Origin of the sequence: Pseudomonas sp. IT-P260, from assembly GCF_949768395.1 — a bacterium.
Lineage (GTDB): Bacteria > Pseudomonadota > Gammaproteobacteria > Pseudomonadales > Pseudomonadaceae > Aquipseudomonas > Aquipseudomonas parakoreensis.
Genome location: NZ_CATKPO010000040.1, coordinates 115,344 through 171,318, shown reverse-complemented (window position 1 = coordinate 171,318; position 55,975 = coordinate 115,344). Strand labels below are relative to the sequence as shown.

Annotated in this window: 51 protein-coding genes and 8 tRNA genes (2 of these 59 only partly in view); 9 read left to right on the top strand and 50 right to left on the bottom strand. The window is 60.1% G+C overall.

All coding sequences use genetic code 11. From position 1 onward, the window contains the following. On the bottom strand, positions 1 to 16 hold the beginning of the coding sequence (locus tag ACM6HV_RS19760) for an I78 family peptidase inhibitor (protein ID WP_145595109.1). The gene continues 302 nt to the left of window position 1, outside the view; the window shows 16 of its 318 coding nt (coding positions 1-16); it begins with the start codon at positions 14 to 16; the stop codon falls past the left edge of the window. A gap of 168 nt (positions 17 to 184) precedes the next feature. Next, positions 185 to 490, bottom strand: coding sequence for a hypothetical protein (locus tag ACM6HV_RS19755; RefSeq protein WP_041066130.1), 306 nt, complete (start codon positions 488 to 490; stop codon positions 185 to 187). Between the two features lie 132 nt (positions 491 to 622). On the opposite strand from ACM6HV_RS19755, the gene ACM6HV_RS19750 reads away from it, so the two are divergent. Further along, positions 623 to 835, top strand: a complete 213-nt coding sequence (locus tag ACM6HV_RS19750) for a hypothetical protein (protein WP_086793391.1) — start codon at positions 623 to 625, stop codon at positions 833 to 835. Between the two features lie 33 nt (positions 836 to 868). On the opposite strand, the gene ACM6HV_RS19745 is transcribed toward ACM6HV_RS19750, so the two are convergent. From ACM6HV_RS19745 to ACM6HV_RS19710, 8 genes are all read right to left on the bottom strand, one after another. Continuing rightward, positions 869 to 1,897 carry a nucleoside hydrolase gene (locus tag ACM6HV_RS19745; RefSeq protein WP_414905079.1) on the bottom strand — a complete coding sequence of 343 codons (1,029 nt, stop codon included), beginning with the start codon at positions 1,895 to 1,897 and terminating at the stop codon, positions 869 to 871. Positions 1,898 to 1,942: 45 nt separating this feature from the next. Next, a complete protein-coding gene (rbsD, locus tag ACM6HV_RS19740) occupies positions 1,943 to 2,347 on the bottom strand; it encodes a D-ribose pyranase (protein ID WP_041066125.1) in 405 nt (134 codons plus the stop codon). After that, positions 2,344 to 3,261, bottom strand: coding sequence for a ribokinase (gene rbsK / locus ACM6HV_RS19735; protein ID WP_414905078.1), 918 nt, complete (start codon positions 3,259 to 3,261; stop codon positions 2,344 to 2,346). Before rbsK ends, rbsD begins: the two co-directional genes overlap by 4 nt. A gap of 24 nt (positions 3,262 to 3,285) precedes the next feature. Then, on the bottom strand, positions 3,286 to 4,305 hold the full coding sequence (locus ACM6HV_RS19730) for a LacI family DNA-binding transcriptional regulator (RefSeq protein ID WP_222018874.1): 1,020 nt from the start codon (positions 4,303 to 4,305) through the stop codon (positions 3,286 to 3,288). Between the two features lie 3 nt (positions 4,306 to 4,308). Continuing rightward, complete coding sequence (locus ACM6HV_RS19725; RefSeq protein WP_041066117.1) at positions 4,309 to 5,286, bottom strand: ABC transporter permease; 978 nt, start codon at positions 5,284 to 5,286, stop codon at positions 4,309 to 4,311. Continuing rightward, positions 5,283 to 6,836, bottom strand: coding sequence for a sugar ABC transporter ATP-binding protein (locus ACM6HV_RS19720; protein ID WP_414905077.1), 1,554 nt, complete (start codon positions 6,834 to 6,836; stop codon positions 5,283 to 5,285). The genes ACM6HV_RS19725 and ACM6HV_RS19720 overlap by 4 nt, the downstream gene beginning before the upstream one ends. A gap of 56 nt (positions 6,837 to 6,892) precedes the next feature. Continuing rightward, positions 6,893 to 7,849 carry a sugar ABC transporter substrate-binding protein gene (locus tag ACM6HV_RS19715; RefSeq protein ID WP_041066111.1) on the bottom strand — a complete coding sequence of 319 codons (957 nt, stop codon included), beginning with the start codon at positions 7,847 to 7,849 and terminating at the stop codon, positions 6,893 to 6,895. A 201-nt stretch (positions 7,850 to 8,050) separates the two neighbouring features. Continuing rightward, positions 8,051 to 8,506 carry a hypothetical protein gene (locus ACM6HV_RS19710; RefSeq protein WP_414905076.1) on the bottom strand — a complete coding sequence of 152 codons (456 nt, stop codon included), beginning with the start codon at positions 8,504 to 8,506 and terminating at the stop codon, positions 8,051 to 8,053. A gap of 349 nt (positions 8,507 to 8,855) precedes the next feature. Here ACM6HV_RS19710 and ACM6HV_RS19705 point away from each other — a divergent pair, with 349 nt between their 5' ends. The 3 genes from ACM6HV_RS19705 (at position 8,856) to ACM6HV_RS19695 (ending at position 11,107) form a co-directional block, all read left to right on the top strand. After that, positions 8,856 to 9,944 carry an asparaginase gene (locus ACM6HV_RS19705; RefSeq protein ID WP_414905075.1) on the top strand — a complete coding sequence of 363 codons (1,089 nt, stop codon included), beginning with the start codon at positions 8,856 to 8,858 and terminating at the stop codon, positions 9,942 to 9,944. Positions 9,945 to 10,122: 178 nt separating this feature from the next. Continuing rightward, positions 10,123 to 10,413 (top strand): DUF1654 domain-containing protein, encoded by a 291-nt coding sequence (locus ACM6HV_RS19700; RefSeq protein ID WP_003226395.1) that lies wholly within the window; start codon positions 10,123 to 10,125, stop codon positions 10,411 to 10,413. A 4-nt stretch (positions 10,414 to 10,417) separates the two neighbouring features. Then, positions 10,418 to 11,107: an endonuclease gene (locus ACM6HV_RS19695; RefSeq protein WP_041066103.1), complete on the top strand. Its 690-nt coding sequence runs from the start codon at positions 10,418 to 10,420 to the stop codon at positions 11,105 to 11,107. Positions 11,108 to 11,162: 55 nt separating this feature from the next. Here ACM6HV_RS19695 and ACM6HV_RS19690 read toward each other — a convergent pair whose 3' ends face one another. Both ACM6HV_RS19690 and ACM6HV_RS19685 read right to left on the bottom strand, forming a co-directional pair. Next, positions 11,163 to 12,074 (bottom strand): siderophore-interacting protein, encoded by a 912-nt coding sequence (locus ACM6HV_RS19690; protein WP_414905074.1) that lies wholly within the window; start codon positions 12,072 to 12,074, stop codon positions 11,163 to 11,165. A gap of 86 nt (positions 12,075 to 12,160) precedes the next feature. Then, positions 12,161 to 12,529 carry an SPOR domain-containing protein gene (locus tag ACM6HV_RS19685; RefSeq protein WP_414905073.1) on the bottom strand — a complete coding sequence of 123 codons (369 nt, stop codon included), beginning with the start codon at positions 12,527 to 12,529 and terminating at the stop codon, positions 12,161 to 12,163. A gap of 250 nt (positions 12,530 to 12,779) precedes the next feature. Here ACM6HV_RS19685 and csrA point away from each other — a divergent pair, with 250 nt between their 5' ends. Continuing rightward, the gene (gene csrA / locus ACM6HV_RS19680) at positions 12,780 to 12,974 is read left to right on the top strand and encodes a carbon storage regulator CsrA (protein WP_003179932.1); all 195 of its coding nucleotides are present in this window, start codon (positions 12,780 to 12,782) and stop codon (positions 12,972 to 12,974) included. Between the two features lie 223 nt (positions 12,975 to 13,197). Here the strand turns inward: csrA and ACM6HV_RS19675 are convergent, their stop codons facing one another. The 3 genes from ACM6HV_RS19675 to ACM6HV_RS19665 all read right to left on the bottom strand — a co-directional run bounded on the left by ACM6HV_RS19675 (position 13,198) and on the right by ACM6HV_RS19665 (position 14,233). Continuing rightward, positions 13,198 to 13,653, bottom strand: coding sequence for a DUF2214 family protein (locus tag ACM6HV_RS19675; protein ID WP_414905072.1), 456 nt, complete (start codon positions 13,651 to 13,653; stop codon positions 13,198 to 13,200). Between the two features lie 36 nt (positions 13,654 to 13,689). Then, complete coding sequence (locus ACM6HV_RS19670) at positions 13,690 to 13,953, bottom strand: hypothetical protein (protein WP_142579701.1); 264 nt, start codon at positions 13,951 to 13,953, stop codon at positions 13,690 to 13,692. 203 nt (positions 13,954 to 14,156) lie between these two features. Continuing rightward, positions 14,157 to 14,233: transfer RNA gene (locus ACM6HV_RS19665), tRNA-Val, on the bottom strand. Between the two features lie 183 nt (positions 14,234 to 14,416). Here ACM6HV_RS19665 and ACM6HV_RS19660 point away from each other — a divergent pair. Then, the gene (locus ACM6HV_RS19660) at positions 14,417 to 15,700 is read left to right on the top strand and encodes an NAD(P)/FAD-dependent oxidoreductase (RefSeq protein ID WP_414905071.1); all 1,284 of its coding nucleotides are present in this window, start codon (positions 14,417 to 14,419) and stop codon (positions 15,698 to 15,700) included. Positions 15,701 to 15,846: 146 nt separating this feature from the next. Here ACM6HV_RS19660 and ACM6HV_RS19655 read toward each other — a convergent pair whose 3' ends face one another. The 23 genes from ACM6HV_RS19655 to leuC all read right to left on the bottom strand — a co-directional run bounded on the left by ACM6HV_RS19655 (position 15,847) and on the right by leuC (position 41,045). After that, a complete protein-coding gene (locus ACM6HV_RS19655) occupies positions 15,847 to 16,818 on the bottom strand; it encodes an XdhC family protein (protein ID WP_414905070.1) in 972 nt (323 codons plus the stop codon). Between the two features lies 1 nt (position 16,819). Then, a complete protein-coding gene (locus tag ACM6HV_RS19650; protein WP_414905069.1) occupies positions 16,820 to 18,055 on the bottom strand; it encodes a c-type cytochrome in 1,236 nt (411 codons plus the stop codon). 2 nt (positions 18,056 to 18,057) lie between these two features. Then, positions 18,058 to 18,597 carry a (2Fe-2S)-binding protein gene (locus ACM6HV_RS19645; RefSeq protein WP_414905068.1) on the bottom strand — a complete coding sequence of 180 codons (540 nt, stop codon included), beginning with the start codon at positions 18,595 to 18,597 and terminating at the stop codon, positions 18,058 to 18,060. After that, positions 18,590 to 21,421 (bottom strand): xanthine dehydrogenase family protein molybdopterin-binding subunit, encoded by a 2,832-nt coding sequence (locus ACM6HV_RS19640; protein ID WP_414905067.1) that lies wholly within the window; start codon positions 21,419 to 21,421, stop codon positions 18,590 to 18,592. Before ACM6HV_RS19640 ends, ACM6HV_RS19645 begins: the two co-directional genes overlap by 8 nt. A 487-nt stretch (positions 21,422 to 21,908) precedes the next feature. Next, a tRNA-Asp gene (locus ACM6HV_RS19635) sits at positions 21,909 to 21,985 on the bottom strand. A 94-nt stretch (positions 21,986 to 22,079) separates the two neighbouring features. Continuing rightward, positions 22,080 to 22,156 (bottom strand) — tRNA-Asp (locus ACM6HV_RS19630). A gap of 54 nt (positions 22,157 to 22,210) precedes the next feature. Then, positions 22,211 to 22,286 (bottom strand) — tRNA-Val (locus ACM6HV_RS19625). 216 nt (positions 22,287 to 22,502) lie between these two features. After that, positions 22,503 to 23,279 carry an SDR family oxidoreductase gene (locus tag ACM6HV_RS19620; protein ID WP_414905066.1) on the bottom strand — a complete coding sequence of 259 codons (777 nt, stop codon included), beginning with the start codon at positions 23,277 to 23,279 and terminating at the stop codon, positions 22,503 to 22,505. Then, positions 23,276 to 24,487, bottom strand: coding sequence for an O-succinylhomoserine sulfhydrylase (locus tag ACM6HV_RS19615; protein ID WP_103484392.1), 1,212 nt, complete (start codon positions 24,485 to 24,487; stop codon positions 23,276 to 23,278). Before ACM6HV_RS19615 ends, ACM6HV_RS19620 begins: the two co-directional genes overlap by 4 nt. 73 nt (positions 24,488 to 24,560) lie before the next feature. Next, a complete protein-coding gene (gene purF, locus ACM6HV_RS19610; RefSeq protein WP_123448659.1) occupies positions 24,561 to 26,066 on the bottom strand; it encodes an amidophosphoribosyltransferase in 1,506 nt (501 codons plus the stop codon). 41 nt (positions 26,067 to 26,107) lie between these two features. Further along, a complete protein-coding gene (locus ACM6HV_RS19605) occupies positions 26,108 to 26,668 on the bottom strand; it encodes a CvpA family protein (protein ID WP_007961197.1) in 561 nt (186 codons plus the stop codon). A gap of 98 nt (positions 26,669 to 26,766) precedes the next feature. After that, positions 26,767 to 27,438 (bottom strand): SPOR domain-containing protein, encoded by a 672-nt coding sequence (locus tag ACM6HV_RS19600; protein WP_414905065.1) that lies wholly within the window; start codon positions 27,436 to 27,438, stop codon positions 26,767 to 26,769. Further along, entirely contained in the window at positions 27,422 to 28,729 is a 1,308-nt protein-coding gene (gene folC, locus ACM6HV_RS19595) for a bifunctional tetrahydrofolate synthase/dihydrofolate synthase (protein ID WP_414905064.1), read from the bottom strand. Before folC ends, ACM6HV_RS19600 begins: the two co-directional genes overlap by 17 nt. Further along, positions 28,726 to 29,646 carry an acetyl-CoA carboxylase, carboxyltransferase subunit beta gene (accD, locus tag ACM6HV_RS19590; protein ID WP_041066058.1) on the bottom strand — a complete coding sequence of 307 codons (921 nt, stop codon included), beginning with the start codon at positions 29,644 to 29,646 and terminating at the stop codon, positions 28,726 to 28,728. The genes folC and accD overlap by 4 nt, the downstream gene beginning before the upstream one ends. A 200-nt stretch (positions 29,647 to 29,846) precedes the next feature. Beyond that, entirely contained in the window at positions 29,847 to 30,491 is a 645-nt protein-coding gene (locus ACM6HV_RS19585; RefSeq protein ID WP_414905063.1) for a phosphoribosylanthranilate isomerase, read from the bottom strand. Positions 30,492 to 30,555: 64 nt separating this feature from the next. Beyond that, complete coding sequence (truA, locus tag ACM6HV_RS19580) at positions 30,556 to 31,380, bottom strand: tRNA pseudouridine(38-40) synthase TruA (protein ID WP_041066053.1); 825 nt, start codon at positions 31,378 to 31,380, stop codon at positions 30,556 to 30,558. 274 nt (positions 31,381 to 31,654) lie between these two features. Beyond that, positions 31,655 to 34,282 carry a FimV/HubP family polar landmark protein gene (locus ACM6HV_RS19575; RefSeq protein WP_414905062.1) on the bottom strand — a complete coding sequence of 876 codons (2,628 nt, stop codon included), beginning with the start codon at positions 34,280 to 34,282 and terminating at the stop codon, positions 31,655 to 31,657. A 208-nt stretch (positions 34,283 to 34,490) separates the two neighbouring features. Beyond that, positions 34,491 to 35,501, bottom strand: a complete 1,011-nt coding sequence (locus ACM6HV_RS19570) for an aspartate-semialdehyde dehydrogenase (protein WP_414905061.1) — start codon at positions 35,499 to 35,501, stop codon at positions 34,491 to 34,493. A gap of 247 nt (positions 35,502 to 35,748) precedes the next feature. Beyond that, positions 35,749 to 36,861, bottom strand: coding sequence for an aspartate-semialdehyde dehydrogenase (asd, locus tag ACM6HV_RS19565; protein WP_003226428.1), 1,113 nt, complete (start codon positions 36,859 to 36,861; stop codon positions 35,749 to 35,751). Positions 36,862 to 36,927: 66 nt separating this feature from the next. Beyond that, complete coding sequence (gene leuB / locus ACM6HV_RS19560; RefSeq protein ID WP_414905060.1) at positions 36,928 to 38,010, bottom strand: 3-isopropylmalate dehydrogenase; 1,083 nt, start codon at positions 38,008 to 38,010, stop codon at positions 36,928 to 36,930. Positions 38,011 to 38,064: 54 nt separating this feature from the next. After that, a complete protein-coding gene (locus ACM6HV_RS19555; protein WP_145595063.1) occupies positions 38,065 to 38,832 on the bottom strand; it encodes a class I SAM-dependent methyltransferase in 768 nt (255 codons plus the stop codon). Between the two features lie 136 nt (positions 38,833 to 38,968). Continuing rightward, on the bottom strand, positions 38,969 to 39,613 hold the full coding sequence (leuD, locus tag ACM6HV_RS19550) for a 3-isopropylmalate dehydratase small subunit (RefSeq protein WP_166219847.1): 645 nt from the start codon (positions 39,611 to 39,613) through the stop codon (positions 38,969 to 38,971). 13 nt (positions 39,614 to 39,626) lie between these two features. After that, positions 39,627 to 41,045 carry a 3-isopropylmalate dehydratase large subunit gene (gene leuC / locus ACM6HV_RS19545; RefSeq protein WP_095668812.1) on the bottom strand — a complete coding sequence of 473 codons (1,419 nt, stop codon included), beginning with the start codon at positions 41,043 to 41,045 and terminating at the stop codon, positions 39,627 to 39,629. Positions 41,046 to 41,186: 141 nt separating this feature from the next. Between leuC and ACM6HV_RS19540 the strand changes: the two genes are divergently transcribed. The 3 genes from ACM6HV_RS19540 (at position 41,187) to ACM6HV_RS19530 (ending at position 47,202) form a co-directional block, all read left to right on the top strand. Further along, positions 41,187 to 42,077, top strand: coding sequence for a LysR family transcriptional regulator (locus ACM6HV_RS19540; protein ID WP_041066034.1), 891 nt, complete (start codon positions 41,187 to 41,189; stop codon positions 42,075 to 42,077). Between the two features lie 68 nt (positions 42,078 to 42,145). After that, on the top strand, positions 42,146 to 45,424 hold the full coding sequence (locus tag ACM6HV_RS19535; protein ID WP_414905059.1) for an EAL and GGDEF domain-containing protein: 3,279 nt from the start codon (positions 42,146 to 42,148) through the stop codon (positions 45,422 to 45,424). Positions 45,425 to 45,510: 86 nt separating this feature from the next. Beyond that, the gene (locus tag ACM6HV_RS19530; protein WP_414905058.1) at positions 45,511 to 47,202 is read left to right on the top strand and encodes an Hsp70 family protein; all 1,692 of its coding nucleotides are present in this window, start codon (positions 45,511 to 45,513) and stop codon (positions 47,200 to 47,202) included. Here the strand turns inward: ACM6HV_RS19530 and ACM6HV_RS19525 are convergent. The 12 genes from ACM6HV_RS19525 to gltX form a co-directional block, all read right to left on the bottom strand. After that, entirely contained in the window at positions 47,199 to 49,895 is a 2,697-nt protein-coding gene (locus ACM6HV_RS19525) for a DUF805 domain-containing protein (protein ID WP_414905057.1), read from the bottom strand. The genes ACM6HV_RS19530 and ACM6HV_RS19525 overlap by 4 nt on opposite strands. Then, positions 49,892 to 50,587: a DUF1266 domain-containing protein gene (locus ACM6HV_RS19520; protein WP_414905056.1), complete on the bottom strand. Its 696-nt coding sequence runs from the start codon at positions 50,585 to 50,587 to the stop codon at positions 49,892 to 49,894. The genes ACM6HV_RS19525 and ACM6HV_RS19520 overlap by 4 nt, the downstream gene beginning before the upstream one ends. 186 nt (positions 50,588 to 50,773) lie before the next feature. Next, entirely contained in the window at positions 50,774 to 51,220 is a 447-nt protein-coding gene (locus ACM6HV_RS19515) for an Hsp20 family protein (RefSeq protein ID WP_108183245.1), read from the bottom strand. 121 nt (positions 51,221 to 51,341) lie between these two features. Beyond that, positions 51,342 to 52,301: a tRNA dihydrouridine synthase gene (locus ACM6HV_RS19510; RefSeq protein WP_414905055.1), complete on the bottom strand. Its 960-nt coding sequence runs from the start codon at positions 52,299 to 52,301 to the stop codon at positions 51,342 to 51,344. A 168-nt stretch (positions 52,302 to 52,469) separates the two neighbouring features. Beyond that, positions 52,470 to 52,907, bottom strand: a complete 438-nt coding sequence (locus ACM6HV_RS19505) for an acyl-CoA thioesterase (protein WP_414905054.1) — start codon at positions 52,905 to 52,907, stop codon at positions 52,470 to 52,472. A gap of 46 nt (positions 52,908 to 52,953) precedes the next feature. Then, the gene (locus tag ACM6HV_RS19500) at positions 52,954 to 53,787 is read right to left on the bottom strand and encodes an alpha/beta fold hydrolase (protein ID WP_414905053.1); all 834 of its coding nucleotides are present in this window, start codon (positions 53,785 to 53,787) and stop codon (positions 52,954 to 52,956) included. A 30-nt stretch (positions 53,788 to 53,817) separates the two neighbouring features. Next, complete coding sequence (locus tag ACM6HV_RS19495) at positions 53,818 to 54,357, bottom strand: TetR/AcrR family transcriptional regulator (RefSeq protein ID WP_414905052.1); 540 nt, start codon at positions 54,355 to 54,357, stop codon at positions 53,818 to 53,820. A 181-nt stretch (positions 54,358 to 54,538) separates the two neighbouring features. Then, positions 54,539 to 54,614: transfer RNA gene (locus ACM6HV_RS19490), tRNA-Glu, on the bottom strand. 81 nt (positions 54,615 to 54,695) lie between these two features. Further along, positions 54,696 to 54,771, bottom strand: a tRNA-Ala gene (locus tag ACM6HV_RS19485). A 53-nt stretch (positions 54,772 to 54,824) separates the two neighbouring features. Then, positions 54,825 to 54,900 (bottom strand) — tRNA-Glu (locus ACM6HV_RS19480). A 79-nt stretch (positions 54,901 to 54,979) separates the two neighbouring features. Continuing rightward, positions 54,980 to 55,055: transfer RNA gene (locus ACM6HV_RS19475), tRNA-Ala, on the bottom strand. A 257-nt stretch (positions 55,056 to 55,312) separates the two neighbouring features. Further along, positions 55,313 to 55,975 carry the 3' end of a glutamate--tRNA ligase gene (gene gltX / locus ACM6HV_RS19470; protein ID WP_047293199.1) on the bottom strand. It continues 819 nt past the right edge of the window, so only the last 663 of its 1,482 coding nucleotides appear in the window; its start codon lies off the right edge, out of view — the gene reads right to left on this strand; the stop codon is at positions 55,313 to 55,315.

The window sequence follows — 55,975 nt, the reverse complement described above, 5'->3', positions numbered from 1 at the left end:
CGAACTTCAAAGGCATGAAGCCTCCTTCTTTCAAATGGTTAAGCTGAGATCGTGCGACCGCCAATCTGGCGTTTGGTTTCACAACCAATGCTGCCACCCTGCCCCACGATCCGGAAAAACGCTGAGTCTGCCTGAAGAGCGTGCAGCGCATCCTCACACAATCGTCACCGAATATTAACGAAGCTCAATAGACGTCGATGTAGTCGAGCGGCGGATTCGGCCAGTTGTCTTTCAGCGCATTGAAAATCTGCATCACCCAGACTTCATCGCTGGCCGCGACGTTGCCGACATACCCCGAACCCTTGGCCCAGGTCTCCAGGCGAAAGAGCAGGCCATCAATATCCTGCCCGCCGGTCACACCGGACGAAATATAGGCAATCCCCCCCTTGGTCACACGCAGCTGCGTATGCACATCATCGCTGGCCGACGCGAGCAACTGGCGCACAGCGTCGAGTGTGAGGCCGTCGGGGGAATTCAAATCGATCTGCACAGCACATTCCTTGGTTCAGCCGGAAAAGACCAAGTGTCGCATAGCGTCGCGCCCATGCCTAAGTCGCAGTGCCAAACGCCGGACAAAGTGGTTAACTCGCGCTCAGACATTCCCGACTTTTCGAGCGCACTCATGAGCACCGTAAGCATCTCCGCTGACATCAAGGTTTTGTGGCCGAAGGGACACAGTTCGTATAGCCCGGGCAGTTCGGAGGAGCTCGCGCTGATCAGCATCGATCTGCTGGTCAAGACGATGGGAACCCAAGGCGCACAAACGTTTATCGCTCAAGTGTTCGAGCGGTACCAGCATGACGACAAGAGCACGCAGGACACGGAGAGGGATTAAAAACCCGCAGGCTTGCACCTGCGGGTCCTGGCCTTACTTCAAGCGCTTCAGACGCTCAGTCAGCAGATCGAAGAAACCTTGGGCATCGCCATTCTCGACCCAAAATGCGTTTTTCGGCTGTTTCAGACCGTCGTACCAATCGACCACGGTCTGACCGAACGTGATCCCCTCACGGCTGTCGATGGCCACGTTCACCGAGCGACCAGTGAATAGCTCCGGCTTGAGCAGGTAAGCAATGACGGTAGCGTCATGCACCGGGCCACCCGGGATGCCGTAGTGCTCCATGTCGCCCTTGATGTACTCGTTGAGGATGTCGCCGACAATCTTGCTCGCATTGTTGTTGAGCGCGGCAATCTGCTTCAGGCGGGCGTCGCTGGTGAGGATCTTGTGGGTCACGTCCAGCGGCAGATAGGTCAGTTTTACACCGCTCTTGAGTACCACTTCTGCCGCTTGCGGGTCGGCAAACAAGTTGAATTCGGCCACCGGGGTGATGTTGCCGCCATTGAAGTGCGCGCCGCCCATGATCACCACTTCCTTGATACCGTTAACGATCTCCGGCTCCTGGATCAGCGCCAGCGCCAGGTTGGTCTGCGGGCCAAGCATGGCGATGGTGATGCTATGCGGCTTGGCTTTTTTCAGGGTATCGATCAGGTAGTTGACCGCATTGCCTTCGGCCAGGCCTTTTTTCGGCTCATGTACGGTGACACCCGACAGGCCTTCCTTGCCATGGATGTTCTCGGCGTAGATCGGCGTACGCATCAGCGGCTTCGGCGCGCCGGCGTAAACCGGAACGTCCTCGCGCCCTGCCCACTCGCTAGCCAGGCGCGCGTTGCGCGAAGTCTTGTCGAGGCGCACGTTGCCGGCCACGGTGGTCAGTGCGCGAATGTTCAGTTCATCCGGCGAAGCCAGGGCGAACAGCAAGGCGACCACGTCGTCGGCACCCGGATCGGTGTCGATGATCAGGTCGATCTTTTCAGCAGCCTGAGCGCTGGTGGCGGAAATAAAAGACAAAAGCAGCAGACTCCGAAGCAATTGATGGAGTTTTTGAGCATAGCGGTGCATGGCGCATTCCTTGTGCTGATGAAAATGAAAGGGTCGAAAACCCGATTAGAACGTTACTCCGGCCACCAGCACGATGTTGCAGTACGGCTGACATTCGCCTGTACGAACAATCGCCCGTGCCTGTCGGCTAAGGACCTTGAATTGCTCATGAGTCAGCAGATCGCGGCGACCGAGGGCGCCCTCTTCTTGCAACTCGTCAAGCACAACCAGGGCGGTCGGCTGCTTGTCGAGGATTTCGTTGGCCAGCACATGGCTCTCCACCTGCATCTCGCTGAGCACGACTTTCAGGGTACTGACAAAATCCGGAACGCCGTGGGTCAGCGCCAGATCAATCAGTTCAACGCCAGGAGGAACCGGCAGTCCGGCGTCACCGATCACCACCATGTCGCCATGGCCCAGGGAGGCGATCAGCCGCGACAACGCGACGTTGAGCAAAGGAGTCTTTTTCATGCGGGTTTGAACGCCTGTACGTCGGACATTGTTGGAATGGAAGGCTGAGCGCCGGCCCGGGTCACAGATAACGCTGCAGCGACTTGCCCGTAACGGATCGCCTCAGCCTCGGATTTGCCACTGGCGAGCGCTGCGGCAAAACCACCCACAAAGGTATCGCCCGCGGCGGTGGTATCGACCGCCTTCACCTTGGGCGCCGGGAAATGCTCGAAACCTTTGCTATTGGCAAACAGTGAACCTTGCGCACCGAGAGTAATGATGACCTTGCCCACGCCCATTGCGATCAACTGACTGGCAGCGCTCTCTGCGCTCTGCAGCGAATCGACCGGCAACCCGCTCAACGCAGCCGCTTCACTTTCGTTGGGGATCAAGTAGTCGATGGCGGTAAACCAGTCTGCCGGCAACGGACGACTGGCCGGCGCCGGGTTTAAAATCACGGTTTTGCCCAGCTCACGCGCTCGCTTGAGCGCATGCCCCACCGTTGCATCCGGGATCTCCAGCTGGCAGATAATCACGTCGGCCGCTTGCAGCACCGCATCAAAACGGTCAATCACCGCCGGGGTCATTGCACCGTTGGCGCCAGCGACGATCACGATGGCGTTCTGACTGTTGTCATCGACCACAATCAGCGCCACGCCACTGGAGTCGGCAACCGTGCTCACCGCCTGACAATCGATCTGCTCGGCCAGCAATGCGTCGCGCAATTGCACGCCGTAGTCATCGTTGCCAACACAACCGACCATCGCCACCTGCGCACCCAGGCGCGCAGCAGCAACTGCCTGATTGGCGCCCTTGCCGCCGGAAACGGTGGCAAAGGAATGACCGATCAGCGTTTCACCACCCTTTGGCAGCCGTGGCGCCCGGGTGACCAGATCCATGTTCAGGCTGCCTATTACCACTACATTTGCTGGCATACATCACTACTCGTCAATTCGATTTCAGCGGTACTCGGTGAACACGCCTGACAGCGGTGCAGTCGATTCGCGCAAGACAATACTCGGGGTCACGATTCGTTGATCGGTGACCAGACTCGGGGTAGCAATCCTTCGCAGCAGCACTTCGGCAGCCATCTCGCCCAACTGCAGGATCGACTGACCAACGGTGGTCAGCGCCGGGTACACATAACGGCTCATCTGGATATCGTCGAAGCCGATCACCGACAGCTCGCTTGGCACGCGCACATTGCGCTCGGCCGCCGCACGCAGCACACCGATCCCGATCATGTCGTTTCCGGCGAAGATCGCGCTCGGCGGGTTGCCTTCGAGCAGGATCGCCGCCGCGTTGTAGCCACCGGTACTGGTGAAATCGCTTTCCAGCATGCGCTCGGGCCGCACGGTGATGCCCGCCTCCTGCAGCGCACGACAAAAACCGGCCTGACGCATTTGCGCCACGCTGGTGCTCGACGGACCACCGATGGTGGCGATGTCACGATGGCCCAGCTCCAGCAGGTGACGCGTCGCCAGATAGGCACCATATTCATGGTCGATGCGCACCAGATCGGCGTCCACGCCATCCAGCCCGCGGTCGACGATGACCATCGGCGTTTTCACCCCGGCCAGCCCTTGCGCGAGCCCGATGTCGCCACCGGCGGAGGCGACGATCAGGCCGTCAATGCGCTTCTCCAGCAGCACCCGCAAATAGCTGCGCTGTTTTTCCGGGTTATCGTCAGAGTTGCAAAGGATCACGCAATAGCCGTTACGCTCGCAGTAATCCTCGATACCCCGAGCCAACTCGGCAAAATACGGGTTGAGGCTGTTGGGCACCAATAAGCCAATGGTCGCAGTGGTCTTGGCTTTCAGCGAACGCGCTACAGCACTTGGTACGTAGTCGAGGCTTTTGATGGCCGCCTCGACCTTCAACCGCACCTCCTGACTGACCGGCCGGGTCTTGTTCACCACGTGAGAAACCGTGGTGTAGGAAATCCCCGCGAGCGCCGCCACATCCTTGATCGTTGCCATGACTTAGCCCCGTCGACTGGCGCGTTGACTGCGATAGGTATCGAGTACCACCGCAATGACGATCACCGCACCGGTGATGATGCGCTTGGTCGGCTCGGTCGCACCGATCTGCGCCAGACCGGCGGCGAGCACCGAAATGATCAACACTCCGAAGAAGGTGCTGATCACCGAACCACGCCCCCCCATCAGGCTGGTGCCACCAATGACCACGGCGGCGATGACTTGCAGTTCGAGGCCGGAGCCGGCATTCGGATCCGCCGCTTCCAGACGGGAAATCTGGAACAGCGCGGCGATGCCCGCGAGCAGCCCCATCAGGCTGAACACCAGAATCTTGTACGGTTTTGGATTGATCCCCGCCAGACGCACCGCTTCTTCGTTGGTGCCGATACCAATCAGGTAGCGACCGAACACGGTACGGGTCAACACCGCTTGCGCGATGAAGATCACCAGCAAGGCAATGATGAACGACGGCGAGATACCGAAGGCGATCGGGTTCGACAGCCAGGCAAACGAATCACCGATGTAGGCGGTGCGCGAACCGGTCATCTGATACGCCAGGCCACGGGCCATTTCCAGCACACCGAGCGAAACGATGAATGAAGGAATACGCCACGCCACAGTGATCGAACCGGTCACCGTACCCGCCAGTGCAGCCACCGCCATTCCAAGCAGAGCGGACGGCAACACGCTCCAGCCCCAGCCGAGAATCGCTACGCTGACTGTCGAGGCGGCAAGTGCCAGCACCGAACCGACCGACAGGTCGATGCCGCCGATGATCAGCACGAAGGTCATGCCCACCGCCAGCACCATCAGATCGGGGATCTGATTGGCCAGCGTGCTGAAGGTGTCGTAGGACAGAAAGTGGCTGCTCATGACCGAGAACAACGCCACCATCGCCAACAAGGCACCCGCCAGGCCCAGATAGGTGCCAAGACCGTAGAAATTGCCACCACGTTTGCCGGCAGAAGATGCAGTTTTCATGGGAGTTCCCTAGGCGCCGCTTCATTGAGCTGCGCATCACGTTTTTGGTAGCCGGCGAACGCGGCAGCAAGCAAATCATCCTGGGTCCAGCTGTCGCGCTCGAAGGTATCGATCAAACGCCCTGCCGACAGAACGCCGATCCGGTCGCAGATCAGCATCAGCTCGCGCAGGTCACTGGATACCACCACCAGCGCCTTGCCCTGACGCGTCAATTCGCCCAGCAAGGCATAGATATCGAACTTGGCACCCACATCAATGCCGCGAGTCGGCTCGTCGAACAACAGCACTGAGCAATCACGCTCCAGCCAGCGACCGATCACGACCTTCTGCTGATTGCCGCCAGACAGCTCGGAAACCAATTGGGACGGGCTCGAACTGCGGATGCGCATGGCGTTGATCTGACGCTGCGCCAAGGAAATTTCGTTGCTGTTATTGACGACCCCGGCCCGGGAAATTTCCGGCATGTTGCCCAAAGCAATGTTGGCGCTGATCGACTGACTGAGCAGCAGGCCTTCGCCCTTGCGGTCTTCGGTGATCAGGGCGATGCCGTGCTTCACTGCATCAACCGGTGAACGCACACTGACCTCCCGCGCCGGCGAACCCAGCGCGATCGTGCCGCTGTCGGCCAGATCGGCGCCGAAAATCAGCCTTAGCAATTCAGTGCGTCCGGCGCCGATCAGCCCGGAAATCCCGAAAATCTCGCCAGCACGCACTTCAAAGGAAACATCGCGCACCTTGTCGGAGCGGGTCAGGCCCTTGACCGTCAGGGCTGGCGCGCCAATCTTGCGCGGGCCCATGTCGATGTGTTCGCCCAGTTCGCGACCGACCATCAAGGTGACCAGTTGCTCACTGTTGTAATTGGCCATCGGCTCGACGCAGACCAGATTGCCGTCCCGCAGCACAGCAATGCGTTGCGCGACGCGCGCCAGCTCTTCCAGGCGGTGGGAGATATAGATGATCGCAACGCCACGCGCCTGCAAACGGGTGATCTGCTCAAAGAGCATTTCAACTTCACGGGCAGTGAGCATGGCCGTCGGCTCATCAAGAATCAGCACATGACAATCGCCGATCAGGTTGCGCGCGATCTCGACCATCTGCTGATGCCCGATACCCAGCTCGCCCACCAAGGTGTCCGGATCAATGGCATCAAGACCAACCTGCGCCATGGCTTCGATGGCGGCCTTGCGCAATTGCTTGCGACTGATCCAGCCGCCGTTGCTGGGCAGGTTGTCGAGAAACAGGTTTTCCGCCACCGACAGGGTCGGCAGCAGATTGAGTTCTTGCATGACCATGCGCACGCCCAGCTCTTCAGCTTGGGTACGGCTGCCGGGGCGGTAGTCTTTGCCCTGGAACTGCATCTGGCCTGTGGTCGGCGTGACCAGACCACCAATGATCTTCGACAGCGTGCTTTTACCGGCACCATTCTCACCGGTCAGCGCCAGCACTTCACCGCGCATCAGCGTCAAGTCGATGCCCGTGAGCACCGGCTGCGCATAGGTCTTACCGATACCGCTGACCGAGAGGACAGCGTTCGGGGCGGAAACTGACATAAAAACTCTCCATGCGCTCGTCCGGACGGACGAGCGCCGTTGTGTCGCCGGAAGACTTACTGGGTGACCAGCTCGACTGGCGTTTCGATCACGCCATTGGCGCCGCTGTCGACTTTTTCGCCCTTGAGGATTTTCAGCGCGGTCTCAATACCGAACACAGCCTGCTTGGCAGCGAACTGATCGGCCGTCGCCAGCACACGACCGTCCTTGAGCATCGGCTTGATCGCGTTGATATTGTCGTAACCGACCACTTGTACCTTGCCCGCCTTGCCGGCAGCGCGCACAGCGGAAACAGCGCCAACGGCCATGCTGTCGTTACCCGCCAAGAGCGCTTTCACATCCGGGTATTCGCTGAGAATCGAAGCAGCAACCTTGTTGCCCTTGTCGATTTCCCAGTCACCCGATTGCAACGAAACCACCTTGATCTGCGCCGCGTCCATCGCATCCTTGAAGCCGGCGGTGCGCTGCTGGGCGTTGGTGGTGGTGGACACACCTTCGATGATGCCGACTTCGTCACCGGCCTTCAGTTGCTTGGCCAGGTACTCACCGACCAGACGCGCACCCTTGCGGTTGTCCGGACCTACGAATGGCACACTGATATTTTTGCTTTTGACGATTTGCGGATCGAGCTGGTTGTCGATGTTGATCACGGTGATGCCGGCATCGACGGCTTTCTTGATGACCGGCACCATGGCCTTGGAATCGGACGGTGCGATGACCAGCGCGTTGACCTTGGCCAGAATCATCTGCTCGACGATGCGGGTCTGGCCGGCGGTATCGGTCTCGTCCTTGATGCCGTTGGAGATCAGGTCGAAGTCGGCGGAGTGTTCTTTCTGGTAAGCCTTGGCGCCATCTTCCATGGTCAGGAAGAATTCGTTGGCCAGGGATTTCATGACCAATGCGACTTTGGGTTTTTCCGGGGACTCGGCGAAGGCCGAAGAGACAGGTAGTGCGGCGGCTGCGGCAGCCAGCATAGCGACAGCAAGAAGACGTCCAGCGAATGGCAGCTTCATGGGTTCACTCCGATCTTATGATTATTGTGAGCAACGCTCGCGCTGGCGTAAGCTTCAGCGCTCTCTTCCGGCCAATAGTGCACCGGGGAAGCCGCGCAAACGTTTGCGTAGACCGAACTATGCGAATCCCGCTGACATTTGTCAACAATCAGAAATCATCGTTTTATTGCAGGGCGAATCGTCCGATTCGCCCTTCCCTGCTTACGCCGTGGTGCTGACCAGGTTGCCGCTGGTTGAATCCTTGGACATTTCCTTGACCAGTGCCGCTGCGACTTCCATCAGCGCGCCGCTGGTTTGCGCGATCTGGCCCTGAACGGACATGACCGCCTGTGACTTGGCCTCGGGCGTCGGATAACTTGCCGCCTGCGCCGCCGCCAATTGCTGTTGCTGTTCTTGCAGTTGCTTCTGCAATTCCTGCATCCGCTTGAGCAGCATTTTGACGGTGATGCTCAGGCTATCGCCGCTGTCAGCACTACTCGCCTGGCTGGCTTCTTGCGCAGGCCCACCGGTTCTGACCTGGTTGCTTTGCTCTTTTTCAACGCCCAGCGCCTCTTCGGATGCGTCTGCTTCCGCCTGGTTCATTGCTTTGATTGTCGCTGCGGTTTTACCGCCGATGGTGACTGCGCCGGGATGTGAAAAACCGATCGTCAGTGACATGTGAACTCCCTAAATAATCGTTTCCTTTAACACCCATCGGCCTGCTGACAGGTTTCTTTAGCAGAAAAGCCGAAACCGGCAAGCCGTTTCGTTCGCCCAGAGCTGTAGTCCTTTTCGGTGAGCCGAACATGAAAGGTCCCAATATTCGGAAACCCGGACAGGTGATCGGCCCAACCATTGGCCATTCCACAAAAACATGATGCAAATCATGAAGTTAAACATTTCTCTGAAGCAAAGTAGCACTGGTACGGATCCTGCTCCCTAGCCTGCACCCCGAGCATTCAGATCGGCTAGGGGCGCATCTAGATGAACCTGCATCAGCACCGTCTCACTACTAGAGAGAAAAATAATGAAATCTGCTTTCAACACCTTGGTACCGGGCGCTTTGGCCCTCCTCCTGCTCCTGCCAACCGCCCTTCAGGCAAAAGAAGTCGACACCCAGACCAAACTCGCCAACGTCGTGGTACTTGCCACTGGCGGCACCATTGCCGGTGCCGGCGCCAGCGCAGCCAACAGCGCCACTTACCAGGCGGCCAAGGTTGGTATTGAACAACTGATTGCCGGCATCCCCGAGTTGAGCAAACTGGCAAACGTGCGTGGCGAACAAGTCATGCAGATCGCCTCGGAAAGCATCACCAACGACAACCTGCTGCAACTAGGTCGCCGCGTATCGGAACTGGCCGACAGCAAAGACGTCGATGGCATCGTCATCACCCACGGCACCGACACCCTGGAAGAAACCGCCTACTTCCTCAACCTGGTAGAGAAGACCGACAAGCCGATCATCGTCGTCGGCTCGATGCGTCCGGGCACCGCCATGTCGGCAGACGGCATGCTCAACCTGTACAACGCCGTCGCCGTGGCCAGCAGCAAAGAAGCGCACGGCAAAGGCGTGCTGGTGACCATGAATGACGAGATCCAGTCCGGTCGCGACGTGAGCAAAATGATCAACATCAAGACCGAGGCGTTCAAAAGCCCTTGGGGTCCGCTGGGCATGGTGGTTGAAGGCAAATCCTATTGGTTCCGCTTGCCAGCCAAGCGCCACACCATGGATTCGGAATTCGACATCAAGAACATCAAGAGCCTGCCTGACGTAGAAATCGCCTATTCCTACGGCAATGTAGACGATACCGCCTACAAAGCACTGGCCCAGGCCGGCGCCAAAGCCATCATCCATGCCGGTACCGGTAATGGTTCTGTTTCTTCGCGCGTAGTGCCGAGCCTGCAAGCTTTGCGCAAAGACGGCGTGCAAATCATCCGCTCGTCCCACGTCAACGCCGGTGGTTTCGTTCTGCGTAACGCCGAACAGCCTGACGACAAATACGACTGGGTCGTCGCTCACGACCTGAACCCGCAAAAAGCTCGGATCCTGGCCATGGTCGCCCTGACCAAAACCAATGACAGCAAAGAGCTGCAACGGATGTTCTGGGAATATTGATTGACCCTCGCCTGAGCCTTTCCGGATCGGGCAACCTGCTCACCACTCGCCCGCGCGGCGGGTGGTGCAGCCACCTACGCTGCGCGCGACTTTTTCGCACAAAATAATCGACCCGGCTTACACCAAAATCGCAAAAGCGCTGTCAGAGGATTTTCTTGAATTTTAAGCAGTTGCGAAAATGCTTACAGTTAAATACTGTATGCACGTACAGCTTAATAAGGATAACCTCGTGGCCACCTCCCCTGATGCTCCTGACGCTTACGAACGCATGGGTATGCGCGTTCAAAAAATCATCAATTCCCCTACCGCACAAAAAGCCAAAGCCGCCTTGATCTTCCGTCTGCCGGACGAGCCTGTGGATGCATGGGAGCAACTGCTCGAGGAAATCGACGAGAACGACAACGTCACACTCGCCTATCGCGACGATGGCGGCGTGCAGATTTTTTGGGTTGTGCCGAAGGAAGATTGATTCAATGAGTGTCCGCTGTTTTGCATTACTGTTGCTGTTCATCGCTTTTGGCGCCCAGGCTGGCGCTCCCCGCACCTTTACCGAGGCCAAGAAAGCCGCCTGGAAGCTGTATGCACCGCAGTCCACGGAGTTTTACTGCGGATGCAAATACACTGGCAACAAGGTGGACTTGAAGGCTTGCGGTTATGTGCCACGCAAAAATGCCAAGCGCGCTTCGCGCATCGAATGGGAGCACATTGTCCCGGCGTGGGAATTCGGTCACCAGCGTCAATGCTGGCAGTCGGGCGGGCGCAAGAACTGCACACGCTACGACCCGAGTTATCAGAAAGCCGAAGCCGACCTGCACAACCTGGTACCGAGCATTGGCGAGGTCAACGGTGATCGCAGCAATTTCAGTTATGGCTGGCTGCCGGTGCAATCCGGTCAGTATGGCTCGTGCCTGACTCAAGTCGACTTCAAGGCCAAGAAAGTCATGCCTCGCCCGTCGATTCGCGGCATGATCGCGCGCACCTATTTCTACATGAGCAAGCAGTACGGCTTGCGCCTGTCGAAACAGGATCGGCAGCTTTACGAAGCCTGGGACAAGACGTACCCGGTGCAAGACTGGGAACGCCAGCGTAATCAGAGCGTGGCGTGCGTCATGGGACACGGCAATGAATTCGTCGGCCCGGTAAACCTGAAAGCCTGCGGCTGACCCTCCAGCTCAAAGGAAAAGGCCTCGAACGTGATGTTCGAGGCCTTTTTTGTACCTAACTGCCAGCCTTGTTGTAGCGCCAGTAGCCCATCAGATTGAGTGACTCACGGGGGATACCGCATTCCTTGATCAGGTATTTACGCAGACGCATGACCGCAGCACTTTCGCCGGCAATCCAGCCATAAAAACCTTCGGGGGCCGTGTTGGCGATCTCCCAGAGAATGTCTTTGTCGATATCGACTTCGGCGAGTTCGGCTGCTTGCCCGACCGATGAATCCTCTGCAGGCAAGAACGCCTGCTGCACCGCCTCTACCATCAGCGCACCAGCCACTGCTTCTGGCGCCTGATCGCGAATCAGCCACTGCACCGCCAGCCCGGGCCAGTCTGGCACCGAGAGCATGTCTGCCAAACTGTCGACTTCAAAGTACGCCTGAGTCTGAGGCGGCTCAGCCATGGCGGACAATTCTTCGAGAATACCCATCGCCGCCGGCAATGCCGTGGCATCGGCCACCAGCAAAACCTGTTTGAGCAGCTGCGGCGGTTTCCATTCGAACCCTCCGGCATCCTGCGCGGAAAAACCGCTGTCGGGAGCAAGAATCTGCATCGACGCTCCCGGCTGCGCACGCAGCGCCCAGCGCGACGCGGGACCGGTCTCGCCATGCAGGACAAAATCGATATCGACCTCGCCCTGATCAGCGCGCAAATGACGAATGGTGTAAGTGCGCATTGCCGGTCGACGGCTCGCCAACATCGAACGAAAACGCGCGTACCAGCCCTCCTCCTGCGCAAGGCTCGCGGGGGATCCATCTTCAGCCGGGAAGAACAGTTTGACGCGCTGATCCGGCGCCCAAGTGGCCATGCCACCTATTGAAGGATCGGCGAGCGTGATCCGCATCATGTGCGTACTCACCAGCGTCTTGCGGCGCAAAACCGCATTGAAAAGCTTATAGGGAGCGGCGGAGGCCATGCGGAGCTCCTTCGAGAAATCGTGATTGACTCGTATAAGACGAGTCGACTGCGATGTCCTTTAGGCCGCTCCGCTGAAAGTGCGGCTTACGGTGCGAGCGGATGCTCGACGATCACCGATTCGACGTTCTGCTTCTTGGCCTTCACCAATGCTGCATCCACCTCGATCTTGCGCGCTTGCGCGTCGGCCTGGGAGTTGAACGGACCAATCAGGATCCGCGTCTTGCCGCTGCTGTCCTTGATCACGGTCGGCACGAACGCATGCTCGATCAACCAGCCACTCAGGTCGCTGACAGCCTGAGGTGTTTCGCCGCGCACTTCGAGGTCCCACTGCGCAGAAGATGCCGCCACAGGCGCGGCTGCGACTGTCGTTTTCGGCTTCTGCACGTCTACACTCTTGCCTTCGCCACACCCTGCCAATGCCAGTGCCGCGACCATCCAGACCAATTTGCGCACAACGCTTTCCTCGAAAATCACAAAGCGGCGATCTTAACATTCATAAATACTTCGCGAGGCCCGCAAAATGGGCACAAAACAACGAGATTGATGATTGCAGCCTCTGTATAGTTACGCCCTGGGAATTAATGCCGCATCTGCGCGTCAGAAAGAGGCACCCAAACCGTGAGACTTCGCACTAATCTATACGTACCACCGACCTCTGCACTGTCTGAATCAGGTGCCCTACAAAGCAATCAAGGAGAAGACCATGCTGATACTCACCCGCAAAGTCGGTGAAAGCATAAATATTGGTGATGACATTACGATCACCATCCTCGGCGTAAGCGGTCAGCAAGTCCGTATCGGCATCAATGCTCCGAAAAACGTTGCCGTACACCGTGAAGAAATCTACCAGCGCATTCAGGCCGGGCTGACCGCCCCGGACAAGCCACAAACGCCCTGAACCGCATTGCAGTCAGTAGCCAGTTCGTTTGCTTTGCGTAATGACTGGCTAGAGACACACGCGCCGTATTGCCATCCGCTCCCCAGCCCACTCGGCACGGCGCCTGACACATCCCATCGCTCTACTTCATTTGCTCCGTTCCTCTCCTGCAGCGCGATACTACCCGCGACTGCCCAGCCTGGCTGTCAGAAATTTCCGAGAGCACACAGGGAATTGCTCCTTGTTAGCCGAACGTCACGCCGCGCGCCATGCCGGTGGCTGCAATCACTATCAATACCAACAGCAGCGCCTCGACGTGACTGATCCGTGCATACAGCTTTGCACGCGCGGTATCGAACGCCTTGCCTCGCGCCAATGCGATCCGCCATTTGACCAGCGTGATCATCGGCGCCAGCTCAATCAACAGAAGCAGCACGAACAACGTCATCTTCAAATGAAACAGCGGCTGGTGCAGATAGTAGTCAGCGCCCTTTTCAAACCCGCCAAAGGCGCGCATGCCGCCAGTCACTAGCAGCACCAGCGCAGCAATGCCCCACAGATTATCGGCAAGCAAAACCCGCTTTGCTTCACCGACGCCAGCCGCCAGACGACTGAACGCCGTGCCACGGGTCAACACGGCCCAGAAGCCCAGTGCAAAAGCCAAGAGATGAATAGCGGCGAGAAACCAATGAACCAGCATCGACGAACCCCTTGAGAAAGCCGTGGAAAACGCCAGTCAGTAGTAGTCGAAAAAAACCGGTTTCGCCCGCACACAGCAGTGGGACTGGAAAGCTTCGCGCAGGAAGCAAGGGGACAGAGAACGGGATTGGCCAAATCGCAGGCAAAAAAAATCCCAAGCAGCTGATGGAAGCTTGGGATTTAAAAATGCATAAACCGTGGTGGTGAACGCGGGGCAGATGTTACTGAAGTTCACGATCAGCAACAACATTTTTTTGATCACCGGCCGGTTAAAAATACGGGTAACCCCTTCAATATCCACACTTTTTCGACGGATCCAAAAAAGCACAGAACGCCATATCAGCAGGTCGTGTTATTTCGAAACACGCTAAGCGACCAGGGTAACGAAAGATCGGAAGGATTGAGGCGAGCGCCTGGAGCAAGGCTTTGACAAATCGCAGACAACAAAAAAGGGCCCACCTTTCGGTGAGCCCTTCCAGACCGCCCAGCAGAGCGGATTTTGTTTGGTAGGCGCGATTGGACTCGAACCAACGACCCCCACCATGTCAAGGTGGTGCTCTAACCAACTGAGCTACGTGCCTGCTGTGAGGCGGCATTCTACGGAATTCCGGAGGGGTGTCAACACCTTTTTTTCACCTAACCCTATGAATATGCAAAATATTTAATTTCGGGCCGGTAAAGAAGATTTTCCGGTGGCTGGCGGAGGTTTTTCAACTCGGGTAGGATCGACGCACTCGTAAAATATATTAAACAGAGGCTGCAGGATGGCGAACACCCCTTACCCAGAGTCTTATTACGCTGCGTCGGCCAATGCCGCACCGCCACGTCCGGCCCTGCAGGATGATGTGGAGACGGATGTCTGTGTGATCGGCGCCGGGTACACCGGGCTGTCCTCGGCGTTGTTTCTACTGGAGAACGGTTTTCGCGTCACAGTCCTGGAAGCAGCGAAGGTCGGCTTCGGTGCGTCGGGGCGCAATGGCGGGCAGATCGTCAACAGCTATAGCCGCGACATCGACGTTATCGAGCGCACAGTCGGCCCCAAGCAAGCACAACTGCTCGGGCAGATGGCCTTCGAAGGCGGTCGGATCATTCGGGAGCGCGTGGCCAAATACAACATCCAGTGCGACCTGAAGGACGGCGGCGTGTTTGCCGCCCTCTCCGCCAAGCAGATGGGCCACCTGGAATCGCAGAAGCGCCTGTGGGAGCGCTTCGGCCACACGCAACTGGAACTGCTCGACCAGCGCCGCATTCGCGAAGTGGTCGCCTGCGATCAATACGTCGGCGGCATGCTCGACATGAGCGGTGGTCACATCCACCCGCTGAACCTGGCGCTCGGTGAAGCCGCTGCGGTCGAGTCCCTCGGCGGCACGATCTACGAGCAATCGCCGGCCGTGCGCATCGAGCGCGGTGCCAACCCGGTGGCGCACACGCCGCAAGGCAAGGTCAGGGCCAAGTTCATCATCGTCGCCGGCAACGCCTACCTCGGCAATCTGGTGCCGGAATTGGCAGCCAAATCGATGCCGTGCGGCACTCAGGTGATCACTACCGAACCACTGGGCGAAGAATTGGCGAAATCCCTCCTGCCACAGGATTACTGCGTCGAGGACTGCAACTACCTGCTCGACTACTACCGCCTGACGGGCGACAAGCGCCTGATCTTCGGCGGCGGTGTGGTTTATGGCGCGCGGGACCCGGCGAACATCGAAGCGATCATCCGCCCGAAAATGCTTAAGGCCTTTCCACAACTGAAAGACGTGAAGATTGATTACGCGTGGACGGGCAATTTCCTGCTAACCCTGTCGCGCCTGCCGCAGGTCGGACGCCTGGGCGATAACATTTATTACTCGCAGGGCTGCAGCGGCCACGGCGTGACGTACACACATCTGGCCGGCAAGGTACTGGCGGAAGCGTTGCGTGGTCAGGCTGAGCGTTTTGATGCGTTTGCCGATCTGCCGCACTACCCGTTCCCGGGCGGGCAGTTGCTGCGAACGCCGTTTGCGGCATTGGGTGCGTGGTATTACGGGTTGCGTGACAAGCTGGGGTTCTGATCAGTTTTCTTGACTGGCAAACAAATGTGGCGAGGGAGCTTGCTCCCGCCGGGTCGCGCAGCGGCCCCTCTTTTATTCAGAAAGAAGGCCTGCTGCGCAGTCCAGCGGGAGCAAGCTCCCTCGCCACAATATTTGCAAAATCCAGATCAGAGCTGGTCTCGGGCGATCCCGCTACGAATCCGCAAGATATCCGCCAGCACCGCCAAAGCGATCTCCGCCGGTGTCTTGCTGCCCAGGTTAAGCCCGATCGGCGCATGAATCCGCGCCAGTTCGATCTCCCCCAGCCCACCAATCCTGCGCAGGCGCTCAAAACGTTTCTGCGAGGTCTGCTGCGAGCCCATGACGCCGATGTAAAACGCTTCGGTGCGTACCGCTTCCATCATTGCCAGGTCGTCGATGCGCGGATCATGGGTCAGCGCTACCACCGCGGTATCGCGGTGACAGCCGCCATCGGCGATAAACACTGACGGCAATTGCCGACGAATCTCCACGCCATTCAGCACCACGCCTTCGAGCACTTCGTCGCGCGGATCGCAAAGAATCACTTCGAAGCCGAGACCGACCGCGAACTCGGCACAGGCCTGCGCCACGCTGGAGTAACCCGCCAGCAGCAAGCGCTGAGCAGCACCGATGCGAATCCGCACCCGGTCGATTTCGCGCTCGATACGCGCCCCCTGCTCGCGATCCGCGAACAGACTGCGCGCACCACTGGCCAGATCGACCTCGCGAATCAGACGACGCTGGCCGAGCAACGCCGATTCAAGCTCACGCAGATGCGCCTGCACCTCGCAGTCGGCGTCAAATTTCTCTACCAGTACGTCGAGAATGCCGCCACAGGGCAGGCTGACCCGCGAGCGCGGATCATCACCTTCGCCGTAACGCACCACATTGACCGCATCGAGAAACGCACCTTCAGCGACGCGCGCGAGAAAGTCTTCCTCGACGCAGCCACCGGACAGCGACCCGATCCACTGGCCGCTATCGTTCACCGCCAGCAGCGAACCCGGCGCACGCGGCGCCGAGCCGTAAGTGGTCAGCACGGTGCAGAGCCAGATGCGCTGCCCCGCCACAGACCACTCCAGTGCCCGCCGCACAACCTGTAGATCGAGATGCTGCATGTCAGTGCGCCTTGTGCTCGACGGCCGGAGCGTCAGCCTGCAGCTTCTGCACGTCGCTGACCGCCAGTTCAGCCGATTGACCGCCCCAGCCTTGACGCAGGTAGTTCAGCAGATCGGTCAGTTGCTCAGGCTTGAGCTTGTCGACGAAACCCGGCATCGGCTGCATGTGTTCGAACCCGGCGAATTTCTGCTCGCCGATGCCGTCCTCAATCACCCGCAACAGATTGCGCGGATCTTCCAGACGCAGCGTGGTGTTGCCGCGCATGGCCACGGCGATGTGCGGCTTGCCTTCGCCACCGGCAGCATGGCAACCGGCGCAGACGTTCAAATATTCCTGACGGCCGCGCTGGGCGCTCGGGCTGAGCTTGTCCAGCGACACTTCAGTCAGCTCTTTCGCCACGGGCGGCTTGTCGCCAAGCAGGAACGTCGCCATCGCCGCCAGATCCTGATCGTTCAGGCCCTGGGTGCTGTTGTGGAAGACCGGGAACATCTCGTTGAACATCGTGCCCTGGGCGCTCATGCCGTGCTTGAGGAACGTGCTCAGGTCATGCTGATTCCAGCCACGCGCCGCCAGATCGGTGGCGAGCAGGCTCGGTGCCAGATAACCGTTGAGGATGCCGCCGGTCAGGCGCTTGTCCAATTGCATCGCGCCCGGCAGACCGCGTGGCGTGTGGCATTCGCCGCAGTGACCGAGCACTTCGACCATGTACTGGCCCCGTTTCCAGGCTTCGCTTTTGCCTTCGCCAGACTCAAGCTTCAAGGCCTTTCCGTACAGCATGTTCCAGCCGATCAGACCCGGACGCACGTTGAACGGAAAACTCAGGCTGGTGACCGGCGCGGCGCGCTCGATTGGCTCGATGGTTTTCAGGTACGCATGAATCGCGTCCGAGTCTTCCCGCGGCACCAAGTGATACGAGGTGTAGGGCATCGCCGGATACAGATTGGCGCCGTCGCGACGCTTGCCTTCGGTCAGCGCAGCGAAGAATTCGTCATCGCTGTACAAGCCGATGCCGTGCTCTTTGCTCGGGGTGATGTTGGTACCGTAGATCGTGCCGAATGGCGAGACGATCGGCAGCCCGCCAGCAAATGGCGCGCCGCCCGGTGCGGTGTGGCACGCCATGCAGTCGGCGGCGCGGGCGAGGTATTCGCCACGCTTGACCTGATCATCCGCGTGAGCAAACAACACCGGCGCAGCCAGCCCGACCGCCAGGGTCAGGCGGGTCAATAGATGCTTCATGCTCAACCCTCCTTGACCAGGCCGAGATCGGTCAGCACGTTGCGCGTGGCGTTGTAGTAACGCACGTACCCGGTGCAACGGCAGATGTGGTGGCCGAGGCTGTCCTCGATGACTTTTTCCAGCTGGTTTTTGACGATCGGCTGGCGCTGCAGCTTCTCAACCAGCACGGTCGCGGCGTTGACGAAGCCCGGCGCGCAGTAGCTGCACTGGAAGGCGAATTCGTCGACGAAACGCTGCTGGATCGGGTTCAGCTCAGTGACCTGGCCGCTCTCATCACGCTTGGCGTGACTTTCGATGGTGCGGACTTTTTTGCCTTCGAAGTAGTGCGCGCCGGTGATGCAGGTGCGCACTTCTTCGCTTGTGCCGTCCGGGTTGTCGACGATCACCACGCAGGCGTGGCAGATACCCTGGCCGCAGCCCAGACGCGAACCGGTGAGGTTCTTGTATTCGTGCAGATAGTCGATCATCGGCAGGTCATCAGGGATGTCCACCGGGCCGACGGATTGACCATTGAGGGTCAGTTGAAGCGGACGGTTAGCCATTGAGGGCCTCCTTGATGCGCGCAGCAGTGATTGGCAGATCGCGAACACGTTTACCGATGGCGTGCGCCACCGCGTTACCGATGGCACCGACCACCGGGATCATCACCACTTCGGCGATGCCTTTGGACGGATCGCTTGGCGACAGCGGCGGCAGAATCTCCGCGGTCTGCTTCCACACCGCCACGTGGCGGGCCATCGGCAGGCGATAACGGTTGAAGTTCCAGTCACCCTCCCCCGGTCCGCCTTCGTACAGCGGCATCTCTTCCATCAGGGCGTGACCGATGCCCATCGCGATCCCGCCTTCAAGCTGGCCCTTGACCAGTTCTTCGACCAGCACCCGACCGCACTCGACCCACGAATGGTGGTTGAGCACTTCGACTTCCGCCGAGCCTTTATTGACCTTCAACTCGACCAGCGTGGCCACCGGGCTGTAGTAAGTCACCGCGGCGTTGTTCAACTGAACCACCGGGTAGTTGATGTTCTGGCGATCCAGCAGGTGGAAACCCGCCGTGTTCATCAGCGCCTTCTTCGCCTTCGGCGCACCATCGCCGTACTTCACCGCCAGACCGTCGAGCGGCAGACGCTCGCGCACACCGTCAATGCTGTATTCGGCCTCGGCCCAGCTCCAGCGGTTGAACGCGTGAACGGTGGCGCCAGTGACCAGACCACGCTCGTGAGCGCGCTTGGCCAGCTCTTCGAAGCTCAGCGGCTGCATGCCGTTGGCAGTGAGCTTGCCGTCGACCCAATGCGCATCTTCACGACGCACCACGTAAGGGTTGGCTTGACCGCCGTAAGGGCCCTGACGCCAGATTTCCATGGCCGCCGGCCACAAGCCATTGTTGAACAGTACACGCGCCGCCTCACGGGTGGCGTGGCTGAAGTAGTAAGCCGAGTTGGTCGCGGACGACGCCGAGGCCAGCTTGCCGACCCAGCGCGGGTTGCGCAGCAGATTGTCCTGCTCGGCCTGGCTCATGATGTAAGGGTTGCCGCTGGTGATCAGCTGCATTTCCTGCCATTCGGTTTCACCGGTCTTCACTTCATGCGCCGGGCTACCGAGGAAATCGGCCACCACCAGCGCCTGCGAAGTGGACATGCCGGTGCCGATTTCGATACCGATGTGGCGCAGAGTGATGCGACCTTCAGCGGTAAATTCGATGCTGGCCATCGGCGCTTCCGAACCGGTGCCGAAGTCTTTCTGGCAAATGGCGAAACCCACGCCGTACCAGTTGTCCGGGTCGGCGGCTTCGCGCTGTTTCTTGATCGCGTCGCGGTTTTTCCAGACTTCGTGCACCGAAGCCTTGTCGAGAATTTCGTGCAGGCGCAGAGCACCCGCCGGGATCGCGCCCTGGGTGTTTTTCATCCCCGAACGCAAGGCGTTCTTGCGACGCAGATCAATCGCGTCAATGCCGAGACGATTGGCGATTTCGTCGACCATCATTTCGGTCGCGGCCATGCTTTGCAGGGTGCCGTAACCGCGCATCGAACCCGCCTCAACACCACGCGAATGGTAAGCGGTGACCTGCAGGTCATTCTGCGGCATGTAGTAGATCGACTGCGCGGCCGTAGCACCCACCGCCGCCACCGATGGGCTGTAGTTGATGCGACCGCCACCATCGACGCTCATTTCAGCGCGGAAAATCTTGAAGCTGTAGTCGTTCTTGTCCACCGCCAGTTGATAGCGGATGTCGAACGGGTGACGCTTGATGCCGCTCTGGAACTGCTCATAGCGGTCATTCGCCAGACGGATCGGCACACCGGCGCCATACAGCGCAGCGAGGGCCGCGTAGTAGACGAAGATGTTGTGGTCTTTGGAACCGTAGCCCACGGTGTAACCCGGGTGCATGTTCAGGTTGGCCAGGCCGAAGCGCGACGGCGCGATCATTTTCGCGGTCTCGGTCGCCGCTTCCAGCGGGCACTGAGTGGCGACCACGAAATGCAGGGTCTTGGTTTTCGGGTCGTACCAGCCGTTGCCGTTGTCCGGCTCCATCGCGGCCGGTTCGATCGATGGGGTCTTGTAGCGCTCGTCGAACACCAGCCAGTTGTCTGGCGGGGTATCGATCTGTTTTTTCATGCGATCGGCGTAGAACAGACCGCGCTCAGTCAGGTTGCCGTGCAGGTTCGGCTGGGAATTCCACACCGGCCGACGGTTCTTCAGCATCGGGAACAGGATCGAGTCTTTCAGGCTGGCGAATTCGTCTTCGTCGGCCGAAGTCGGACCGCCCACGCGCACGTAGCGGAAGCTGCCATAAGGATCGCCTTCGTAGTACGGCACTTGTGCACCGTAACGAATCGCCTTGTCATTGAATTTGAGTTTGTTCTTGGCCTGGCGGAAACGCTCGAAATCGTTCCAGATCAGGATTGCTACCGGATGACCGATGAACATCGGCACTTTGCCTTCCGGCAGCAAGGGGTCCGGTGCGTGCTCTTCCGGGAAGACGATGCCGTCCTTGTCCAGATCGGCGGCGGTGACGATGCGGTCAGGTTGCAAGTCGGCACCGAGCCACGACAGGTCGTAGCCAGCGTAGATACGGTCGGCCTTGATGGTTTTCAGCAGCATGGCGTGACCCTGTTGCTCAGGCCAGCCCGGCATGTCCTTGGAGCGAATGTCGCGGGCAAATACTTTGCTGCCGCAAACTTTGGACAGCGCATCATTACGTTGACGCGCCTTGCCGTTGTTGCCGAGCCACTTCTCGGACGGCACGGTGACGCTGGTTTCCATCAAGGCAGCCAGCGCCTGGCTGCTGAGCGGCGTGAGCGTGACGCTCACACCCGCCACCAGCCCGCCCTGGAGGAACGAGCGCCGGGATATATCACGGTTGGACATGGATCATCCTCTGGGCGGTTATGTGTCCGCCCTTCTGGTTATCTACTGGGAATCTCGAGTCTTGCAGAAGCCCTTCTTGGCTAAACAAAGGGCGTGTTGACAGTGCAAAGCTGACCGAAAGGTTAACTTTAAAGGTTTCCGCGCTCGCAGCAAACAACCAGTTACAAAAATTTGACTAAAGAATCAAAAAATCAATGCGACGTGGCACCGCAGCAGATCGCAGGGCATATCGACACCCCTTGTGGGAGCGAGCCTGCTCGCGAAAGCGTTCCTCCAGCCAATACTGATTTTTAACGTGCCGACGCCTTCGCGAGCAGGCTCGCTCCCACAGGGATTTGCGCTGGACTGAGGAGGGAGGAAGAGAGGAAAGCCAAATTTCAGACACAAAAAACCCCGGTCTTTCGACCAGGGTCTTTGCTATCGATTCCGAACCAACCACCGGTTGCTTTCGGTGTTTCAAGGCGTTCAGTGGTCCTTGAAACAGATATGGCGCAGCGGACGGGACTCGAACCCGCGACCCCCGGCGTGACAGGCCGGTATTCTAACCGACTGAACTACCGCTGCGTATCGCTTTGAGCTTGCGCTCAAGTAACTCGTTTTGACTGAAAGCTTCGGTGCTTTTCAATCGCGAACCAGACAATGTCTGACTCGTAAAATATGGCGCAGCGGACGGGACTCGAACCCGCGACCCCCGGCGTGACAGGCCGGTATTCTAACCGACTGAACTACCGCTGCGCGTCGGTGGAGGCACTTTCAGCCTACCTCTTGCTTTCGCAAGTTTCTCGGGAGTGGTGGGTGATGACGGGATCGAACCGCCGACATTCTGCTTGTAAGGCAGACGCTCTCCCAGCTGAGCTAATCACCCGTTTGCATCTCCGAGGCCGCGAAATTTACGCAGGTAGCGAACCTAAGTCAATAGCAGGATTGAAGTTTTTCTGAAAAAGACGAAATTGTTTCCATCTTGCAAGACTGCATTCGCGAGCAAGCTCGCTCTCACAGGGGATTGCATTCCAAATGTGGGAGCGAGCTTGCTCGCGAAGGCGGCAGCCCATTTGACGCAAATTCAGGAGAAGAACGCGATCTACTCGGTGTAAATCATCTTCTTGGTCATGCCGCCATCCACGACGAATTCCTGCCCGGTGACAAACCCGGCGTTGCGCGACAACAGCCACGCGACCATCGCCGCCACATCCTCGACCGTCCCTACCCTGCCCGCCGGATGCTGCGCATGATCGGCATCGGCCAGCGGCTCGGCTCGACGCGCAGAAGGATCCCGCGCATCGATCCAGCCGGGACTGACCGCGTTGACCCGAATCTCCGGCCCAAGACTGATCGCCAACGCATGGGTCAGCGCCAACAACCCGCCCTTGCTCGCCGCATAGGCCTCGGTATCCGGCTCGGACTGTGCCGCACGTGTCGAGGCCAGATTGACGATCGAACCGTTGTGCGCGCGCAGATACGGCGCGCAGTGCTTGGCCAGCAGCATCGGCCCGCTGAGATTCACCGCCAGCACCCGATTCCAGTACGCCAGATCCAGACTTTCCAGGGTAATGTTGTGCGGATCGGCCACCGCCGCGTTGCACACCAACGCGTCGAGACGACCGAATTGCCCAAGCACTTCAGCAACACCCAGTGCCACCTGACTTTCATCCGCCACGTCCATGGCGATGAACCAGGCATTCTCGCCCAGCACCTTGACCACTTTCGAACCGCGTGCGCGATCGAGATCGGTCAGCACCACTTGCCAGCCTTCGCTGATCAGCCAGGCCGCAATGCCCAGACCAATGCCACGCGCGGCGCCGGTGACCAGCGCCACGCGGCCATGGGTACCCGCCGTCGGCGTCGACAACTCGATCACAACGCCGCCAGACCGCGCGACAGGTCGGCCTGCAGGTCCGCCACGTCTTCCAGACCGACCGCAATGCGGATCAGGCTGTCACGAATCCCCGCCGCCTCACGCTCCTGCGGCGCCAGACGGCCGTGGGAGGTGGTGCTCGGATGAGTGATGGTGGTTTTGCTGTCACCAAGGTTGGCAGTGATCGAGATCAAGCGGGTGGCGTCGATAAAGCGCCATGCGCCCTCTTTGCCGCCCTTGACCTCGAAACTGACTACCGCACCGAAGCCCTTCTGCTGACGCTGGGCCAGTTCGTGCTGCGGATGGCTCTTGAGCCCGGCGTAATGCACCTTCTCGATACCGTCCTGCTGCTCCAGCCACTCGGCGAGTTGCTGAGCGTTGGCGCAGTGCGCCTTCATCCGCAGGTTCAGGGTTTCCAGCCCCTTGAGGAAGATCCACGCGTTGAACGGGCTGAGGGTCGGCCCGGCGGTGCGCAGGAAACCGACAACTTCTTTCATCTGCTCGCTGCGACCGGCCACCACCCCGCCCATGCAACGGCCCTGGCCGTCGATGAACTTGGTCGCCGAGTGCACGACGATGTCCGCACCGAGTTTCAGCGGTTGCTGCAAGGCAGGCGTGCAGAAGCAGTTGTCGACGACCAGCATCGCGCCTTTGGCGTGAGCGATTTCCGCCAGCGCGGTGATATCCACCAGCTCGGCCAACGGATTGGACGGCGACTCGACGAACAGCAGCTTGGTGTTCGGCTTGATCGCCGCATCCCAACCTGACAGATCGGCCAGCGGCACATAGTCGACTTGCACACCGAAACGCTTGAAGTACTTCTCGAACAGGCTGATGGTCGAACCGAACACGCTGCGCGACACCAGCACATGATCGCCGGCGCTGCACAGGCTCATCACCACCGCCATGATCGCGGCCATGCCCGTGGCAGTGGCAACCGCTTGCTCGGCGCCCTCCAGCGCAGCAATACGTTCCTCGAACGCGCGCACAGTCGGGTTGGTGTAACGCGAGTACACGTTGCCCGGCACTTCCCCGGCAAAGCGCGCGGCCGCGTCGGCGGCGGTGCGGAACACATAGCTGGAAGTGAAGAACATCGGATCACCGTGTTCGCCTTCCGGCGTACGGTGCTGACCGGCACGTACGGCCAGGGTATCGAACGCTACGCCTTCGAGGTCGCTGTCCAGCCGACCGGCATCCCATTCCTGACTCATGCTGTCACTCCTTGCCCTGTTCTCGAAAATTAAAAGTCAGATACAAAACCGGCCCCTCAGGGCCGGTAGAAACTCAGTTGTTGTACAGATCGATGATCGCACTGACCGCCTGGGTCTTGACCTTGGAAGCATCGTTGCGTGCCTGCTCGATCTTGTCCAGGTAAGCCTCGTCGACGTCGCCGGTGACGTACTTGCCATCGAAGACTGCGCAATCGAAATGCTCGATCTTGATCTTGCCGCCACCGACCGCCTCGATCAAGTCGGGCAAGTCCTGATAGATCAGCCAGTCTGCGCCGATCAGATCCGCCACGTCCTGAGTCGAACGGTTGTGTGCGATCAGTTCGTGAGCGCTCGGCATGTCGATGCCGTAAACGTTCGGGAAGCGTACGGCCGGGGCCGCCGAGCAGAAGTAGACGTTTTTCGCGCCGGCTTCGCGCGCCATCTGAATGATCTGCTTGCAGGTGGTGCCGCGCACGATCGAGTCGTCGACCAGCATCACGTTCTTGCCGCGGAATTCCAGCTCGATGGCGTTGAGCTTCTGGCGAACCGACTTCTTGCGCGCCGCCTGGCCTGGCATGATGAAGGTCCGGCCGATGTAACGGTTCTTGACGAAGCCTTCGCGGAATTTCACGCCCAAGTGGTTCGCCAGCTCCAGCGCGGCGGTGCGGCTGGTGTCCGGAATCGGGATGACCACGTCGATGTCGTGCTCCGGACGCTCGCGCAGGATCTTCTCGGCGAGTTTCTCGCCCATGCGCAGACGCGCCTTGTAAACCGACACGCCGTCGATAATCGAATCCGGACGCGCCAGGTAAACGTGTTCGAAGATGCACGGGGTCAGGGACGGGTTGGTCGCGCACTGACGGGTGTGCAGCTTGCCGTCTTCAGTGATGTAGACCGCTTCGCCCGGGGCCAGATCGCGGATCAGGGTGAAACCGAGCACGTCCAGCGACACGCTTTCAGAAGCGATCATGTACTCGACGCCTTCGTCGGTGTGACGCTGGCCGAAGACGATCGGACGGATGCCGTGCGGATCACGGAAACCGACGATGCCGTAACCGGTGATCATCGCCACCACCGCGTAACCGCCGACGCAACGGTTGTGCACGTCGGTCACGGCGGCAAACACGTCTTCTTCGGTCGGTTGCAGCTTGCCGCGCTGGGCCAGCTCGTGGGCGAACACGTTGAGCAGCACTTCCGAGTCGGAACTGGTGTTGACGTGACGCAGGTCGGATTCGTAGATTTCCTTGGCCAACTGTTCAACGTTGGTCAGGTTGCCGTTGTGCGCCAGGGTGATGCCGTAAGGCGAGTTGACGTAAAACGGCTGCGCTTCGGCCGAGGTCGAGCTGCCGGCGGTCGGGTAACGCACGTGGCCGATACCCATGTGGCCGACCAGGCGCTGCATGTGACGCTGCTGAAACACGTCACGCACCAGACCATTGTCCTTGCGCAAGAACAACCGGCCATCATGGCTGGTCACGATACCGGCAGCGTCCTGGCCGCGGTGCTGGAGCACGGTTAGCGCGTCATACAGCGCCTGATTGACGTTCGACTTACCGACGATACCGACGATGCCACACATGCGACGCAACCCCTACTTAATGGATCTGAACTGAACAACACTCACTGAGGCGTTTTGGCCGACGGCAAGAGTTGCTCCTTGAACGGAATATCAGCGGGTACGCTGATTCCGCTGGCAAGCCACTGACTGCTCCACCCGAGAATCAGGTTTTTGGACCAGTCGGCGACCAATAGAAACTTTGGCACGAGCTGTGATTCTTTCCACCACCCGTCCTGCTGTACCGGCCCCAGGCTCAACAGCCCGACTGCCACGACCACCAGCAACACGCCACGCGCCGCGCCGAAGGCCATGCCCAGGAATCGGTCGGTGCCGGACAACCCGGTCACGCGCACCAACTCGCCGATAAGATAATTGATCATTGCGCCCACGATCAGCGTGGCGACAAACATGATGGCACAGCCCGCGATCACGCGAGCCGATGGGGTTTCGATGTATCCGGCGAGGTACTCGGACAGTGAGCCACCGAACATCCAGGCAACCGCTCCTGCGATGATCCAGGTCACCAGCGATAATGCTTCCTTGACGAAGCCGCGGCTCAAACTGATCAAAGCGGAGATGGCGATGATTGCAACGATCGCCCAGTCAACCAGGGTAAATGGCACAGTGCAGCCTACAGACGGATAAGGCGGCGCATTTTAGCAGAGCGCACCGCTGTCGGTAAGCTGCGATTTTCAGTGCATTTCAATCGAATCGATAGATCCTAGCCGCGCTCGGGCTGAAAGCGCACGACAAAACCCTTGAGGTTCTGCTGACGGCTCAACACATCCCGCAGGCGATCAGCCTCGGCACGTTCGATCAGCGGCCCGACGAACACCCGATTCTTGCCATCGGCGGAACGGATGTAAGCGTTGTAGCCTTGGCTGCGCAGGTTTTTCTGCAGCGATTCCGCGCCCTCACGGCTCGACAGACTGGCCAGTTGCACCGACCAGCTGACCGACAGACCGTTGGCATCGACCCGGCTTTGCGTGGTGTCAGGTTTGGCCGCAGCCGCAGCAATCGGCTGAGCCGGCGGCGGAGCAGGTTTGGCAACGGGCGCAGGTGCAATCGGTTTGGCTGCCGGAGCCGGGGTCGGCGCGGGTGCCGGTGCTGGTGCCGGTGCTGCGGCAATCGGCATCGACGGCGCCGATTGCTCGGCCACTTCGTCGTCGCTCGGTACCGGCTCCTGCGGCAGTGCTTGCGGCTCAGGCACGGCCACCGGCTCGAGCTGCACTTGCGGCACAGCCGGCGCTTGCGGTGCGGATGGCGCCTCGACCGTCACTTGACGTTGCTCGTCCTGGCGGGAAAACAGCATCGGCAGAAAAATCACCGCCAGTGCCACCAGCACCAGGGCGCCAACCATGCGCTGCTTGTACGCTTTATCCAGCAAAGCCATTTGCCGCTTCCTCCGTGGAGCGCCGGGCCAGCCACTCAAGGGCCTCGGCGACACAATAAAATGATCCGAACAATAGAATTTCGTCGTCACTGGTGGCCACTGCGCACTGCCCTTCCAGCGCCGCCGCGACACTGTCATAGGACGTGACGGATGCGCCAAGGTTCTGCAACCCGGCGTGCAATTCGCTGACCGGGCGCGAACGCGGCGAATCCAGCGGCGCGACCGCCCAATGCTGGACACTAGCATTCAATTCGCCGACAACACCATCCAGATCCTTGTCGGCCAGCAAGCCGAACACCGCCAGACGCTTGCCCGCCAGTGGCCGACTGGCCAGACGCCGCGCCAGATACTCCGCCGCGTGCGGGTTGTGTCCCACATCCAGCAGCAGGTTCAAGCGTTTGCCATTGAAGTCAAAGGAGCGACGATCCAGACGCCCGACCACGCGAGTCGCCTGCAAGGCTGCAACGATCTGCGACGCATCCCACGGCAGACCGAGCAACAGATACGCCTGCAAGGCCAGCGCAGCGTTTTCCATCGGCAGATCCAGCAACGGCAAATCATGCAGTTCGACCTGCAGGCCTTGCGCATCGGTACCGCGCCACTGCCAATGCTGATCAGTGATACCCAGGTCGAAATCACGCCCACGCAGGAAAAACGGACACGCCAATTCGCGCGCCTTGTCGAGCAACGGTTGCGGAGGATTCAGATCACCACACAAGGCAGGTTTGCCCTGACGGAAAATCCCGGCCTTCTCGAAAGCCACGGATTCACGGGTGTTACCCAGGTATTCGGCATGATCAACGCCAATGCTGGTGACCAGCGCGACATCGGCATCCACCACATTGACCGTATCCAGACGCCCGCCCAGACCGACTTCCAGCACCACAGCGTCAAGTTTTGCCTGTTGAAACAGCCAGAACGCCGCCAGGGTGCCCATTTCGAAGTAAGTCAGGGAAGTGTCGCCACGCCCGGCCTCGACTGCAGCGAAGGCCTCACACAGCTGCGCGTCAGTGGCTTCGACGCCATTGAGCTGCACCCGCTCGTTGTAACGCAGCAGGTGCGGAGAATTGTAGACACCCACGCTCAGGCCCTGCGCCCGTAGCAATGAAGCCACGAAAGCGCAGGTCGAACCCTTGCCATTGGTGCCGGTGACCGTGATCACCCGAGGCGCCGGCTGGCCCAGTCCCATGCGGGACGCTACCTGTTGCGAACGCTCCAGCCCCATGTCGATGGCCGATGGATGCAACTGTTCAAGGTAGGCGAGCCACTCGCCAAGGGTACGTTCGGTCATACGTTGGCAGGCACCGGTGGAACGACGATTGGCTCGACAGGAGCGGCGACGTAGGTCGGTGTCGGCTGACCGGTCAGCTGCGCCAGCAGATTACCCAGGCGTGGACGCAGTTCACGACGATCGATGATCAGGTCGATTGCGCCATGCTCCAGCAGGAACTCGCTACGCTGGAAGCCTTCCGGCAGTTTTTCCCGCACGGTCTGCTCGATCACGCGCGGACCGGCGAAGCCGATCAGCGCCTTTGGCTCACCGACGATCACGTCGCCCAGCATCGCCAGACTGGCGGAAACACCGCCGTAGACCGGATCGGTCAGCACCGAGATGAATGGAATGCCTTCTTCACGCAGACGCGCCAGTACGGCCGACGTCTTGGCCATTTGCATCAGCGAGATCAGCGCTTCCTGCATGCGCGCACCACCGGAGGCGGCGAAGCAGATCATCGGGCAACGGTTTTCCAGGGCGTAGTTGGCGGCGCGCACGAAGCGCTCACCGACGATGGCACCCATGGAACCACCCATGAAGTTGAATTCGAACGCCGACACCACCACCGGCATGCCCAGCAAGGTGCCGCTGACGGAGATCAGCGCGTCCTTTTCGCCGGTCTGCTTCTGTGCAGCGACCAGACGGTCCTTGTACTTCTTGCCGTCACGGAACTTCAGACGGTCAACCGGCTCCAGATCGGCACCCAGCTCGTTGCGACCTTCGGCATCCAGGAAGATGTCGATGCGCGCCCGTGCGCCGATGCGCATGTGGTGGTTGCACTTGGGGCAAACATCCAGGGTCTTTTCCAGCTCAGGGCGATACAGCACAGCCTCGCAGGACGGGCATTTGTGCCACAGACCTTCAGGCACCGAGCTCTTCTTGACCTCCGACCGCATGATCGAAGGGATCAGTTTGTCTACCAACCAGTTGCTCATGCTTTCTTTCTCCAGTACCGGCGGCCCGAACGCTCTGGTTCGCAGCCCCGCGTATGCCCTTCAGCTAAATTCATGTGTGTGGCGATGGTTGGTGGAACGCCGCGGTCAGCGCGAAACATGACCTGCGTGCAACTCCAGAAACCCTCAGCCTCGCCTGCTTTGTGCAAGTGCATTGATGGACGGCGGCAGACTGCCAGCCGTCACATCGAAGTAGCCGCTCCCTGCGAGCTGCTGCGTACGGCATTGATGAACGCGCGGATCTTCGCAGGATCCTTGATGCCCTTGCTCGCCTCTACCCCGCCGCTGACATCGACGGCGTATGGTTTGACCCGGGCCACGGCGTCGGCGACGTTTTCCGGGGTCAGGCCGCCCGCAAGGATCAGCGGCTTGCTCAATTGCTGCGGAATCAATGACCAGTCGAACGCCTCACCGGTTCCGCCGGGCACACCTTCGACGTAGGTGTCGAGCAGCACACCGCTGGCACTCGGATAAGCATCGACGGCAGCCGCAATGTCGTCGCCGGCCTTGACCCGCAATGCCTTGATGTACGGACGATGCCAGCCTTCGCACTCTTGCGCGGTCTCGTCGCCATGGAACTGCAACAGATCCAGCGGCACAGCATCGAGGATTTCCCCCAATTCACAGCGACTGGCGTTGACGAACAAGCCCACCGTCGTCACGAAGGGCGGCAAAGCCTGAATGATCGCCCTTGCCCGCTGCACGCTCACTGCGCGCGGACTCTTTGCATAAAACACGAAACCGATGGCATCGGCCCCGGCCTCGACCGCTGCCAACGCATCCTCTATGCGGGTAATCCCGCAAATCTTGCTGCGAACGGCTGACATGTCGATAAAAACCTCAAGGTAAAAACCGGGAAGTCCCGGATGGTAACAAAAGCGTCGGGAGGCGTCAGCCGTCAAGGTCCGAGAAACCCGTAAGGAAATGTGGCCCGATGAAACGCTCGGGCAGCGGGAACTCGTCGTGATACTCGACCTGCACCAGATACAACCCATACGGATGCGCTGTCACGCCCCCGGAGCGCCGCTCTCGGCTCTCCAGCACTTCCTTCATCCACTCCACCGGGCGTTCGCCGGCACCAATGGTCATCAGCACACCGGCGATGTTGCGCACCATGTGGTGCAAAAAGGCGTTGGCACGGATATCGAGCACGATCATCTTGCCGTGCCGGGTCACGCGCAGGTGATGCATCTTCTTGATCGGCGACTTGGCCTGGCACTGACCGGCACGGAACGCACTGAAATCGTGGGTGCCAATCAGATATTGCGCAGCTTGCGCCATGCGCTCAACGTCGAGCGGGCGGTGGTTCCAGGTGATCTCTTCATTGAGATGCGCCGGACGAATCTGATCGTTGTAGATCACATAGCGGTAACGTCGGGCGATGGCTTTGAACCGCGCATGAAAATGCGCCGGCATCACCCGCGCCCAACTGACGCTGATATCGTGGGGCAGATTGATATTGGCGCCCATCACCCAGGCTTTCAGCGAACGATCGACCGGCGTGTCGAAATGCACCACCTGCCCGCACGCATGCACCCCGGCATCGGTGCGACCGGCGCATTGCAGCGAAATCGGCGAATTGGCGACTTTCGACAAGGCTTTTTCAAGCTCTTCCTGCACCGTGGCCACGCCGGTCAACTGACGCTGCCAGCCACTGTAGCGCGAGCCTTTGTACTCGACGCCCAGTGCCACGCGGTAAAAGCCTTCGGGTGCCATTTCGGCGGCCGGATTATCTATGTTTGCCAAGGTGGGACAGCCTGCTGATGTACAAAGGCGGGCATTATAAGGCTGTGGGTCGGGGATGCCAGTCAGTTCTGTGTTGACCGATCCGGCCCCATCGCTGGCAAGCCAGCTCCCACAGTTTCTGCAGCGCATGCAATACCTGTGGGAGCTGGCTTGCCAGCGATGGCGATAGCACAGCCGCCACTAAATTCTGCCCAAACAAAAACGGCAGCCTTGATCGGGCTGCCGTTTTTGATTTACCGCTGACTCAAGCCAGGTGCGAAAGCATTTCCTTGGCCTCGCCCCGCTGCTTCTCATCCCCCTCGGTCAACACTTCGTTGAGGATATCGCGCGCGCCGTCATTGTCGCCCATGTCGATGTAGGCCTGGGCCAGATCGAGTTTGGTCGCGGCTTCGTCGGTGCCGGCGAGGAAGTCGAAGTCGTCCTCGCCCAGATCATCACCCATGGCCGCGTCGGCTTCGGTGAAGGTCGGCTCGGCGATGCTCTGCGACAGACGATCCAGCTCGGCGTTGACGTCATCCAGCTCTGCCGCAAAGGCATCCGGTTCGGCCGGGTTGGTGTCCATCTCGTCGGCCAGCGACAGATCGAAATCGGCGGGCAACTCCAGATCGTCCTGTGGCACTTCGTTGGCGACCACAGGCTCGGCCGGCGACAGGTCTTTCACGCCTTCGTCCAGATCCAGCAGGAAGTCATCGTCCGCCAGGTCAGCCATCGGGGCTGGCGCAGGCTCGGCACCGAGGTCCAGATCGAGGTCGAAGTCCGACAGGTCGTCGAGGTTCTCTTTGATCTCGGTCTGCTGTTGCAGCACCGACTCAAAGCTCAGATCGTCGTCAGCCGGAAACTCGTCCAGCTCCACTGGTGCTTCAGGTGCGACAACAGGCGCAGGCTCAACCGGGGTAATGTTATCGAGATCGTCCAGGCTCAGGTCGAACGCGCTGTCCAGATCGTCCGCCGCCGGCTCAGGTGCAGGCGCCTCGGGCTCGTCAAGCAGCAGCTCCTTGACGTATTGCGCATCGAGTTCGGCGGCGGCCGCCGCTGCAGCCAGACCCGCGACCGCGACTACAGCCATGGCCGGGAAGCGTTTTTTCAGCTCTTCGACCTTGGCGAAGTTGTCGCCATTGGCCACCAGCTGGCGCTCCTGACCGACGAACGCATCGCGGTCACCCTGCTGACCATAGACTTCCATCAGTTTCAGCCGCAGATCACTGCGCTGCGGTTCAAGACTGACGCCCTCTTCCAGCAGCGCGGCAGCCTGATTCAGGCGACCGGCATTGATATGCGACTGAGCCTTGTCCAGCACGTCGTCGGAACGCTCGGCGGCCGGCGCGACCAATGGCGCGGCAATCGGCTCGGCCATCACCACCGGAGCCACTACTGGCGCTGGTGCGGGTGCCGGGGTGTTGAGCTTGACGCTGGCGGCAGGTGTTTCCAGACCTTCGAAGCTGCTTTCCGGCAGATCCTGCTCGGCAGAGAACTCCTGCTCTTCAGCCAAAGCGCGCGCCATGCGCAGGTGTTTCTCGGCTTCCTGCTGGGCTTTGCGGCGACGGGCCAGCAGCAACAGCAGAAGCAGCAGCACCACCGCACCGCCGCCGATCAGCCCCAGCAGGATCGGATTGGTCAGCAGTTCATTGAAGGTTTTGTCTTCATCGACCACCGGTTTTGGCGCAACCACTGGCGTCTCGGCAGGCGTGTCGACCGGTGGCGCAATCGCCGATTCCGGGGTAGGTGCGGCCTCCGCCGGCGTCGCTGGCGGCGTTGCGGCCAGTTCGGCGGTGATCGCCGGTACGGCAGCGGTGGCGGCTGGCGCAGTGCCCGGGCCCTCGGCCTGCATCTTCGCCAGTTGATTGTTTTTCAACTCGATCAGGCGTTGCAGCTTGTCCAGCTGGCTTTGCAGATCAGCCATGCGGCTTTTCAGTTCCTCGTTGTCACGACGGGTCGTGTCGAGGCTTTCCTGAGTCACCGCCAGCTTGTTGCTCAACGCCTTGGCATCGCCGGCCGGGCCTTTACCCCGCGCCTTGGCACTTTCGGCGGAGACCAGGCTCAAGTTGTCTTTGGCATTCTGGCCGGTGCCCGCATTGCTGCGACCACGCTTGGTGGCATCGAGCTGCTGCTGGCCGGTACCCGGCTTGGCCACATAGCGACGACCCTGACGCCAGGCTTCGTTCTGCGCGGCAACTTCGGCAATCGCTTTCGATTGTGGCAGCGCGGTGCTTTCCACCGAGTCTGGCAGACGCAACACTTGGCCGGTTTTCAGCCGGTTGATGTTGCCGTCGATGAACGCATCCGGATTCAGCGCCTGAATCGCCAGCATGGTTTGCTGCACCGAGCCGCCGGTGCGCGCCTTCGCGGCGATCTCCCACAGGGTATCGCGCGGCGTGGTGGTGTACTGATTCGGGTGCGTGGCGCCGGTGGTCGGTGCGGTGATGGTCTGCGACGGCGCTGGTTGCGCGGCGGCGTCAGCGGTCTGTGGCGAGAATTTCGACGGATCCAGCAGCACGCTGTAATCGCGCAGCAATCGGCCGTTGGGCCACATCACCTGCACCAGAAATTTCACCATCGGTTCCGACAGTGGCTTGCTCGACGTCACGCGCAGCACGCTCTTGCCGCTGGCGTTGAGCACCGGGGTGAAGGTCAGGTCGTTGAGGAAGGCCTGGCGATCAACACCGGCCTTGGCGAAATCTTCGGGTGAAGCCAGGCTCGGCACCACTTCGGCAGCGGTGAGATCCTTGACGTCGAGCAACTCGATCTCGGCCACCAGCGGCTGGTTCAGGGTCGACTTCAGGGTCAGCTCCCCGAGCCCGAGGGCATGCGCCATACCGGAGGACAGCGCCGAGGCGGCCGCTATTGCTAACACCAGTTTGCGAACTTGAACCATAGCCTCATCCTTTGTTTGAACGTTCCTCGGCCAGCGAGAAGATGTTGATTGCCGCTGCCGTAAGGCATTGCGCGCGACGACGACACATGCCGCGCGCGATCATTTCTTTGATGCCCCGGAAAGTCCCGGAGGGTGACACGTTATCAAGTGCTCCGGGCAAGCATAGCGCTCACCTAGAATCAGTCGACAAATTGTTGCCAAGTATCTTTTACAGCAGGTCTTTTATCAACAATTCAGCAACCTGCACAGCGTTGAGGGCCGCACCTTTGCGTACGTTATCTGACGTCAGCCACAGATTAAGTTCCGCCGGGTCGTCGACACCGGCGCGCACACGGCCAACATAGACAACGTCCTGCCCCACCGCGTCACCCACCGCTGTCGGGTAATCGCCGGCTTCAACCAGCTCGATGCCGGGTGCGTCTTCAAGTGCGGCGTTGACCTTTTCCAGGTCGACCGCGCTCGCTGACTGCAAGGTCACGCTATAGCTATCGCCAAAAAACACCGGGGCTTGAACGCAAGTAGCGGAAATCTTTAATAAAGGCTGCGCCAACACCTGACGCAGCTCGCGCACCAGGCGTTTTTCCAGCAGCGTGTGGCCTTGAGCGTCCGGCGTGCCGACCTGGGCCAGCAGGTTGAAGGCCATCTGCCGATCGAAGAAGGTCGGCTCCAGCGGACGCATGTTCAGCAACTCGGCGGTCTGCCGCGCCAGCTCGGTCACGGCTTCGCGACCTTGCGCGGAGACGGCGAGATTGGCGGTGACGTTGACGTATTGCAGGTCGAGCAAGTCGAGCAGCGGTGCCAGCACCACGGCCAGCGTCGTCGCTGACGGGCTTGGGCTGCTGATCTGGAACGGCGCGGTCAGACCGGCGATGACCTCGGCGTTGGCTTCCGGCACCACTTGCGGCGCCTGCTCGGCCGGCAATGCGCCGGACAGGTCGATCAGCGAGCAACCGGCCGCGTGGGCGCGCGCCGCGTAGCTCAGGGAAACGGCAGCGCCCGCGGCGAAGAACACCAGTTTGACCTTGCTGAAATCGAACTCGTCGACTTCTCGCACGCGCACATTTTTGTTGCGAAACAGCACCGAGCTGCCAGCGGATTCGCTGCTGGCCAGCAGGTGCAGGTTACCGACCGGAAAGTCGCGCTCTTCGAGAATCTGTACGAGGGTTTCGCCGACAGTACCGGTGGCGCCGATCACGGCAATATCTAGGGTCTGGGTCATGGTTCTACCTCTGGCGAAACGGGGGGGAGCGGCACTTTACCGGGTGAGGGAGATGCAGGCAATTTCTGTCAGAATGTCCAGTGTCTGCACCGCCCCCTTCGCGAGCAGGCTCGCTCCCACAGGGGAATGCATTTCAAAGGTGGGAGCGAGCCTGCTCGCGAAGGCGCCAGACCTGACACCGGGAAACCTCAGGCATAAAAAACCCGCACCTCTCACAAGGCACGGGTTCTTTCATTGCATCAAAGGATCAACGCTCCAGCAGGATCCGCAGCATGCGACGCAGCGGTTCGGCCGCGCCCCACAGCAGTTGGTCGCCGACGGTGAAGGCACCGACGAATTGCGAACCCATGTTCAGCTTGCGCAGACGACCCACCGGGACGTTCAGGGTGCCGGTGACCTTGGTCGGACTCAGCTCCTGCATGCTGATGTCGCGGTTGTTCGGTACCAGTTTGACCCAAGGGTTGTGCTGACTGATCAGCCCTTCGATGTCGGCGATCGGCACGTCTTTGTTCAGCTTGATGGTCAGCGCCTGGCTGTGGCAACGCATGGCGCCGATGCGCACGCAGATACCGTCGACCGGGATCGGGCTCTTGAAGCGACCAAGGATCTTGTTGGTCTCGGCCTGGGCCTTCCACTCTTCACGGCTCTGGCCGTTCGGCAGTTCCTTGTCGATCCACGGGATCAGGCTGCCGGCCAGCGGTACGCCGAAGTTCTCGGTCGGGTACGCGTCGCTGCGCATGGCTTCGGCCACACGACGGTCAATGTCCAGGATCGCGCTGGCCGGATCGGCCAGTTGATCGGCCACCGCAGCATGGGTCGCGCCCATCTGCTTGATCAGTTCACGCATGTTCTGCGCGCCGGCACCGGAGGCCGCCTGATAAGTCATGGCGCTCATCCACTCGACCAGACCGGCCTCGAACAGACCGCCCAGGCCCATCAGCATCAGGCTGACGGTGCAGTTGCCACCGATGTAGTTCTTGGTGCCCGCGTCCAGTTGCTGGTCGATGACCTTGCGGTTGACCGGGTCGAGAATGATGACCGCGTCATCGTTCATGCGCAGACTGGACGCCGCGTCGATCCAGTAACCCTGCCAGCCGGCTTCGCGCAGCTTCGGGAACACTTCGCTGGTGTAGTCGCCGCCCTGGCAGGTCAGAATCACGTCGAGGGTTTTCAGCTCTTCAATGCTGTAAGCGTCCTTGAGCGGAGCAATGTCCTTGCCCACGGACGGGCCTTGGCCACCGACATTGGAAGTGGTGAAAAACACCGGCTCGATAAGATCGAAATCCTGCTCTTCCAGCATCCGCTGCATGAGCACGGAACCGACCATGCCGCGCCAACCGATCAGACCTACACGTTTCATCGCAACTACACCTTCTTGAAAAGTGGGCCGCTGCTTTGTATTGAATTTCGCAGCGGGCCCGAGAGATTACAGATTCCGCAGCGCGGCGACTACTGCGTCACCCATTTCCTGCGTTCCGACTTTAGTGCAACCGGCCGAATAGATGTCACCGGTACGCAAGCCTTGATCCAGCACCACGCTGACAGCTTTCTCGATGGCATCGGCTGCCTCGTGCAGATTGAAGCTGTAACGCAGCATCATCGATACCGACAGAATCGTCGCCAGCGGGTTGGCAATGCCTTTACCGGCGATGTCCGGCGCCGAACCGTGGCAAGGCTCGTACATGCCCTTGTTGTTCGAATCCAGCGAAGCCGACGGCAGCATGCCGATGGAACCGGTGAGCATCGAGGCTTCGTCGGACAGGATGTCGCCGAACATGTTGTCGGTGACAATCACGTCGAACTGCTTCGGTGCGCGCACCAGTTGCATGGCGGCGTTGTCGACGTACATGTGGCTGAGTTCGACTTCAGGGTAATCCTTGGCCACTTGTTCGACCACTTCACGCCACAGTTGGCTGGACGCCAGCACGTTGGCCTTGTCCACCGAGCACAGCTTCTTGCCGCGAACCATGGCCATGTCGAAACCGACGCGGGCGATGCGGCGGATTTCGCTTTCGCTGTACGGCAGGGTGTCGTAGGACTGACGCTCGCCGTTGTCCAGGGTGCGGGTGCCACGTGGCGCGCCGAAGTAGATGCCGCCAGTCAGCTCACGCACGATCAGGATGTCCAGACCGGCCACGATTTCCGGCTTCAGGCTCGAAGCGTCGGCCAGTTGCGGGTAGAGGATCGCCGGACGCAGGTTGCCGAACAGGCCCAGTTGCGCACGAATCTTCAGCAGGCCGCGCTCAGGGCGGATGTCACGCTCGATGGTGTCCCATTTCGGGCCGCCCACGGCGCCCAGCAGGACTGCATCGGCAGCACGGGCACGCTCGAGCGTTTCGTCGGCCAACGGCACGCCATGCTTGTCGATGGCCGCGCCACCGATCACGTCATGGCTCAGCTCGAAGCCCAGGTTGTACTTGTCGTTGGCCAGCTCCAGCACCTTGACCGCTTCGGCCATGATTTCCGGACCAATACCGTCACCTGGGAGAATCAGAATCTGCTTGCTCATGCTTTCCTCGTGTCTTCAATCGGTGCGCCACTCAGGGCGCGCCCGGAAAAATGCTTAGCGTTCGGCCATCAGTACGATTACATCTGTACTGAACGAGCCGTCGGCATCAATCTCAAAATATTCGCGCACTTCGTTGCCCATCGACTGCTGCAACTGGCGGATCGCGGCGCGCATCACTTCGGGCGTGCGCATGCGCTCGACCCAACTGCTGTACTCCAGACGCAGACGCTGACGCGTGGTGCTGCGGGTATGCAGCCCGGCCTCGCTGACCTGACGCAGCCACTCGCCGGCAGAATAATCGCGCACATGGCTGGTGTCGCGCAGCACTTCAACGCTCTGCAAATAGGTGTCGAACAACGGGCTGCCCGGTGACAACACGTCAACGAACGCCGCCACACCACCCGGTTTCAGCACCCGACGCACTTCGCGCAGGGCCACGCCGAGGTCGCTCCAATGGTGCGCCGAATAACGGCTGAACACGAAATCGAATTCGCCATCGGCAAACGGCAGACGCTCGGCGGCGCCGTTGACCGTGGAGATGTTGGCAAAACCGCGATCAACCGCTGCGGCGGCGACCACATCGAGCATTTGCTGCGACAGGTCGTAGGCCACCACTTCTTTCACCAACGGAGCGACGTGAAAACTCACGTGCCCGGCGCCGCACCCCAGGTCCAGCACCCGGGCCGCGCCCTGCCCCGCCAGCTCAGCCTGCAGCAGCGCGAATTCGGTGCCTTGAGCGTGAACGGCGCTGCTCAGGTAGGCGGCGGCCTGTTCACCGAATTGCTTTTGTACGACCTGAGTGTGTTGGGCAGTGCCGGTCATGGTCACATCCTGCATTTGTGTTGTTTGAGCGGCCGTCTTCGCGAGCAGGCTCGCTCCCACAGGGGAATGCATTTCAAGTGTGGGAGCGAGCCTGCTCGCGAAGAGGCCAGCCCTGACTACATCAATCTCGAATCAATCACGCGTCGCGGAACAACCACGGCTGACTCACACGATGCTTGGCCTCGAACGCCGCAATCGCATCGCCGTCCTGCAAGGTCAGGCCGATATCATCCAGACCATTGAGCAGGCAATGCTTGCGGAACGCGTCGATCTCGAAGCGGTACACCTTGCCGTTCGGGCTGGTGACGGTCTGCTCGTGCAGATCGATCTGCAATTGATAGCCCGGCGCAGCCTCGACCTGCTTGAACAGTTCATCAACTTCAGCGTCACTCAGAATGATCGGCAGCAAGCCGTTCTTGAAGCTGTTGTTAAAGAAGATGTCGGCGTAGCTCGGCGCGATGATGCTGCGGAAACCGTATTCTTCCAGCGCCCACGGGGCGTGTTCACGGCTGGAGCCGCAACCGAAGTTCTCACGGGCCAGCAACACGCTGGCGCCTTGATAGCGCTCGGCGTTGAGCACGAACTCCTTGTTCAATGGACGCTTGGAGTTGTCCTGATACGGCTGGCCGACATCCAGGTAACGCCACTCGTCGAACAGGTTCGGGCCGAAACCGGTGCGCTTGATCGATTTCAAGAACTGCTTGGGAATGATCTGGTCGGTGTCGACGTTGGCACGATCCAGAGGCGCGACAAGACCAGTGTGCTGGGTAAAAGCTTTCATGCTGCGCTCTCCTTCAGATCAATTCACGAACGTCGATGAAACGACCGTTCACCGCCGCCGCCGCGGCCATGGCCGGGCTCACGAGGTGGGTACGACCACCGGCACCCTGACGGCCTTCGAAGTTACGGTTGGAGGTCGAAGCGCAATGCTCGCCGGACTCCAAACGGTCCGGGTTCATCGCCAGGCACATCGAGCAACCCGGCTCACGCCACTCAAAACCGGCTTCGAGGAAGATCTTGTCGAGACCTTCGGCTTCTGCCTGCGCCTTCACCAGACCCGAGCCCGGTACGACGATTGCCTGCTTGATCGTCGAAGCGACTTTGCGGCCCTTGGCAATCACGGCTGCAGCGCGCAAGTCTTCGATGCGCGAGTTGGTGCAGGAGCCGATGAACACGCGATCCAGCTGAATGTCGGTGATCGCCTGATTGGCGCTCAAACCCATGTATTTCAGGGCGCGGACGATCGAGTCACGCTTGACCAGATCCATCTCTTTGGCCGGATCCGGCACGTTCTGATCAACGGCCAAGACCATTTCCGGGGATGTGCCCCAGCTGACTTGCGGCTTGATCTGCGCGGCGTCCAGTTCGACTACGGTGTCGAACTTGGCATCAGCGTCGGAGACCAGGTCTTTCCAGGCTTCAACCGCCTGATCCCACTGCGCACCTTTCGGCGCGAACGGACGGCCCTTGACGTACTCGACGGTCTTTTCATCCGCGGCCACCAGACCCACGCGGGCGCCGGCTTCGATGGACATGTTGCAGATGGTCATGCGGCCTTCGACGGACAGATCACGAATCGCGCTGCCGGCGAATTCGATGGCATGGCCGTTACCGCCGGCGGTGCCGATCTTGCCGATCACCGCGAGGACGATGTCCTTGGCGGTCACGCCGAACGGCAACTGGCCTTCGACGCGCACCAGCATGTTTTTCATCTTCTTGGCGACCAGGCACTGGGTAGCGAGCACGTGCTCGACCTCGGAAGTGCCGATCCCGTGCGCCAAGGCACCGAAGGCGCCGTGGGTCGAGGTGTGCGAGTCGCCGCAGACCACGGTCATGCCCGGCAAGGTTGCGCCCTGCTCCGGGCTGATCACGTGGACGATGCCCTGACGAATGTCGTTCATCTTGAACTCGACGATGCCGTACTCATCACAGTTGTCATCGAGGGTCTGAACCTGCAAACGCGAGACCTGGTCGGCAATGGCCGTGATGCCGCCCTTGCGCTCCGGTGTGGTCGGTACGTTGTGGTCCGGGGTCGCGATGTTGGCATCGATGCGCCACGGCTTGCGCCCGGCCAGACGCAGGCCTTCGAAGGCTTGCGGCGAGGTCACTTCGTGGATGATGTGACGGTCGATGTAGATCAGCGCCGAGCCATCGTCGCGCTGCTTGACCAAATGCGAATCCCAGAGCTTGTCGTAGAGCGTTTTGCCGGCCATCAGACGGTTCCTCATCAGCTTGTTTCTATGCCCTGGGCTTATCAATAACCCTTTGGCTTGTGAGGCCGATCCTATGGGGTTACATTAAATAACTCAAATTCATATTTTTTATGCTTTGGATAACCAACTGGAATACGAACCATGGATCTGGCCAACCTCAATGCGTTTATCGCCATCGCCGAGACCGGCAGCTTCTCCGGCGCCGGGGAACGCCTGCATCTGACCCAACCGGCGATCAGCAAACGCATCGCCGGGCTGGAGCAACAATTGAACGTGCGCCTGTTCGACCGCCTGGGTCGTGAAGTCGGCCTGACCGAAGCCGGCCGCGCTCTGCTGCCCCGGGCCTACCAGATTCTCAACGTGCTGGACGACACGCGTCGCGCCCTGACCAACCTGACCGGTGAAGTCAGCGGTCGCCTGACCCTGGCCACCAGTCACCACATCGGCCTGCACCGTTTGCCGCCACTCTTGAGGGAATTCACCCGCCGCTACCCACAAGTGGCGCTGGATATTCAGTTCCTCGATTCGGAAGTGGCCTACGAAGAAATTCTCCACGGCCGCGCCGAGCTGGCGGTAATCACTCTGGCCCCGGAGCCGCACACGCTGGTCAAAGCCACGCCGGTGTGGGACGACCCGCTGGATTTCGTGGTAGCGCCGGAGCATTCGCTGATCAGCAATGGCGCCGTGAGCCTGGCGGACGTTGCCGGTCATCCGGCGGTTTTTCCCGGCGGCAACACCTTTACTCATCACATTGTCCAACGCTTGTTCGAAGCCCAAGGGCTGACGCCGAACATCGCCATGAGCACCAACTACCTGGAAACCATCAAGATGATGGTGTCCATTGGTCTGGCCTGGAGTGTTCTGCCCCGCACCATGCTTGACGAACAGGTGGCGCGCATACCTTTGCCGGGCATACAGCTCAGTCGCCAGCTAGGCTATATCGTGCACACCGAACGGACGCTGTCGAATGCGGCAAGGGCTTTCATGGCCTTGCTGGATGCGCAAATCGATCTGCCAGGGACTCCCGGCTAACTTGTGCTACTCCTATAGAGCCGCTGTCCCTGTGCCTAACGCCACCATCAGCTCAAGGCCCGTTAACAATGCCGAAATCTGTTGACCGAATTCCGCCGATGCCGCGTATTCAGGCCATTGATCCGCGACGTTCCGAGCAGAGCTGGGAGAGCGCGCCGCAACTGCTCGCCGCACTCAACGGCGCCCGGCTCGGTGCCTGGTATTGGGACATCGAGCGTGGTCAGATCAGTTGGTCACGGGGCACTCAGGCGCTGTTCGGTTTCGATCCACGGCAACCGCTGCCCCAGGACCTGGAATACCTCGACCTGCTGCCGCCCGAAGACCGGGCGAAAACCGTGCGCGCCTTCCACGCGGTGATTGCCGGCGCCCCGCTGGAACAGGCGATGCACCACCGCATCCGCTGGCCCGACGGCAGCCTGCACTGGCTGGAAATCAGCGGCAGCCTGCTGCCGGACAAAAACGGCCGTCCCCGAATGATCGGGGTGATTCGCGAAATCACCCACCAGCGTCAACGCGAACAGGCCCTGAGCAGCTCGGAGAAACGTTTCGCCACACTCTTTCATCTGTGCCCGAACATGGTGCTGCTGACGCGCCAGGAAGACGGCCTGATCAGCGAGGCCAACCAGTATTTCGAAAGCCTGTTCGGTTGGCCGGTGCAGAGCGCCATTGGCCGCACCACTCTGGAGCTGGGCCTGTGGGTACACCCCGAACAACGTGCCGAACTGGTGAAAAAGACCAAGGCCAAAGGCGAACTGGTCAGCATGGAAGTGCAGTTTCGCGCCAGCAACGGGCAGATTCATGACGGCATTCTCAGCGCGCAGAAAGTCGAGCTCGAAGGCCAGCCGTATCTGCTCAGCACGTTCCTCGACACCACCGAGCGCAAAGCCGCCGAACACGCCTTGAAAGACAGCCAGGAACGCCTTGATCTGGCGCTGGATTCGGCGCAGCTCGGCACCTGGGACTGGCACATTCCCAGCGGCATGCTCTACGGCTCGGCGCGGGCCGCGCAGTTGCACGGGCTGGAACCGATCCCGTTTCACGAGTCATTCGAAGAGTTTTTCGAAGGCGTGCCCGGCGAAGAGCGCGACAGCATGCGCGACGCCTACCGCAGCCTGCGCGAGGGCCCGGCCGGCAACTATCAGCTGACTTATCGCGTGCAACTGCCTGACGGCAGCTCACGTTATCTGGAAAGCCGCGCCCGCCTCTACCGCGACGAAAACGGCGCGCCGCTGCGCATGGCCGGGACCTTGCTGGACATCACCGATCAGGTCGAGCGCGAGCAACGTCTGGTCGCCTCGGAAGAGAAATTCGCCACGCTGTTTCAGGTCAGTCCGGACCCGATCTGCGTCACCCGTCAGGACAGCGGCGAGTTCATCGAAATCAACAACAGCTTCACCCAGACCTTCGGCTGGAGCGCCGCCGACGTGATTGGGCGCACCGCCGAGGACATCGGCCTGTGGGACGCCTCGGCAAAGAGCCTGCAACGTATCGAGCGGGTGATCCGCGAACAGGGCCTGAGCAATGTCGCGATCATCGTCCAGCACAAGGACGGCCAGTCGCTGACGTGCGTGATTTCCAGTCGGCAGATCAGCGTCGGCAATCAGCCGTGCATCGTCACCACCCTGCGCGACATCACTCAACAGCAACGCTCCGAGGCCGCACTCAAGGCCAGCGAAGAGAAATTCGCCAAGGCGTTCCACTCCAGCCCCGACGCGATCACCATCACCGAGCGCGACACCGGGCGCTATCTGGAGGTCAACGACGGTTTTTGCCGCCTGACCGGCTATCGCGCTGACGAGGTGGTGGGCAAGACCGTGTACCAGATCGGCATCTGGGCCGAAGAGAAACAACGCTCGGCGCTGCTCGCCGAACTGCAGATCAAGGGCCGCGTGCACCATCAGGAAATGCTCGGACGCAACAAGCGCGGCGAGTTGCTGACGGTGGAGGTGTCGATCGAACCGATCACCCTCAACGAAACCGCGTGCCTGCTGCTGACCGCGCGCGACGTCAGCCTGCTGAAAAATGCCGAGGCGCAGATCCGCCACCTGGCCTATCACGACCCGCTGACCAACCTGCCCAACCGCGCCTTGCTGATGGATCGCCTGAGCCAGCAGATCGCCCTGCTCAAGCGCCACAACCTGCGCGGTGCGCTGCTGTTCCTCGACCTTGACCACTTCAAGCACATCAACGACTCGCTGGGCCATCCGGTCGGCGATACGGTGCTGAAAATCATCACCGCACGGCTCGAAGCCAGCGTGCGCATGGAGGACACGGTGGCGCGTCTCGGCGGCGATGAGTTCGTGGTACTGCTCAGCGGCCTCGAAGGCACACGCAATGAGGTCAGCGCGCAAGTGCGCGAGCTGGCCGACACCATTCGCGAGCTGCTGTCGGAGCCGATGTTCCTCGACGGCCAGCGCCTGCAAGTGACACCGAGTATCGGCGTGGCGCTGATTCCCGACCACGGCTCGACCCCGACCGACCTGCTCAAGCGCGCCGACATTGCCCTGTACCGGGCCAAGGACTCCGGGCGCAACACCACGCAGATGTACCACAACACCATGCAGAAAGCGGCCAGCGAACGGCTGCGCATGGAGACTGACTTGCGTCTGGCGCTGTCCCGTGGCGAGTTCAACGTGCATTACCAGCCGCAGGTCGACGCTCAGGACAACCGCATCATCGGCGCCGAGGCGCTGGTGCGCTGGAACCATCCGGAACTGGGCGCACAATCGCCCACCGAATTCATCAAGGTGCTGGAAGACAGCGGCCTGATTCTGGAAGTCGGCACCTGGATCCTCGACGAGGCCTGCGAAGCGTTCAAACAACTGATCGCGCTGAAACTGGTCGACCCGCTCAACTTCAGCCTGTGCGTGAACATCAGCCCACGGCAGTTCCGCCAGAACGACTTCGTCGAGCGCATCGAACACAGCATGAGCAGCCACGGCCTGCCCTGCTCGCTGCTGAAACTGGAGATCACCGAAGGCATCGTCATCCAGAACCTGGAAGACACCATCAGCAAAATGCGTCGCCTGAAAAAGCTCGGTGTGAGCTTCGCCATGGACGATTTCGGCACCGGCTATTCATCGCTGACTTACCTCAAACGCCTGCCGGTCGATACTCTGAAAATCGACCAGTCGTTCATCCGTGACGCAACCACCGACCCCAACGACGCCGAGATCATCCGCGCTATCGTCGCCATGGCCCGCAGCCTGGAACTGGAGGTGATTGCCGAAGGCGTGGAGACGTCGGAGCAACTGGCGTTCCTGCAAGGGCTCGGCTGCCATTTGTATCAGGGCTATCTGCACAGTCGGCCGGTGGCGTTGGAAGAGTTGAAAAAGATGCTGTCGTGAGGCGGGCAGCTTGCAACAGATCAATAATTGTCAGGATTTGCGACAACCTGTAGGGTCGCGTTTTTTGCGCTGTTTCGAGATCGATCATGCAGGATGCAACCCTTCCCCGCCCAGCCCTGCTGGGCATTGACCTTGGCACCACCAACAGCCTGATCGCCGTCTGGCAGGACGGTCAGGCCCGATTGATCCCCAACGCCCTCGGCGAGGTACTCACCCCGTCAGTGGTCAGTCTCGATGAAGATGACACGATTCTGGTCGGCAAAGCCGCTCGCGCTCGCCTGACCACGCATCCCGATCGCACAGCCGCTGCCTTCAAGCGCTTCATGGGCAGCGACAAGCGGATCGAACTCGGGAATCGCCACTTCAGCCCGGAAGAATTGTCGGCGCTGGTGCTCGGCTCGCTCAAACAGGACGCCGAAGCATTTCTCGGCTACCCGGTATCGGAAGCTGTAATTTCGGTGCCGGCGTATTTCAGTGACGAGCAACGCAAGCGCACCCTGTTCGCCGCCGAACTGGCCGGCCTCACCGTCACGCGCATGATCAATGAACCGACCGCTGCCGCGATGGCCTACGGGCTGCACGAGCAAAAGTTCGAGCGCACATTGATCTTCGATCTGGGTGGCGGCACCTTCGACGTCACGGTGCTGGAATACGCACTGCCGCTGATCGAAGTGCATGCCTCCACCGGCGACAACTTCCTCGGTGGCGAAGACTTCACCGCTGCGCTGTTGCAAGCCTGCCTGAAAAACTGGCAACTGGCCCCGTCAATGATCGATGCTCAAGACATGGCCAGCCTTGGCGACGCGTTGGAACAGCTCAAGTGCAAACTCGGCGAAGGCACCCAATCATTGCGCTGGCACCATGCCGACCGGTCATTTGAATGGACGCTGGACGAAGCCGCCGCCGTGAAGATCTGGGAGCCATTGCTCGCACGATTGCGCGCACCGATCGAACAGGCTCTGCGCGATGCACGCCTGAAGCCTAGGGATCTCGACAGCCTGGTGCTGGTCGGTGGCGCCACGCGGATGCCAGCGGTGCAACAGATGGTCGCCACGCTGTTCGGACGCTTGCCGTATCGGCATCTCGACCCGGACACCATCGTTGCACTCGGCGCGGCCACGCAAGCTGCGTGCAAGGCGCGAGATGGTGCGGTGGAAGAGTTGATCCTGACCGATGTCTGCCCTTACACGCTGGGGATTGCGACCATGCGCGGCAACGGTATCGACGGTGCCTTTTCGCCGATCATCGAACGTAACACCATCATCCCGACGTCACGGGTGGAGCGCTATCACACCACCCATCCCCGTCAGGCACAGATCCGCATTGCGGTCTATCAGGGCGAACGGCCGTGGGTACGTGACAACATCCTGATTGAGGCTTTCGATGTCGACTTGACGCCCTGCGAGCACATTCAGGAACTGGATGTGCGCTTCAGTTACGACATCAATGGGTTGCTCGAAGTCGACGTCACGCTGCTCGAGACCGGTGATCGCCACAGCCACAGCATTGACCGCAGCCCCACGGGGCTGGATGAACAGGCGCGAAGGGAAAGCCACAACCGGCTGTCCACACTGAAGGTCCATCCACGTGATGCATTACCCAACCGAACATTGCTGGCCCGCCTGGAGCGCGCGTGGATGCAGAGCCTCGGCACACAACGCGAAAGCATTGCCGAATGGCTTCACAGGTTCACTACGGTACTCGGCGGCCAGCAACCGTCAGAGATTGCCAGCCACCGCTCGGAGCTCAACAAGGCGCTGGATCAACTGCGCCTTTAGCCGTTGAGCCGGCGTAATGCGGCCTGCAGGCCGCCGGACAGCATATCGCTACCACCGCTGTCCGGCGGCACGCCGTAGCGGTTGGGTAATTTATCTCCCGGAAAACCGAACAGCACCAACGGCAAAAATGGCAGGACCGGTGACAGCGCCATGAATATCAATAAGGTGGGAATGCCCCGGCCCATATCGTGCAACCGGCGGAGAATGGCGACGAGCAACAGCAGGACACCGAGTAACAGGATCAGAATGCCAGAGACCGTGGTACCACTGATCAGACCCGCCACCGGCGCAATCACCACACACGCCAGGACCTGAGCAATAAAAGCCTTGCGCCCCAACCGCGACCCCAGGCGCCAGATCGCGCTCGCCGGTACCGGCTGAATATTGCTGTTGGCCAGCAATAAACGCTCGGACCAGGACAGCAAGGCACACAATGCCAGTCGTAACCCGATACTGTTCTGCACGTCATCCTTGCCCTGCTGCAATTGGCGCAGTACGCGCGTTTTCGGCACACCGGCAGCGCCATAACGAATCAGGGACTTGAGTGCGTCCAGTGCCTCATAGGCCAGCAGTTTGTCGACACCAAAATCCGTCAACACCTTGCGCGGCGGCCACACCGGCTGGCCCTTGATCAAGCCGTCGCGAAAACCTTCGAACCAGTCGTCCTCACAACTGACCGCCGCGATCGACTGCAACAAGGCACGATGCTGTTCGGCGCCCAGGCTCGGGTCGTGATAGAGCACGCCCCAGAACATCAACAAACCCAGCAGATCGTCACCGCAGGCTTCCCGGTCGCTTTCGACGCAGGTGTAAAGCAAGGTATTGGCAGGCAATCTGGCGCTGTCGAGAGCCTGTTGCACGCTGAACAATTGCTGCACCAACACACCATGAACCGGATCATCGCCTTGCAGCCATCCCAGTAAACCGTCGCAACTGCCTTGCTCACGCCGCAAGCGCTGCAACAGTGGCTGCAACCGAGCCAAAGGATGAGCAGGATTGAATGCCAGGCGCTCCAGGCACTGTGCATCAATCAACTGCAGCCAACGCCCGGGCTGCTCCAGCAACGCCAGTAAAAACAGGGTCTGGGCATTCCATTCCCATGTGGCCTGCCCCAAGCCAACCGGCGGCAATTCAATACCGCGAAGGCTTAACTGCAGCAGCAGATCGAGTTCGGACAAGTCGCAGTCGTCTTTGACGGCGCTCAGGCTGAACGCTTCGGCCATTCGCTCCAGCGCGGCGGCGCTGTAGGGCCGCAAGCGTCGCAGCCACAAACGACAGACCTTGTGCGTTTCGCCTTTTGTCAGCACCTCGGGCAAGTTCCGCGAAATCGCGTCCGCCTCGCAGAAAGCGTCCATCGCCTGCGCAATCGGGGCACTGCTCAACCAGCGCAGATGCTGCCCGGCCTGATGTTTGAAACCGACCATCACCAGGCTTTCGAGCGCATCGACCGGCAGCGGCGCATCCAGAATCTGCTGCAGCAACGCTGAATCCCCCCGATGCAACGCCCACGCGTGTCGGTACAGTTGCAACAATCGGCTGTCGGCATTTTCGCCCAACAACTGTGCTAGCAATGGGAGTTCATCGCCCGTCATGCGCCAGTCGACAAAGCTCTGCGCCAGACTATCAAGCTGCAACTGCCCGACATCCAGCCAACGATTCAGCGTCTCCGGGCGCTGTGACGGACTGCCATAGACCTGGCACTCATCCCCGAGATCCTCGGACCAGTCAGCGCAGTCCTGCAGACGATCGAATGCCTGAATCAGCAGCGGTAGAAAGGTCGGCTGTCGCTTGGCACACAGTTCCAGCAGACGGCTTTCAGCCATCGGATGACGATGTTCGCTCCACAGCCGGATCCAGCAAGGCAATGCATGATCGTCCCGGCCCAACAAGCTGTTCTGACACGCAAGCAAGTACAGCCAGTCCACATCATCCGGAGCTGCAAGTTGCTGCTCGACACAGCACTGCAAAAATGTCGACGCAGCGATTCCCGCTTGAGTGAATTGCACCAGCAAGCGCTTGATGAACACAGCATCATCCGGCAACGGCAAGCACGTGTGCTGACTGGCGAAGTCGGCGAACTCATGGAGGGGGCGCTGAGAGAAGATGAAGTCGAGACTACGGGCGTACCACAGCGATTCAGTCTGCGCAGCCTCTGACCAGGCGCTCATCAGATCCGTGTCGAATGGGTCGGGCGTTTCGATTCGCTGCAGAAAGGCTTCCACCCGGTGTGCATCGTCGAACTCCAGATCGAGCAACTGTCGATCCCAGGCCATTCGCCTGGCCAACAGGTTCGCGCAACGGTAGGACAACGGACCGGCACCCGCCATCCGGTGGTAGAGCCCCCAACTGAGCTCATCCAGTTCATCCAGTGACAATTCATCCAGTGCCTGAACAAATGCCTGCCATGCCGCGAAATTGAACCGCCGCGCGGGATCATCAAGCAGCTCGCAGAAATTCACAAACACCTGAGGGATCGCGACGATCTCCTGCTCTGTCTCTTCGGACTGTTCTTCGGACTCGTCCTCCTCTTCCTCACGCGCCAGACGCATCGCGTTTTCGTAAGCCATGCGCAACGCCTGAAAGCCCTCCGGATCGGTCTCTGGATGATGCGCCGGCAGGCGTGCGCGGTAGGCATTGCGAATCAGGGTTTCGTCAGTAGTAGGCTCGATGCCCAGTCGGATCCAGCAACTCATGACCAGTCGAACTCCTTGAGCGATGCCGGCCGTGGCGACAGCTCAATTTCCATGTGCCAAGGCAAATCAGCCAGAAAGTGCGGAATATTCTGCGCAAGGCCACGAGTAATCCGCAGGTTATGGGCGCTGTTGCCCTGTCGGTCCAGCTCGCAAGCCAGCTCGTCATCGCTGGCGCTCAGGCAGCACCAAAAAGTCCGCCCCACCACAAAACCATTGAAATAATCCATCCAGCTGCCGTAGTGAAATTGCGCCCTGATGGCCAAGCGACTGTGCAGCCAGTTGCTCTCGACCAAATCGATCCACTGATTGCGTACCGCACACCGCAGTAGAAACCCCATCCGCCCATAATCCCAGGACAAAATCCCCCCAGGACCGCAACTGCCGAACGTACGGCTGGCGAATTCATGCAGGACACGCTCGCGGGGGCTCAATTCTTCGAGCAACGCCTGCCATTGACTCGGCAGACAACGCTGCCAAGCCAGATAGGCACCGCTGAGGTGCTTGGCATGGCCGTCATCGGTCATCCATTCGAGCATGTCGAACAATTGCCGCCGATCATCGATCCCCCAGCTGTCTTTCAGATCGATGTAGTGGTCGTCGCAGAACGCGGGGTCGTCGTACCCGGCGCCGGTATTGAGCGCAGCCATTGGTGCAGAAAGGGCGCACAGCCAGCGCTGTTGAATCTCGTCCATGAAAAAAGACTCCAGGCCGACCGCCAAGGAGTGGGGCCGGCAAAACTGCGGCGGATTGTAGAGAAACCGCTGTCAGGGGCAAAGTCGAACAGCGCTTTTCTTGCGCCCACAAAAAAGGCCCCGACGGATCGGGGCCTTCATTCAGCGGCTCAGCGCCTGTTCAGGCATTTTGTGTCTGCACGTGAATCAGTGCTGCAGAACCGGCTTTTGCGCTCCGTTGATCGGGATGCGCTTGGCTTTCGCTTCTTCCGGGATCACCCGCAACAGGTCGATGCTCAACAGACCGTTGCTCAGATCGGCGGCTTTGATCTCGATGTGATCGGCCAGGCGGAAGGACAGCTTGAAAGCCCGCTGGGCAATGCCTTGATGCAGGAAGGTCACGCCTTCGTTGGCATCACGCTTGCCGCCACTGATGGTCAGCACACCCTTCTCGACTTGCAGTTCCAGGTCTTCTTCCTGGAAACCGGCGGCCGCCACGACGATGCGGTATTGATCGTCACCGTGTTTTTCCACGTTATAGGGTGGGTAGGTGCTGCCTGGCTCGTTGCGTAGCGCGGTTTCGAACAGGTCGTTGAAACGGTCGAAACCCACCGAAGAACGGAACAGTGGTGCCAGGGAAAATGCAGTACTCATGGTTCAAATCTCCTGAAAACAATCAGCAAGTTTTTGTGTCTCCGCGACCCGAATTCGGCATCGCGTAACCCTTAGATAGGGACCGCCAAAATGATTTCAAGAGATTATTTGAAGATTTTTTTCAGGCCGCTTCGGCGACCGGCAAACCCAGTAAACGCGAGACCTGGTCCGGTTCCGTCTCGCGACGCAGCACAGTAAACAGCTCGGTAGCTTCGGGATAATTGCGCGTCAGCATCGCCAGCCACTGCTTCAATCGACCCGGCGATTGACGTGCAGTCATCTGCGCCTTGGCTTGCAGCCAGAAGTCCTGAATCAGCGGCAGCAACTCAACCCAGCTCATCTCGACCACGTCTTCACCAGCGCGCGCGGCGGCGATCTGCTTTGCCAGATCCGGGCGCGATACCAGACCGCGTCCGAGCATGATGTCTTCGACGCCGCTGATCTCGCGACAGCGGCGCCAGTCTTCGACGCTCCAGATATCGCCATTGGCGAACACCGGCACCTTGACCACGTCCTGCACCCGCGGAATCCACTCCCAATGCGCCGGCGGCTTGTAGCCATCGACCTTGGTGCGGGCGTGAACCACGATGTGCTCGGCGCCGCCCTCGGCCAGCGCCGTGGCGCAGACCAGTGAGCCATCCGGGCTGTCGAAACCCAGGCGCATCTTCGCGGTGACCGGGATGTGCGCCGGCACGGCGCGACGCACGTGCTCGACGATGCTGTTGAGCAGTTCCGGCTCCTTGAGCAGCACCGCCCCGCCCCGGGACTTGTTGACGGTCTTGGCCGGACAGCCGAAGTTCAGGTCGATGACTTCCGAGCCGAGTTCGCAGGCCAGCGCCGCGTTTTCCGCCAGACACACCGGATCGGAACCCAACAATTGCACGCGCAGCGGCACGCCGGAACGGGTGCGGGCGCCGTTGAGCAGCTCCGGGCCGAACTTGTGGAAATAGGCCGGGGTGAGCAACTGATCGTTGACCCGAATGAATTCGGTCACGCACCAGTCGATGCCGCCAACGCGGGTCAGCACGTCGCGCAGGATGTCGTCGACCAACCCCTCCATGGGCGCCAGGGCAATTTGCATGGGAAAAACACTACTCAGGAAGAAAAAACGTGCGGCAGTTTACTGGATTAAGCCGGTTAAACCCACGACCACCTGTAGGAGCTGCCGCAGGCTGCGATCTTTTGACTTTGATTTTTAAGGATCACAATCAAAAGATCGCAGCCTTCGGCAGCTCCTACAGGGATCGGGTCAGGCTGGGGACAGGATCGCCGGGCCGTAACCCTCGATGAACTCCGCCGGCATGCGCTTGGGTTTGCCGGTGGACAGTTCAATGCAGACGAAGGTGGTCTGGGCGCGCAACAGGGTGACGTTGTCGCTGGGGCGGATCAGCTGGAAGTGCCGGGTCATTTTCAGACGCTGATCCCAATCGACGATCCAGGTGGCCAGTTGCAGTTCGTCGCCTTCGTAGGCCGCCGCCAGGTAATCGATTTCGTGCCGCACCACGGCCATCGCCCGATCCAGGCGCCGGTACTCGACCAGATCCAGCCCCAGACGCTGCGAGTGGCGCCAGGCGCAGCGTTCGAGCCAGGTCACGTACACCGCGTTGTTGGCGTGGCCCAACCCGTCGATGTCCTCGGCGCCTACTTGAAGATCAATGGTGAACGGCGTTGCCCGATCCCAGCCCATGCCCCACTCCCGGTCAGATGATTCAACCGGGGCAGTGTAACGGATGTCAGGCCGATTGCCGCGCTTGAAGGCTGCGCCCCGCCAACAGTGATAACACGCCATCAACCACCCGAGGGTCGGCCAGCACGCGCTGGTGACCGCCGCTTTCCAGGCGCAGCAGGCGACTGTCGAACCATGATTCGTGGATCAATTGCGATTCTTTGACCGAGACGAAATTGTCGTCCTCGGCATGCACGATCAGGCCCGGCATATCCAATTGATAGTGCGCGACATCGAGGGTGGCGGCGCGCATGCCGACGTCCTGCTCGACCTGACGGATGAAGGCGGATCGTGCCCGCGGCGGCATGCCGACGTAGCGGGCGAAACCACGCAACACTCCAAGGATCCGTGCGGGCGCCGCGATGCTGACCAGGGTTTCGGTACGCAGCCCCAGTTGCACCGCGAGCATGGCACTGGCGCCGCCCATGGAGTGGCCGATGACGGCTTGCAGCGGTGGCAGTTCGGCGGCTGCTTCGAGCATGGCGCGGGCGAACAGTACGACGTTGGCTTCACGCCCCGGCGAACGACCATGAGCCGGACCATCAAGGGCAACGACGGTGTAACCGGCCTCGACCAGCGCTGTGATCAACGCCGCAAATTGCGTGGGTCGCCCTTCCCAGCCGTGCATCAGCAGCACCGCCGGGCCTTGGCCCCAGCGAAGCGCCGACAGGCCAAAGCGCAAAGTGATGCGTTCGGAGCTCGCCAGCAGCGGCAGCTCCCAATCGCGCAGCGGCAACGTGCGCGGCGTCATGAACGCTGCGCGCATTTTGCTCGCTACCCGCTTTGGTGCAATCCAGCCCAAGGTGCCATTAACGCCACGAACCCACTTCAACGTGTTCATCGCTCTCTCCTCAGGCGTATTGCCTTCAGGTCAACGCACCGCCGACTTGGCAGCGCGCAGCAATCGATCGGATAAATCGCCCGGGCCCAACGCGCGCGCCAGCGCCAGACCACCCACCATCAAGGCCACATCGGCCAATGCCTTGTCGGTGTCCTCGGGGCTGGACGCCAACTGCGCAATCATCAGTTCCAGGTGTTCGTTCAGTGCGATGCGGAAGGACTCCGGCAGACGCCCCAATTCGCCAATGGACGCCGGAATCGGACACGCCGAATCGCTGGAATCACGGTGCTTGCGTGACAGATAGAACGCAGCGACCAGGGCGCGACGCTCTTCGCCGGTCAGCTCGGCGTCCATGTCGGCAATCAGGTCGCGTCGACGGCTGAGCAGTTGCTTGAACGCTTCGAGCATCATGGCGTCCTTGCTTTCGAAGTGCGCGTAGAAACCACCAACAGTCAGGCCGGCGGCACCCATCACTTCGCCTACGCTTGGATCCGCCGGACCCCGCTGCATCAGCGCAGCACTGGCAGCCTTGAGGATGCGTTCGCGGGTTTGAGCTTTTTTATCGTTCATCGTTGCCTCCGAATATTACGACTAGAATATTATTCGCATAATAATATTCTGCAAGTCGAGGATATGACCGCTGGTCTGAAGCACAGTGTAAGGAAAATGGAGAGTTGGCCAAACGCCAGACAAACAAAAGGGCCATTCAATAATTGAATGACCCTTATAAATCCCGCAGAGCGGGTAATCGTGGCGTCCCCTAGGGGACTCGAACCCCTGTTACCGCCGTGAAAGGGCGGTGTCCTAGGCCACTAGACGAAGGGGACACAAACCCTTCTATACAGCTGATCAGTGCTGAGATCTGATCTGATTCAAGGCCGGTGTGGCCAGACCTTGAACTGTAAAATTGGTGGAGCTAAGCGGGATCGAACCGCTGACCTCCTGCATGCCATGCAGGCGCTCTCCCAGCTGAGCTATAGCCCCAGATTTTTCGCCTCGCGGCGGAGCGACATCTTGCAACATCGCTTCTGTAAAACTGGCGTCCCCTAGGGGACTCGAACCCCTGTTACCGCCGTGAAAGGGCGGTGTCCTAGGCCACTAGACGAAGGGGACGCAAACCCTTCCATACAACTGATCAACGCTGAGTGTTGATCGCTTCGGAGCCGGTGTGGCCAGGCTTCGAAGTGTAAATTGGTGGAGCTAGACGGGATCGAACCGTCGACCTCTTGCATGCCATGCAAGCGCTCTCCCAGCTGAGCTATAGCCCCTCATCGTTGATGTCATCACTGAGGACGGGGCGAATCTTAAGGGCGTATCGAAAGCCTGTCAAACTTATTTTTGAAAAATTTCAAAGTTTTTTGTCGGCATAACAATCACTTACCGCCCTCCCCCCGAAAATCCGGGAGGTTTACGCACACCGTCGACCTTTAGGAGCTGGCGCAGACTGCGGTCTTTTGCCGTTGGTCTTTAGAAGCAAGAGCAAAAGATCGCAGCCTTCGGCAGCTCCTACACAAGCCGCAAGCGCTTAGGCGATAGCGCCCAGCAGCTTTTCCCACTCTTTGTTTTCTTTCTTGGACACGCCGCCCAGCAGGTCAATCGCCTGGCGCAGACGGAAACGGGTCAGGTCCGGGCCGAGGATTTCCATCGCATCGAGCACCGACACCGAACTGGCCTGCCCGGTGATCGCGGCAAACATCAGCGGCATCGCGTCACGCAGCTTCAGCTCAAGGGATTCGACTACCGCCTGAATCGTCGCGGTGATGCTGTCCTTCTCCCACTGACGCAGGCTTTCCAGCTTCCACAGGATCAACTGCATCAACTGACGCACCTGATCGCCCGAGAGCTTTTTCGACTCGAACAGCTTGGCATCCGGATTGACACCACCGGCAAAGAAGAACCCGGCCAACGGTGCAACCTGGCTGAAGGTTTCCACGCGGCCCTGGACGTGCGGCGCGATCTTCATCATGTATTCGGAATTGAACGCCCATTTCTGCACGCGCGCGGCGAACTCTTCCACCGGCAGGTCACGCAGCCACTGGCCGTTGAGCCACGACAGTTTCTCGATATCGAAGATCGGCCCGCCGAGGGACACACGCTTGAGGTCAAAGTTGTCGACCATTTCCTGCAGCGAGAACTTCTCGCGCTCGTCGGGCATCGACCAGCCCATGCGACCGAGGTAGTTGAGCAT

Excerpts from the sequence above, each read along its gene's own strand:
- ACM6HV_RS19750 (WP_086793391.1), top strand. The coding sequence starts at position 623 with ATGAGCACCGTAAGCATCTCCGCTGACATCAAGGTTTTGTGGCCGAAG.
- ACM6HV_RS19745 (WP_414905079.1), bottom strand. The coding sequence starts at position 1,897 with ATGCACCGCTATGCTCAAAAACTCCATCAATTGCTTCGGAGTCTGCTG.
- rbsD (WP_041066125.1), bottom strand. The coding sequence starts at position 2,347 with ATGAAAAAGACTCCTTTGCTCAACGTCGCGTTGTCGCGGCTGATCGCC.
- rbsK (WP_414905078.1), bottom strand. The coding sequence starts at position 3,261 with ATGCCAGCAAATGTAGTGGTAATAGGCAGCCTGAACATGGATCTGGTC.
- ACM6HV_RS19730 (WP_222018874.1), bottom strand. The coding sequence starts at position 4,305 with ATGGCAACGATCAAGGATGTGGCGGCGCTCGCGGGGATTTCCTACACC.
- ACM6HV_RS19725 (WP_041066117.1), bottom strand. The coding sequence starts at position 5,286 with ATGAAAACTGCATCTTCTGCCGGCAAACGTGGTGGCAATTTCTACGGT.
- ACM6HV_RS19720 (WP_414905077.1), bottom strand. The coding sequence starts at position 6,836 with ATGTCAGTTTCCGCCCCGAACGCTGTCCTCTCGGTCAGCGGTATCGGT.
- ACM6HV_RS19715 (WP_041066111.1), bottom strand. The coding sequence starts at position 7,849 with ATGAAGCTGCCATTCGCTGGACGTCTTCTTGCTGTCGCTATGCTGGCT.
- ACM6HV_RS19710 (WP_414905076.1), bottom strand. The coding sequence starts at position 8,506 with ATGTCACTGACGATCGGTTTTTCACATCCCGGCGCAGTCACCATCGGC.
- ACM6HV_RS19705 (WP_414905075.1), top strand. The coding sequence starts at position 8,856 with ATGAAATCTGCTTTCAACACCTTGGTACCGGGCGCTTTGGCCCTCCTC.
- ACM6HV_RS19700 (WP_003226395.1), top strand. The coding sequence starts at position 10,123 with ATGCTTACAGTTAAATACTGTATGCACGTACAGCTTAATAAGGATAAC.
- ACM6HV_RS19695 (WP_041066103.1), top strand. The coding sequence starts at position 10,418 with ATGAGTGTCCGCTGTTTTGCATTACTGTTGCTGTTCATCGCTTTTGGC.
- ACM6HV_RS19690 (WP_414905074.1), bottom strand. The coding sequence starts at position 12,074 with ATGGCCTCCGCCGCTCCCTATAAGCTTTTCAATGCGGTTTTGCGCCGC.
- csrA (WP_003179932.1), top strand. The coding sequence starts at position 12,780 with ATGCTGATACTCACCCGCAAAGTCGGTGAAAGCATAAATATTGGTGAT.
- ACM6HV_RS19675 (WP_414905072.1), bottom strand. The coding sequence starts at position 13,653 with ATGCTGGTTCATTGGTTTCTCGCCGCTATTCATCTCTTGGCTTTTGCA.
- ACM6HV_RS19660 (WP_414905071.1), top strand. The coding sequence starts at position 14,417 with ATGGCGAACACCCCTTACCCAGAGTCTTATTACGCTGCGTCGGCCAAT.
- ACM6HV_RS19655 (WP_414905070.1), bottom strand. The coding sequence starts at position 16,818 with ATGCAGCATCTCGATCTACAGGTTGTGCGGCGGGCACTGGAGTGGTCT.
- ACM6HV_RS19650 (WP_414905069.1), bottom strand. The coding sequence starts at position 18,055 with ATGAAGCATCTATTGACCCGCCTGACCCTGGCGGTCGGGCTGGCTGCG.
- ACM6HV_RS19645 (WP_414905068.1), bottom strand. The coding sequence starts at position 18,597 with ATGGCTAACCGTCCGCTTCAACTGACCCTCAATGGTCAATCCGTCGGC.
- ACM6HV_RS19640 (WP_414905067.1), bottom strand. The coding sequence starts at position 21,421 with ATGTCCAACCGTGATATATCCCGGCGCTCGTTCCTCCAGGGCGGGCTG.
- ACM6HV_RS19615 (WP_103484392.1), bottom strand. The coding sequence starts at position 24,487 with ATGAGTCAGGAATGGGATGCCGGTCGGCTGGACAGCGACCTCGAAGGC.
- purF (WP_123448659.1), bottom strand. The coding sequence starts at position 26,066 with ATGTGTGGCATCGTCGGTATCGTCGGTAAGTCGAACGTCAATCAGGCG.
- ACM6HV_RS19600 (WP_414905065.1), bottom strand. The coding sequence starts at position 27,438 with ATGGCTTTGCTGGATAAAGCGTACAAGCAGCGCATGGTTGGCGCCCTG.
- folC (WP_414905064.1), bottom strand. The coding sequence starts at position 28,729 with ATGACCGAACGTACCCTTGGCGAGTGGCTCGCCTACCTTGAACAGTTG.
- accD (WP_041066058.1), bottom strand. The coding sequence starts at position 29,646 with ATGAGCAACTGGTTGGTAGACAAACTGATCCCTTCGATCATGCGGTCG.
- ACM6HV_RS19585 (WP_414905063.1), bottom strand. The coding sequence starts at position 30,491 with ATGTCAGCCGTTCGCAGCAAGATTTGCGGGATTACCCGCATAGAGGAT.
- truA (WP_041066053.1), bottom strand. The coding sequence starts at position 31,380 with ATGGCACCCGAAGGCTTTTACCGCGTGGCACTGGGCGTCGAGTACAAA.
- ACM6HV_RS19575 (WP_414905062.1), bottom strand. The coding sequence starts at position 34,282 with ATGGTTCAAGTTCGCAAACTGGTGTTAGCAATAGCGGCCGCCTCGGCG.
- ACM6HV_RS19570 (WP_414905061.1), bottom strand. The coding sequence starts at position 35,501 with ATGACCCAGACCCTAGATATTGCCGTGATCGGCGCCACCGGTACTGTC.
- asd (WP_003226428.1), bottom strand. The coding sequence starts at position 36,861 with ATGAAACGTGTAGGTCTGATCGGTTGGCGCGGCATGGTCGGTTCCGTG.
- leuB (WP_414905060.1), bottom strand. The coding sequence starts at position 38,010 with ATGAGCAAGCAGATTCTGATTCTCCCAGGTGACGGTATTGGTCCGGAA.
- ACM6HV_RS19555 (WP_145595063.1), bottom strand. The coding sequence starts at position 38,832 with ATGACCGGCACTGCCCAACACACTCAGGTCGTACAAAAGCAATTCGGT.
- leuD (WP_166219847.1), bottom strand. The coding sequence starts at position 39,613 with ATGAAAGCTTTTACCCAGCACACTGGTCTTGTCGCGCCTCTGGATCGT.
- leuC (WP_095668812.1), bottom strand. The coding sequence starts at position 41,045 with ATGGCCGGCAAAACGCTCTACGACAAGCTCTGGGATTCGCATTTGGTC.
- ACM6HV_RS19540 (WP_041066034.1), top strand. The coding sequence starts at position 41,187 with ATGGATCTGGCCAACCTCAATGCGTTTATCGCCATCGCCGAGACCGGC.
- ACM6HV_RS19535 (WP_414905059.1), top strand. The coding sequence starts at position 42,146 with ATGCCGAAATCTGTTGACCGAATTCCGCCGATGCCGCGTATTCAGGCC.
- ACM6HV_RS19530 (WP_414905058.1), top strand. The coding sequence starts at position 45,511 with ATGCAGGATGCAACCCTTCCCCGCCCAGCCCTGCTGGGCATTGACCTT.
- ACM6HV_RS19525 (WP_414905057.1), bottom strand. The coding sequence starts at position 49,895 with ATGAGTTGCTGGATCCGACTGGGCATCGAGCCTACTACTGACGAAACC.
- ACM6HV_RS19520 (WP_414905056.1), bottom strand. The coding sequence starts at position 50,587 with ATGGACGAGATTCAACAGCGCTGGCTGTGCGCCCTTTCTGCACCAATG.
- ACM6HV_RS19515 (WP_108183245.1), bottom strand. The coding sequence starts at position 51,220 with ATGAGTACTGCATTTTCCCTGGCACCACTGTTCCGTTCTTCGGTGGGT.
- ACM6HV_RS19510 (WP_414905055.1), bottom strand. The coding sequence starts at position 52,301 with ATGCAAATTGCCCTGGCGCCCATGGAGGGGTTGGTCGACGACATCCTG.
- ACM6HV_RS19505 (WP_414905054.1), bottom strand. The coding sequence starts at position 52,907 with ATGGGCTGGGATCGGGCAACGCCGTTCACCATTGATCTTCAAGTAGGC.
- ACM6HV_RS19500 (WP_414905053.1), bottom strand. The coding sequence starts at position 53,787 with ATGAACACGTTGAAGTGGGTTCGTGGCGTTAATGGCACCTTGGGCTGG.
- ACM6HV_RS19495 (WP_414905052.1), bottom strand. The coding sequence starts at position 54,357 with ATGAACGATAAAAAAGCTCAAACCCGCGAACGCATCCTCAAGGCTGCC.